Annotated in this window: 51 protein-coding genes (2 of these 51 running past the window's edge); 7 read left to right on the top strand and 44 right to left on the bottom strand. The window is 49.2% G+C overall.

What is annotated here, in order from left to right; all coding sequences use genetic code 11:
• From SB752_RS14100 to SB752_RS14085, 4 genes are all read right to left on the bottom strand, one after another.
• A protein-coding gene (locus SB752_RS14100) for an ABC transporter ATP-binding protein (RefSeq protein WP_410716259.1) crosses the window boundary here: on the bottom strand, nucleotides 1-1,490 show its 5' portion. It extends 421 nt beyond the left edge of the window; 1,490 of the gene's 1,911 nt are visible here — the first part of the coding sequence; it begins with the start codon at nucleotides 1,488-1,490; the stop codon falls past the left edge of the window.
• Complete coding sequence (locus tag SB752_RS14095; protein ID WP_410716258.1) at nucleotides 1,487-3,217, bottom strand: ABC transporter ATP-binding protein; 1,731 nt, start codon at nucleotides 3,215-3,217, stop codon at nucleotides 1,487-1,489. The genes SB752_RS14100 and SB752_RS14095 overlap by 4 nt, the downstream gene beginning before the upstream one ends.
• A gap of 140 nt (nucleotides 3,218-3,357) precedes the next feature.
• Nucleotides 3,358-3,945, bottom strand: coding sequence for an NAD(P)H-dependent oxidoreductase (locus SB752_RS14090; RefSeq protein ID WP_410716257.1), 588 nt, complete (start codon nucleotides 3,943-3,945; stop codon nucleotides 3,358-3,360).
• Nucleotides 3,946-4,006: 61 nt separating this feature from the next.
• Entirely contained in the window at nucleotides 4,007-4,660 is a 654-nt protein-coding gene (locus SB752_RS14085; RefSeq protein ID WP_410716256.1) for a TetR/AcrR family transcriptional regulator, read from the bottom strand.
• Between the two features lie 144 nt (nucleotides 4,661-4,804).
• Here SB752_RS14085 and SB752_RS14080 point away from each other — a divergent pair, with 144 nt between their 5' ends.
• Nucleotides 4,805-5,131, top strand: coding sequence for a DUF3892 domain-containing protein (locus tag SB752_RS14080; protein WP_410716255.1), 327 nt, complete (start codon nucleotides 4,805-4,807; stop codon nucleotides 5,129-5,131).
• Between the two features lie 135 nt (nucleotides 5,132-5,266).
• Nucleotides 5,267-6,859 (top strand): alkaline phosphatase family protein, encoded by a 1,593-nt coding sequence (locus SB752_RS14075; RefSeq protein WP_410716254.1) that lies wholly within the window; start codon nucleotides 5,267-5,269, stop codon nucleotides 6,857-6,859.
• Nucleotides 6,860-6,874: 15 nt separating this feature from the next.
• On the opposite strand, the gene SB752_RS14070 is transcribed toward SB752_RS14075, so the two are convergent.
• Both SB752_RS14070 and SB752_RS14065 read right to left on the bottom strand, forming a co-directional pair.
• Nucleotides 6,875-7,348: a DUF4188 domain-containing protein gene (locus SB752_RS14070; protein ID WP_410716253.1), complete on the bottom strand. Its 474-nt coding sequence runs from the start codon at nucleotides 7,346-7,348 to the stop codon at nucleotides 6,875-6,877.
• A 9-nt stretch (nucleotides 7,349-7,357) separates the two neighbouring features.
• Nucleotides 7,358-7,993: a TetR/AcrR family transcriptional regulator gene (locus SB752_RS14065; protein ID WP_410716252.1), complete on the bottom strand. Its 636-nt coding sequence runs from the start codon at nucleotides 7,991-7,993 to the stop codon at nucleotides 7,358-7,360.
• Between the two features lie 162 nt (nucleotides 7,994-8,155).
• Here SB752_RS14065 and SB752_RS14060 point away from each other — a divergent pair, with 162 nt between their 5' ends.
• Nucleotides 8,156-9,292: a glycosyltransferase family protein gene (locus SB752_RS14060; protein WP_410716251.1), complete on the top strand. Its 1,137-nt coding sequence runs from the start codon at nucleotides 8,156-8,158 to the stop codon at nucleotides 9,290-9,292.
• Nucleotides 9,293-9,342: 50 nt separating this feature from the next.
• Here SB752_RS14060 and SB752_RS14055 read toward each other — a convergent pair whose 3' ends face one another.
• Entirely contained in the window at nucleotides 9,343-10,086 is a 744-nt protein-coding gene (locus SB752_RS14055) for an IclR family transcriptional regulator (RefSeq protein ID WP_103110385.1), read from the bottom strand.
• A 234-nt stretch (nucleotides 10,087-10,320) separates the two neighbouring features.
• On the opposite strand from SB752_RS14055, the gene SB752_RS14050 reads away from it, so the two are divergent.
• Nucleotides 10,321-11,052 (top strand): YheC/YheD family protein, encoded by a 732-nt coding sequence (locus tag SB752_RS14050; protein WP_410716250.1) that lies wholly within the window; start codon nucleotides 10,321-10,323, stop codon nucleotides 11,050-11,052.
• A gap of 83 nt (nucleotides 11,053-11,135) precedes the next feature.
• On the opposite strand, the gene SB752_RS14045 is transcribed toward SB752_RS14050, so the two are convergent.
• The 10 genes from SB752_RS14045 to SB752_RS14000 all read right to left on the bottom strand — a co-directional run bounded on the left by SB752_RS14045 (nucleotide 11,136) and on the right by SB752_RS14000 (nucleotide 22,359).
• Nucleotides 11,136-11,960: an aldo/keto reductase gene (locus SB752_RS14045; RefSeq protein WP_103110387.1), complete on the bottom strand. Its 825-nt coding sequence runs from the start codon at nucleotides 11,958-11,960 to the stop codon at nucleotides 11,136-11,138.
• Between the two features lie 115 nt (nucleotides 11,961-12,075).
• Nucleotides 12,076-12,714, bottom strand: a complete 639-nt coding sequence (locus SB752_RS14040; protein WP_410716249.1) for a pyridoxamine 5'-phosphate oxidase family protein — start codon at nucleotides 12,712-12,714, stop codon at nucleotides 12,076-12,078.
• Between the two features lie 63 nt (nucleotides 12,715-12,777).
• The gene (locus tag SB752_RS14035) at nucleotides 12,778-13,656 is read right to left on the bottom strand and encodes a pentapeptide repeat-containing protein (protein WP_410716248.1); all 879 of its coding nucleotides are present in this window, start codon (nucleotides 13,654-13,656) and stop codon (nucleotides 12,778-12,780) included.
• A 210-nt stretch (nucleotides 13,657-13,866) separates the two neighbouring features.
• Entirely contained in the window at nucleotides 13,867-15,141 is a 1,275-nt protein-coding gene (hutI, locus tag SB752_RS14030; RefSeq protein WP_410716247.1) for an imidazolonepropionase, read from the bottom strand.
• A 5-nt stretch (nucleotides 15,142-15,146) separates the two neighbouring features.
• A complete protein-coding gene (gene hutU, locus SB752_RS14025) occupies nucleotides 15,147-16,817 on the bottom strand; it encodes a urocanate hydratase (protein WP_410716246.1) in 1,671 nt (556 codons plus the stop codon).
• A 161-nt stretch (nucleotides 16,818-16,978) separates the two neighbouring features.
• The gene (locus tag SB752_RS14020) at nucleotides 16,979-18,475 is read right to left on the bottom strand and encodes a helix-turn-helix domain-containing protein (protein WP_410716245.1); all 1,497 of its coding nucleotides are present in this window, start codon (nucleotides 18,473-18,475) and stop codon (nucleotides 16,979-16,981) included.
• Nucleotides 18,476-18,586: 111 nt separating this feature from the next.
• A complete protein-coding gene (gene lepB, locus SB752_RS14015; protein WP_410716343.1) occupies nucleotides 18,587-19,144 on the bottom strand; it encodes a signal peptidase I in 558 nt (185 codons plus the stop codon).
• A 120-nt stretch (nucleotides 19,145-19,264) separates the two neighbouring features.
• Nucleotides 19,265-21,058 carry a sigma-54-dependent Fis family transcriptional regulator gene (locus tag SB752_RS14010; RefSeq protein WP_410716244.1) on the bottom strand — a complete coding sequence of 598 codons (1,794 nt, stop codon included), beginning with the start codon at nucleotides 21,056-21,058 and terminating at the stop codon, nucleotides 19,265-19,267.
• 65 nt (nucleotides 21,059-21,123) lie between these two features.
• Nucleotides 21,124-21,537 carry a VOC family protein gene (locus tag SB752_RS14005; RefSeq protein ID WP_410716243.1) on the bottom strand — a complete coding sequence of 138 codons (414 nt, stop codon included), beginning with the start codon at nucleotides 21,535-21,537 and terminating at the stop codon, nucleotides 21,124-21,126.
• 90 nt (nucleotides 21,538-21,627) lie between these two features.
• On the bottom strand, nucleotides 21,628-22,359 hold the full coding sequence (locus SB752_RS14000; protein ID WP_410716242.1) for a sigma-70 family RNA polymerase sigma factor: 732 nt from the start codon (nucleotides 22,357-22,359) through the stop codon (nucleotides 21,628-21,630).
• Nucleotides 22,360-22,617: 258 nt separating this feature from the next.
• Between SB752_RS14000 and SB752_RS13995 the strand changes: the two genes are divergently transcribed.
• Nucleotides 22,618-23,277 (top strand): CPBP family intramembrane glutamic endopeptidase, encoded by a 660-nt coding sequence (locus tag SB752_RS13995; RefSeq protein WP_410716241.1) that lies wholly within the window; start codon nucleotides 22,618-22,620, stop codon nucleotides 23,275-23,277.
• A 39-nt stretch (nucleotides 23,278-23,316) separates the two neighbouring features.
• Here SB752_RS13995 and SB752_RS13990 read toward each other — a convergent pair whose 3' ends face one another.
• On the bottom strand, nucleotides 23,317-25,050 hold the full coding sequence (locus SB752_RS13990; protein ID WP_410716240.1) for a glycoside hydrolase family 9 protein: 1,734 nt from the start codon (nucleotides 25,048-25,050) through the stop codon (nucleotides 23,317-23,319).
• Nucleotides 25,051-25,226: 176 nt separating this feature from the next.
• Between SB752_RS13990 and SB752_RS13985 the strand changes: the two genes are divergently transcribed.
• A complete protein-coding gene (locus SB752_RS13985; RefSeq protein WP_410716239.1) occupies nucleotides 25,227-27,572 on the top strand; it encodes a GH39 family glycosyl hydrolase in 2,346 nt (781 codons plus the stop codon).
• Here the strand turns inward: SB752_RS13985 and SB752_RS13980 are convergent.
• The 17 genes from SB752_RS13980 to SB752_RS13900 all read right to left on the bottom strand — a co-directional run bounded on the left by SB752_RS13980 (nucleotide 27,553) and on the right by SB752_RS13900 (nucleotide 48,035).
• Nucleotides 27,553-28,671, bottom strand: coding sequence for an acyltransferase family protein (locus SB752_RS13980; RefSeq protein ID WP_410716238.1), 1,119 nt, complete (start codon nucleotides 28,669-28,671; stop codon nucleotides 27,553-27,555). The two genes, SB752_RS13985 and SB752_RS13980, sit on opposite strands and share 20 nt — an antisense overlap.
• 38 nt (nucleotides 28,672-28,709) lie before the next feature.
• Complete coding sequence (locus SB752_RS13975) at nucleotides 28,710-29,516, bottom strand: WecB/TagA/CpsF family glycosyltransferase (RefSeq protein WP_410716237.1); 807 nt, start codon at nucleotides 29,514-29,516, stop codon at nucleotides 28,710-28,712.
• Nucleotides 29,513-30,589 carry an NAD-dependent epimerase/dehydratase family protein gene (locus SB752_RS13970; protein WP_410716236.1) on the bottom strand — a complete coding sequence of 359 codons (1,077 nt, stop codon included), beginning with the start codon at nucleotides 30,587-30,589 and terminating at the stop codon, nucleotides 29,513-29,515. Before SB752_RS13970 ends, SB752_RS13975 begins: the two co-directional genes overlap by 4 nt.
• A complete protein-coding gene (locus SB752_RS13965; protein WP_410716235.1) occupies nucleotides 30,577-31,779 on the bottom strand; it encodes a glycosyltransferase family 4 protein in 1,203 nt (400 codons plus the stop codon). The genes SB752_RS13970 and SB752_RS13965 overlap by 13 nt, the downstream gene beginning before the upstream one ends.
• Nucleotides 31,776-33,299, bottom strand: coding sequence for an asparagine synthetase B family protein (locus tag SB752_RS13960; RefSeq protein ID WP_410716234.1), 1,524 nt, complete (start codon nucleotides 33,297-33,299; stop codon nucleotides 31,776-31,778). Before SB752_RS13960 ends, SB752_RS13965 begins: the two co-directional genes overlap by 4 nt.
• Before the next feature lie 13 nt (nucleotides 33,300-33,312).
• Nucleotides 33,313-34,893, bottom strand: a complete 1,581-nt coding sequence (locus SB752_RS13955) for a N,N-dimethylformamidase beta subunit family domain-containing protein (protein ID WP_410716233.1) — start codon at nucleotides 34,891-34,893, stop codon at nucleotides 33,313-33,315.
• Entirely contained in the window at nucleotides 34,890-36,302 is a 1,413-nt protein-coding gene (locus SB752_RS13950) for a UDP-glucose dehydrogenase family protein (RefSeq protein WP_410716232.1), read from the bottom strand. The genes SB752_RS13955 and SB752_RS13950 overlap by 4 nt, the downstream gene beginning before the upstream one ends.
• Before the next feature lie 30 nt (nucleotides 36,303-36,332).
• The gene (locus SB752_RS13945; RefSeq protein ID WP_410716231.1) at nucleotides 36,333-37,289 is read right to left on the bottom strand and encodes an NAD-dependent epimerase/dehydratase family protein; all 957 of its coding nucleotides are present in this window, start codon (nucleotides 37,287-37,289) and stop codon (nucleotides 36,333-36,335) included.
• Between the two features lie 34 nt (nucleotides 37,290-37,323).
• Nucleotides 37,324-38,250: a glycosyltransferase family 2 protein gene (locus SB752_RS13940; protein ID WP_410716230.1), complete on the bottom strand. Its 927-nt coding sequence runs from the start codon at nucleotides 38,248-38,250 to the stop codon at nucleotides 37,324-37,326.
• Nucleotides 38,247-39,572, bottom strand: coding sequence for an O-antigen ligase family protein (locus SB752_RS13935; RefSeq protein ID WP_410716229.1), 1,326 nt, complete (start codon nucleotides 39,570-39,572; stop codon nucleotides 38,247-38,249). Before SB752_RS13935 ends, SB752_RS13940 begins: the two co-directional genes overlap by 4 nt.
• An 11-nt stretch (nucleotides 39,573-39,583) precedes the next feature.
• The gene (locus tag SB752_RS13930) at nucleotides 39,584-40,900 is read right to left on the bottom strand and encodes a lipopolysaccharide biosynthesis protein (protein ID WP_410716228.1); all 1,317 of its coding nucleotides are present in this window, start codon (nucleotides 40,898-40,900) and stop codon (nucleotides 39,584-39,586) included.
• A complete protein-coding gene (locus SB752_RS13925; protein ID WP_410716227.1) occupies nucleotides 40,894-41,505 on the bottom strand; it encodes a sugar transferase in 612 nt (203 codons plus the stop codon). Before SB752_RS13925 ends, SB752_RS13930 begins: the two co-directional genes overlap by 7 nt.
• A gap of 17 nt (nucleotides 41,506-41,522) precedes the next feature.
• On the bottom strand, nucleotides 41,523-42,422 hold the full coding sequence (gene galU, locus SB752_RS13920; protein WP_410716226.1) for a UTP--glucose-1-phosphate uridylyltransferase GalU: 900 nt from the start codon (nucleotides 42,420-42,422) through the stop codon (nucleotides 41,523-41,525).
• A gap of 12 nt (nucleotides 42,423-42,434) precedes the next feature.
• Complete coding sequence (locus SB752_RS13915) at nucleotides 42,435-43,094, bottom strand: YveK family protein (RefSeq protein WP_410716225.1); 660 nt, start codon at nucleotides 43,092-43,094, stop codon at nucleotides 42,435-42,437.
• Between the two features lie 294 nt (nucleotides 43,095-43,388).
• Entirely contained in the window at nucleotides 43,389-44,378 is a 990-nt protein-coding gene (locus tag SB752_RS13910) for an LCP family glycopolymer transferase (protein ID WP_410716224.1), read from the bottom strand.
• A gap of 207 nt (nucleotides 44,379-44,585) precedes the next feature.
• Complete coding sequence (locus SB752_RS13905) at nucleotides 44,586-44,984, bottom strand: hypothetical protein (protein ID WP_410716223.1); 399 nt, start codon at nucleotides 44,982-44,984, stop codon at nucleotides 44,586-44,588.
• A 168-nt stretch (nucleotides 44,985-45,152) separates the two neighbouring features.
• A complete protein-coding gene (locus SB752_RS13900) occupies nucleotides 45,153-48,035 on the bottom strand; it encodes a DNA translocase FtsK (RefSeq protein ID WP_410716222.1) in 2,883 nt (960 codons plus the stop codon).
• A 173-nt stretch (nucleotides 48,036-48,208) separates the two neighbouring features.
• On the opposite strand from SB752_RS13900, the gene SB752_RS13895 reads away from it, so the two are divergent.
• Complete coding sequence (locus SB752_RS13895; protein ID WP_410716221.1) at nucleotides 48,209-49,495, top strand: hypothetical protein; 1,287 nt, start codon at nucleotides 48,209-48,211, stop codon at nucleotides 49,493-49,495.
• Between the two features lie 55 nt (nucleotides 49,496-49,550).
• On the opposite strand, the gene cysC is transcribed toward SB752_RS13895, so the two are convergent.
• The 9 genes from cysC to SB752_RS13850 all read right to left on the bottom strand — a co-directional run.
• On the bottom strand, nucleotides 49,551-50,156 hold the full coding sequence (gene cysC, locus SB752_RS13890; RefSeq protein WP_410716220.1) for an adenylyl-sulfate kinase: 606 nt from the start codon (nucleotides 50,154-50,156) through the stop codon (nucleotides 49,551-49,553).
• 28 nt (nucleotides 50,157-50,184) lie between these two features.
• A complete protein-coding gene (gene sat / locus SB752_RS13885; protein WP_410716219.1) occupies nucleotides 50,185-51,327 on the bottom strand; it encodes a sulfate adenylyltransferase in 1,143 nt (380 codons plus the stop codon).
• 56 nt (nucleotides 51,328-51,383) lie between these two features.
• Nucleotides 51,384-52,100 carry a phosphoadenylyl-sulfate reductase gene (locus tag SB752_RS13880; protein WP_410716218.1) on the bottom strand — a complete coding sequence of 239 codons (717 nt, stop codon included), beginning with the start codon at nucleotides 52,098-52,100 and terminating at the stop codon, nucleotides 51,384-51,386.
• Complete coding sequence (gene cysP / locus SB752_RS13875; protein WP_410716217.1) at nucleotides 52,097-53,182, bottom strand: sulfate permease; 1,086 nt, start codon at nucleotides 53,180-53,182, stop codon at nucleotides 52,097-52,099. Before cysP ends, SB752_RS13880 begins: the two co-directional genes overlap by 4 nt.
• Nucleotides 53,183-53,210: 28 nt before the next feature.
• Nucleotides 53,211-54,689 carry a uroporphyrinogen-III C-methyltransferase gene (gene cobA / locus SB752_RS13870; RefSeq protein ID WP_410716216.1) on the bottom strand — a complete coding sequence of 493 codons (1,479 nt, stop codon included), beginning with the start codon at nucleotides 54,687-54,689 and terminating at the stop codon, nucleotides 53,211-53,213.
• Nucleotides 54,690-54,740: 51 nt separating this feature from the next.
• A complete protein-coding gene (locus SB752_RS13865) occupies nucleotides 54,741-54,980 on the bottom strand; it encodes a DUF3906 family protein (protein ID WP_410716215.1) in 240 nt (79 codons plus the stop codon).
• A gap of 41 nt (nucleotides 54,981-55,021) precedes the next feature.
• A complete protein-coding gene (locus tag SB752_RS13860; protein ID WP_410716214.1) occupies nucleotides 55,022-56,638 on the bottom strand; it encodes a nitrite/sulfite reductase in 1,617 nt (538 codons plus the stop codon).
• Nucleotides 56,604-57,407 carry a sirohydrochlorin chelatase gene (locus SB752_RS13855; protein ID WP_410716213.1) on the bottom strand — a complete coding sequence of 268 codons (804 nt, stop codon included), beginning with the start codon at nucleotides 57,405-57,407 and terminating at the stop codon, nucleotides 56,604-56,606. Before SB752_RS13855 ends, SB752_RS13860 begins: the two co-directional genes overlap by 35 nt.
• Nucleotides 57,408-57,611: 204 nt before the next feature.
• Nucleotides 57,612-57,671: the 3' end of a potassium channel family protein gene (locus SB752_RS13850; RefSeq protein WP_410716212.1), read on the bottom strand. Its footprint extends 708 nt past the window's final position; only the last 60 of its 768 coding nucleotides appear in the window; the start codon falls outside the window, past its right edge; it ends in the stop codon at nucleotides 57,612-57,614.

Raw genomic sequence — 57,671 nt, 5'->3', positions numbered from 1 at the left:
ACAATCTCCTCATCGTTTGCTCCAGCCCGGCCGTAAGCGATATTTTCTTTGATCGTGCCGTTGAACAGCCACGTGTCTTGCAGAACCATCCCAAACTTACTTCTCAGCTCGCTGCGCGGCAGCTCGCGTATATCGGTTCCATCAATCGTGATTCTGCCCTCTCCAATCTCATAAAACCTCATGAGCAGGTTGACGAGGGTTGTTTTGCCGGCTCCGGTCGGTCCAACAATGGCCACTGTCATCCCCGGCTTCACATCGATATTCATATTTTGAATGAGTGGCTCGTTTTCTTTGTAGCCAAAAGAAACATTTTCAAATCGCACATGTCCTTCAAGCCCCTCAGCAGTAGCTGGCTTGGAATCAGTTGCCACATCTGTAGATTCTTCGGGCTCATCGAGTATCTCGAAGACTCGCTCTGCTGCCACGAGAGTGGACTGAATGATGTTTGCGATATTCGCAGTTTGTGTAATCGGCTGGGAAAACTGCTGAGCGTATTGGATAAAAGCCTGCACATCCCCGATCAAAATGCTGCCGCGGGTAACGAGCACACCACCGACCACACAAACGAGCACAAATCCGATGTTGCCGACAAACATCATAAGCGGCATCATGATCCCAGAGATGAATTGCGCCTTCCAGCCAGAGTTGTACAGCTTTTCATTGATCACTTCGAACTTCTCAATCGCCTGCTCTTCACGCCCGAACGCTTTTACGATCTTGTGCCCGGTGTACATTTCTTCGACGTGACCATTCATCTCGCCGATGGCCTGCTGTTGGCCCTTAAAATGCGGCATGGAGCGAGCAGCCACCTGCTTGATAACGACGAAGCTAAGCGGCAAGGTTACCAACAAAATGACTGTCATGAGTGGACTGATGGTCAGCATCATGACGATGACACCCACCAGAGTAATTACCGAGGTAATCATTTGCGTCAAGCTTTGCTGCAAAGTACCGCTAATCGTATCCACATCATTGACTACCCGGCTCATGACTTCCCCATGTGTTCGTCCATCAAAATATTTGAGTGGAAGTCTGGCTAGCTTCTCATTTGCTTCCTTGCGCAGTGCATAGACCGTCTTCTGTGCAATGCCAGCCATCAAAAACTGCTGCACATAGGCAAACAAGGAGGAAAAGAGATAGAGTCCAATCAAGGTCAGAATAATTTGCCAAACGGCACCAAAATCAAATGTTGCGCCTGGCACTCCCTTCAATTTCCCCATGAAGCCTTCAAAAATGGTCGTCGTGGCGTTCCCCAGCAATTTCGGACTGAGAATGCCAAAGACCGTGCTGAGTGCGGCTGCCAGGATCACAATCGTTAGCCGAAAGCGATACGGCTTCAAATAGCGAAGCAGACGTCGCAATGTTCCCTTGAAATTTTTTGCCTTTTGTCCAGGCATTGTCATCATTCCTGGCCCGCCAAAACCCATCGGTCTTTGCGCCCCAGATCCTCCACCAGGTCCAGGAGGTGTACGCCGCTGCTGCTCACTCATGCGATTTCCTCCTCCGTCAGCTGGGATTTGACGATCTCTTTGTAGACACTACAGGTATCCATTAATTCATGATGAGTGCCTTTGCCTACAATTTCGCCTTCCTCCAGCACGATAATCTGATCGGCATCCATGACGGTATTCACGCGCTGGGCAACGATGATGACGGTCGCTTCTTCTGTCTCGTTCTTCAGAGCTGCCCGCAGCTTGGCATCTGTTTTGAAATCCAGAGCAGAAAAGCTGTCATCAAAGACGTAAATCGCCGGCTTTCGAATGAGCGCTCGTGCAATGGACAGTCTTTGCTTTTGCCCACCTGACAGATTTGCTCCTCCTTGTGCCAACATCGTTTGGAGTCCGTCCTTCATCGCAGCGACAAAATCGGAAGCCTGCGCAGTCTGTAGTGCCTGCTCGACCTCCTCGTCCGTCGCCCCTTCATTTCCATAACGGACGTTGTCTGCGATCGTTCCTGTGAAAAGCAGCGCCTTTTGCGGGACAAAGCCAATGATGGAGCGAAGCGCACTTTGCGGCAGATCACGCACATCCATGTTCCCGATACGGACACTGCCACTTTCGACATCATAAAAGCGCGGGATCAAGCTGACGAGGGTAGACTTTCCTGAACCCGTACCACCAATAATCGCCGTCACCTGACCGGGCCTCGCAGTGAACGAGACAGAAGACAAGGCTGGCCTCTCTGCTCCCGGGTAACGGAATGTCACTTGATCAAAAATGACTTCTCCTGCCTCTCTGGCTTTTTTTGCTTCTGCCTGTTCTCTATCCAAAATGATAGGCTCTGTCGTCAGCACTTCGTGAATACGCAGCGCCGAAGCAGAAGCCCTCGGCACCATACTGAACATCATGGAAGCCATCATCAGCGAGAACAAAATTTGCATGGCATACTGCAAAAAGGCCATCAGATCACCGACCTGCATATGTCCGGTACTGATTCGTAGGCCACCAAACCAGATAATCGCAATCGAGGTCACGTTCATCATCAGCATCATGATTGGCATCATCGCCGCCATGATCTGATTCGCTTTGATCGCAGTCGCCGTGAGGTCTTGATTGGCCTGATCAAAACGTGCGCGCTCATGCTCGGTTCGATTAAAGGCACGTACGACACGGATTCCGGTCAAATATTCGCGCAACACTAAATTCAAACGGTCGATCTTGGTTTGCATCATCTTGAAATAAGGAATACCTTTCGACCCGATCAAGTAAATCGCCAAAGCCAGGATCGGGATCGCCCCAATAATGACAAGAGAAAGCTTGGCATCCTTGGATACCGCCATGATAATCCCACCGATACACATCATCGGTGCCATAACCATCATTCTCAGCATCATGTTAAGCACTTGCTGGACTTGCGTAATATCATTCGTCGTACGAGTAATGAGGGATGCCGTGCTGAGCTTATCGAACTCCTGCAAAGAAAAGCGCTCGATATGACGAAAAACACTGCTGCGCAGCCGCATCCCGAACCCTGAAGCTGCACGGGACGCCAGATAGCTGGCACAGACTGACAAGATGGCACCAACTGCAGATACGAGGAGCATGAATCCACCAATCCTCCATATATAAGCAGTGTCCTCCTTGACGATTCCTTCGTTGACGATATCTGACATCAACGTAGGAAGATACAGATTGGCAATCGATTGAAGCAGCACAAATACCATGGTCATGATGACCATATACCGGTAAGGCCGCAAAAAACGCAGTAATCGTAACACTCGAATCACCCTCCGGTACGGATTGGACTATGGGAACAAATTGTAACTGATCCATTCCTCCAGAGCAAGTGGTAGCCATCATTTTCCTACCTTCGTTCCAAGCCCTGCTTGAAAATTTAACACTGATGCGCTGTCAGTGATTACCCGTTCATTTTTTGCTTCATCTCCGCGAGCATTCGTCGCCGGGCAATGCGCGGATCGAGTTCTGGATTCATTACGTGCTGAACGTACTGTCTGGCACTAATCTCAATTTGCTCCTCTGTAGCCTGAACAGCTCCGTAAAAGGTGAAGAGTGGGAGCATCGTCATTCCTACTTGATTGGCAAAGGCTTGCAAGGGGCGCGTCAACTCACTGATTGTGTAGCCAATCAATCCACCCGCTTGATATGTTTCCTGCGTACCTCCGATAGAAATGGCGAGCACCAGCTCTTTTCCTGCTACTGCCTTTCCACCAGATCCAAATAACCAAGCTGTCGTGAACACTTCATCTAGCCACTGCTTCAACAGAGATGGTGTTCCATACCACTGAAACGGGAATTGCAGCACGAGGCGTTCGTGATTAGCTAGGAGCGCTTGCTCGTAATGGACATCTATTGCTTTATCGGCGTATGAGGCATACAATTCGTGCACGATTACATGCTCAGTATGCTTCGATAATTCCGCGACCCACCGTTTGTTGACGCGTGATTGCGGCAACTGTGGATGGGCAACGACAACGAGAGTTTTCATTTGAAATTCAGCTCCTTTTGTTTTTGACTGACACGAAAGTCAATTTTAAAAGCAAAAAAAATTACTCTGGTCTGATTACCAATAATGCTGAATCGATCACTTGCTCAAACAGCCCCTTGAGCTGCTCGTTGATCTCATGAGCTGTCGCCCCTTGGTCAGCGAGGTCTTGCTGTGTCTGGTCTAAATAATTCATTCCCTGTGATACGGCGCCCCAAAATTGCATGGCCATCAGACTAGCATCTCCAGCACGGATTGTCTTTTGCTCCATGCCTTTCTCCACAGCTTGTGTCATCGGCTGCAGGAAGCTCTTTACCCATTTGAACGGAGAAAATTGCTCCGCCGTATACAAGTAATGTACATCCAGGCTGATTCGCGTGAAAAAACGAGACACGGCTGGTTCTTCCAATACTTGTCGGCAAACGATTCGTGCATACGTATCGAACAGTTCAAATGCGGAGCCCTCTTGCTCGAAATGTGCTTTCGTAAATTGCTGTGTATTTTCCATTACATGCTCGAAAAGCTCTCGAAACAAGGTCTGCTTGTTTTTAAAATAGTGGTAGACTAATCCGCGCGCCAGACCAGCCCTCTGTGCAATCTCGCCAATCTCCGAGGCAGCATATCCTTTCTCTGCATAGACGTGAATCGCCGCCTGCAAAATTTCCTGCGTCCGCTGCTTACGGATCTCTTCATTTTGTTCTTTGGTACGTGGTGACATGATCTAGCCCTCATTTTTCATTGACATTCGTGTTAATCAAAAAGATACATGAAAATGGAACCTTTTGTCAATGACACATTTTATGAAACGAATACATGTTCTCCATCCCTTTTTGGCACCCTTATGAATGAGGAGGGATTGCAAATGGAACAGCAAAGCTTTGAACAAATATACGCCGATTACAAAAATGCCGGAGAGCAGCAAGCACTGGAGGAAAACGGTGGTACCACGCCTTCTCCTGATGCTTCCGGCAAAGAGCAAATTGTTGCCGTGCGAAAAAATGGCGATGGAGACTTGATCGCTTTCAAGACAAGCGCGGGGCGGGAGCTGGATTACGTCACTGCCTTGCAAGATGCAAAAGCGGGCAAGCTGGCACATGTGGACGTCTTTCATAAATACGGGCGAGACATTTTGCGAAGTGAGCCTGATGGCATCAAAGAAAACAATCTGGATAACCTGCCTACTTTTTAAATCGGTAAAAAGCAAATCAACAAATCCCACCTCCTTTATAACCAGGGTGGGATTTGCGCTGTTCCAGGACGTCTAGAATATTTTAGGGAAATGAGCAAAAAAATAGAGAGGAATGCAGAGGAGGCGAATCGATCCATGAGATTCAAACATACATATGCCATCGTGCTTCTTGTCCTGTTTTGTATGCTTGTCACGAGCTGTAAGACAAACACAAGCCCACCACTCCATCAGCAAAGCATGCCATCAGCGCCCTCTCCCAGCACATCTTCCGTACAGAAGCCGACTATTCTCATCCTGATTGATTCCTTGATGGACAAGCCGTTGCGCGAAGCAATTACCCAAGGTCGCGCTCCTGCTTTAGCGTATTTGTTTGCACACGGGCACTACTACCCACAAGTAGTAAGCTCCTTCCCTACCATGTCTGTCACGATTGACAGTACCTTGCTTACAGGCACCTACCCGAATCAGCATCGTATCCCTGGCCTATCGTGGTATAGCACAAAGGAAAAACGCATGATCTATTACGGTATGGGGCCAAAGGAAGGGCTAAAGATTGACCAGCCACAGGTGTTGCTGGACGCCGTTCATCACCTCAATCAGACCCATTTGAATCGGAAAACGAAAACAATCCACGAGGAAATGGCAGAGATGGGCAAGCATTCGGCTTCGATTAATGCTATCGTATGGCGAGGAAAAACAGATCACGTCTTGAAAATCCCACGCCTGATTTCCTTGAGCACGCCTTTGCCAGCGGAGCTAAAGGTGACTGGACCTGCACTCCTCTCCTACGCCACTTTTGCCCAGCTGAATCCGGATCAAAAAGAGCAGAGACGCATCTGGCGAAAGTACGGGATGAATGACGAGTTTTCCGCGCAAGAGGCAGCCTTTCTCATTTCTACTAACAAGCTGCCTCCGCTAACGATCACGTATTTTCCCGAAAACGATATGGAAGTGCATAAAAAAGGTCCAGCTACCATCGAAGGAATAGTGAAAGCTGACCAAGCCTTGCAGGTAGTTCTGAATGCCTTTGGTTCATGGGAACAGGCTGTAAATCAGGCAAGATGGGTTGTTATGGGTGATAGTGGACAAAGCGCTGTCCACCCTGATCGCCGGACAGCTACCATCGATCTACGGAGCCTTCTAAGTCCTTACCGTATTGCCAAAATCGGACAACCGATACAAAGGAAGGATCAGCTCGTGATCGCCACCAATGAACGAATGGCCTACATATACGCTCTCGATGCTCATCTGTCCCTGACTGATATGGTCAAGCGTTTGCAGAAGGAAGAGAGGTTCGACATCATCGCGGTAAAAGAAGGACAGAAAACCATCGTCACGGCTGGCAAGAGCAACAGTACCTTGTCTTATCGTCCTGGAGGTGCGATCAAGGACGACTACGGTCAGACGTGGACAATCTATGGAGATGACAAATTGCTTGATTTGACAATCCGCAATAACCATATCACGTATGGCAAGTATCCCGACGCATTGGCGAGACTCCATGGAGCAATGAACTCCCAGGAAGGCAGATACGCAATCGTTACCGTAAAACCAGGCTATGAATTGGTTACCGAGAGCTCTCCCACCCATCTCGGCGGCAGCGCACATGGCTCCCTGCACGAAACAGATTCACTTGTACCTTTGCTCGTAGTCGGAACCAAGACTCGCCCGCAAGCTTTGCGGATTGTCGATCTGAAAGACTGGCTGCTGCGTCTTGCGAACGAATAAATTCAGGTTTTGATGCTACGAATTCGTCAAACGTTCACGAGCTGTTTCCCGTCTACCTGTGGCAGGAACGAGCGTGCCGACCTTACCTAATCCATATGCAGGCATATTGACATAGACATTCTCATATTTTCCGGCTTCCACGAGATACGTCTCGTGGAAGATCCCTACCGTTCCATCAGACCCGATCGCTTGATTAAATTTTCGCCAGGCAGTCAAATGCTTGTGGCTATTTCGCGCATATTGCTCCAGATGTTCATAGGAGCGCCAATATTGAATCTGCGTGATCGTCCGCATGCTGATGCTCCCGCTATCCCCCAAGAAGCCCAGGTCCGGATTCTGATACAGCTCTTGCAGCATCCCTCCCATCGCCTTTGCTACCGGAACCCACTTGTGTACGGCAAGCAAGCGATTGATGCGCATCCCGATAATAAAAACGACGAATGATTCGTCCATTTCGGCAGTAAATCTTCCCCGCACGATTTTTGACATAGTGATCACCTACTTTAACAAGGATTTAAGATGCATTTCGTAAAATGACATAAAATCGCTGGCGCGAAACAAATGAGCAGACAAATAGGCACCGTAGAACATGGAGAACAGCAAGATGACAGCTTCCTCGTCACTTACACGCAAAGAAAGATGGCCATCCTCCCTCGCCTCCGCCACCGATTTTTTAAAAATGTCATAGAGCGATACCTCGGAAATCGCCGCCCTGTTCGCTTCTTCCGGAAACAGCAAATACAGCTCAGCTTCTGACAATGTCGGTACCCAGGGATGCATTTGCTGCTCCGATAAAAAACTGATCAAGCTAAGCATGATTCCGGGATACTTCTTGCCATCCTCTGTCACTTTCGCAAAAATGTAACGGATCGCCTCCAAGCCCCGCTTTGAGCTACTGGACAGCTCCAGGAAGCACTCCGCCTGCCAAATACTCATGAAGTAAGTCAACAAATCCTCTTTTTGCGGAAAAAATTTAAAGAAGGTAACCTTGGATACCTCTGCATGCTGACATATATCTTCCACAAGTACACGCCGAAAGGTACCCTCCCCTATGAGTTCGAGACACCCTTCCAGAAGAGCTAGCTTCGTTTTTGCTTTTTTCTTTTCGCGCAGTGAAATCATATCTGATGTCATGACCGTTTTCCTTTCGTTGGAATCCCCTTATGCTAATGATAGTAAATAAATTAACTGAAGTAAAGTATTTTATTTGAGTTCGTTTTTTATTTCTTTATTTCAAGTAGCCTTTGACGCCTAATCCCATACGATAGTGGAGAGCCCTTCGAAGGAGAAAATCACATGAGAATTTGTTTTTTTTGCAATCTCATCGAATTTAAGCCAAAGGGGAATGTTCTGCAGTTTTTTATTCTGCTACGGGCACTTGACCGAAAAGTGGCACAGCTGCCAGCACACGAGCAGGAGCAATATTCTTTAGACTGCGTCCTCCCCTTCCAGTTCCGTAATGGAATGGGTGGTTTTACGTTTCAGCACGTCCAGTTTTTCAAGTCGAATCATCCGATCGATGACATCATCCGTCGCGATCAAAAGAAAAGGTATGATTATATCTTCATCCGCGGACGTAACGAGGCAATCAAGCTTTTGGATAAAAGGCCTGCTCTGGGCTCGAAGCTGTTGTTTCTGGCGATTCAATACAATTTGAACGACCCGTACATCATGCGCAGACTCAACCGTATCTTCAAGCATGCACGGCTCGTTTTTTTCCAGACCGAGCCCAATGCCAATCGCTACCGAACTTATCAACTTCAAAAAGGCAACTACTCCAGTCAGGAGCTTGACCGCAAAATTCAGGTTCTCCCCCAGTTTGTTGAACCACCAAAGGACTCCCTGTCTGACCGACCTTCTACTGATCACCTCGATCTCATTTTGGCAGGCGTCATCCGTCCACGTTACGGGCTCGGTGTGGCTACAAAGGCGATTCGCTTGATCCGCAAAAATCATCCAAAGGCCAAGCTGCGTGTTCTGTATCCATCCATCGTGGGCAAATATCAGAAGAAGGCAAAAGCGCATCTGCGTACTCCAGGAGTGGTAGATCATGGGCAAAAATCGATGTGGGCAACCAAGAAGCTGATCCTGAAAAGCGGCATTGGCATCGCCTTGCTTTACGACACAACGAGTGATCAAAATCCGTCGCATTCCTACTTATCGCGTATTTTGGAGTACATGGCTCTCGGAGTCCCTGTCCTGACTACACGCACGATTGGGAACGTGGCGTTGCTCGGGGAAAACTACCCTCTGTTTGTCCTGGACGCGTATGACATTGCCGAGCAATACGAGAAGCTTTGCGATCGATTTTTTTATGAGGAGATGAGTCGCTACGTGTCTACTCGCGGTGAACGCTTCCTCGCCGATAATGCTGTGCAATCGTTTTGGGCTACATTGCAACATGAGTATGTGGTCGGACAGCTAGCAACCTAGACGTTAAAAAAAGCCAACACCCCCGAGAATACGGGAGCGTTGGCTTGCTTTTATTTCATCATTTTTCCCATGCGGTACGCTGCCTCCATAATATATGGCGCGTAATCGCTCATTTTTTCCGGGGTGAGACGATTTGATGGCCCCGAAGCAGCAATAGAAGCTACTAATTGTCCATTCCTGTTAAAAATGGGAGCAGCAACTGCAGCCGTCCCCAACTCCCGCTCTTCTACACTCGTAGCAAAGCCTTGCTGCTTGATTTGAGTCAGCTGCTCGACATAGACTTCTTTATTGACAAAATCCGGCCAGTCTTGATCATTTAACAGCTCCTGCAAAAAATATGGCTCGGCATACGCTACCAAAACCTTGCTGGATGCCCCTACTGCGAGTGGCATACGCGCACCAATTGGCGCCACCCTGCGAATGGGCTGCTTGCTTTGTACAGCCTGTATACGTATCCGCTCACTTCCATCACGTACATACAGACTGATTGTTTCTTCTACCAAATCCCGCAGCCGTTCCATCTCTGGCAAAAGCAATGTTGCAGGGTCGTCGTTATGAGTCAAATTTGCGGATAGCTCCCATATCCGAAAACCTAAGCGATATTTCTCCGTTTCGATATCCCGGATGAGAAATCCTTTGTTTTCCAACGTTGCCAATAATCGATGCACAGTGCTTTTATGCAGGGAGAGTCGGCTGGAAATCTCACTTAGCCCTAAGTCCGTGGAATCCGTAAAGCAGAGCAGGATATCCAAAGCCCGTTCGACGGCTCGAACGTTCGCTTTTTGTTCTTCCATCTGTTATTACACCTGCTTCCTGAATGAATCCGTCTGTTTCATCTGATGAAACAAATATGCTACTTTTCAGTATACGAAAAAATAAAGCATAGTAAAGAGTGAATCCGCAAAGAGAATACAAATCCTACCTATTTTTTCTGATGAGGACATTCCCACAAGCGCTGAAACGAACAGGACGTACATTAAGTAAAAGAGCGTTCTTGTTTCACATCACGATTGGGGGAATGACCTCAAGTGGCTAAAAAAAGTGAATCAAAGCTGACAAAGTATGCTGTGTTGCGTAAAAGCTCTGCTTTGGCTGGTACTTTGCCAAACACTCATCGTTTTTCCAAGCGTTCGCTGTACGAATTCCTGGACCGATACAAAAAAGTGATCGCCAAGCCCGCTTCTGGGCTCGGAGGAGCCGGCGTCATCCTGGTTACAGGTCGCAGTCACAGCAAGTACTGCGTTCAACATGGGATCAAACGCCGTACCACACATGGCAAAAAAGAAACCTACCGTTATTTACGTCAAAAAATCAAATCGAGTTACTTGGTCCAACGAGGAATCTCATTGGCACGCATCAATGGCTCTCCCTTTGATGTAAGGGTCATGGTACAAAGAAAGCCCGGTGGAGCTTGGGTGGTAACCGGCATGCTCGCAAAGGTAGCAGGCAGGGGCTATATCATCACCAATGTAAAAAGAAGTGGCGGCAAGGTTCTTCCACTCGCTACCGCCATCCGCCGTTCCACGATCAAAGGCGCCTCGGGGTCAGCCATCATGGCTCGTTTGCGACGGGTCGCCCTGCTTGCAGCACATCGGCTTGCCGGCTACTATACCCAGAAACGCTTCTTTGGACTGGATATGGGCATCGATTCAAGCGGCAAGGTTTGGATTATTGAAGCAAACCTGCGGCCTGACGTCACACTTTTTCTCAAGCTCCCTGACAAAACCATGTATCATACCATCGTCAACTATCGCAAATAAATGCCTTTGGCAAAGCCAAACTTCACTCTGCAAAAAAAGGGTAGCCGTCCAAAGCGGCTTCCCTTTTCCCTTATCTGCTGTTCCTAGAAATCGAAATTGTCCGGGTCTGGTCCAATTCGCTTGTTTTCATTCAAGGCACTGATTTTCTCTACATCCTCTGCGCTAAGCGTGAAGTCAAACACATCAGCGTTTTGACGAATGCGTTCAGGTGTAATGGATTTCGGAATGGTCACTACCTTATTTTCCAAGTCCCAGCGAATGACGATTTGGGCTGGAGACTTGCCATATTTTTGTCCCAATTCCACCAGCAGTGGATGGTCTAGATTTCCTTGCATCAGTGGGCTCCATGCTTCGAGCTGGATTTGACGCTCCTGGCAGTAAGCAAGCAGCTCTTTTTGGGTAAGCATTGGGTGATATTCCACCTGATTGACCACAGGTGTGATTTCGCTGTTCTGGCGCAATTCCTCCAGGTGATGGATGTTGAAATTGCTAACACCGATCGCGCGAACATATCCGTCACGATACAGCTTCTCCATTGCCTTCCATGTATCTACAAACTTGCCCTTTACCGGCCAGTGAACGAGGTACAAGTCCAGCGTATCGAGCCCCAGCTTTTTCATACTGGTATCAAAAGCCTTCAGCGTTGTCTCATAACCTTGATCTGCATTCCACACCTTGGTCGTGATGAACAACTGATCGCGATCGATTCCGGATTGGCGGATTCCTTCGGCTACACCTTCTTCATTCCCATAGACCGCTGCCGTGTCTACGCTACGGTAACCTGCTTCAATAGCAGAGCGGACTGCCACTGTTTCATTGCCTTCCTTTGCTTTCCATACACCCAGACCAAGCCACGGCATTTTGACGCCGTTATTCAATACCGAGCTATCTGTGATATGTGTTGCCATCCGATCTCCTCCCGACAAACGCTGATTTTATGTACGTACTTATCAAATTTTAACATAGATTACCTAGCATAGAAAACCAGGCTATGCCATGTCCTTTGGCACAGCCATTGCTTCTCTAGTATAGACGGTTCTTGTAGCTATCTTCCAGGCCTTCTGCTACCTCTTTTGCAGTTACTCCCGGCAGCTTCACATGGTCTGCCAAAATTTGCGATACATTCGGAGTAGTTCCTGCTGAAGGCCACGACTCCGGCTTCCATAGACCCGAGCGCATGAATGCTTTGGCACAATGCATAAAGCACTCTTCGACCTGCACTCCGATTCCGATCGTTGGCACTTTCCCTTTTACCGCCATCTTCTCTAGCAGCTCAGAATCGCGTACGATGCAGGCACGTCCATTGATTCGCAATGTTTCTTCTAGTGTTGGAATCATAAAAATGAGACCGATCTGCGGATTGGATAAAATATTGGAGATCGAATCCATACGTTTGTTTCCTGGACGTTCTGGAATGACGAGGTGGTTGTCGTCGATGATATGCACAAACCCGGGAGCATCTCCGCGTGGGGAAGCATCGCATTTCCCCTCTTCATTCGCTGTTGCGATGATGAGAAAAGGCGCTTGTGCGATAAAATTGCGAACATGGCTATCAATCTGTTTAATCGCTTTGTTCTGAACTAACTTGCTTGGTTCACCATACATTTCTCGAAGCTCACTCTCAGACGAGATTACTTCGCGGAATATTCCGAAACCAGTCATGGCAGACACCTCGATTTCTAGAGATCATAGTCGTATGTTTATCATACCATATTTTTTAGCCGGTCACTTCCCCTTGTCTGTCCAATGTGTTGGACGAACGAGTGACGACGGGAGCTTCGTGCTAGCATCCCCTTTTGCTGCACCCAACTGTGCTTGGGTGAGAAAAAGGCTTCCCGTAAGGTCTGCGCCCCGAATATCTGCATCTCGAAAATCCGCACCGATGAGATCAGCTACGCGCAAATCTGCTTCTCTGAGGTCAGCAGCTATCAAATAGGCACCTCGTAAATTGGTGTACCGCAGATCTGCCCCTTTGAGCTTGACCCCGATCAGATCGGCCCCTCGCCCGTAGTTTTTTTGACTTCCGAGCTGACCTTTGTGCTGCCTGCGGGCTTCATCGCGCACGAGCTCGCTTGTCCGCAGCAGCAGGACATTGACTTCTGCCCGGTGAGCAGCCACGTCAACTTTTAGCAGAGAGTCTGGAGGAAGCTGCGTGTATTGCTCCGTCTTGGCGAGTGCCTGACTCAGCTCACCGTGGATCTGACAGGCTTCTTCTCGCATAAGCGCTTCAGACAAGTACCAGAGTAGCTCATGGAGCTGCCACATGATGGGGAATACCTCGTACATTTGCTTCGCCGATCCTGGTGCCTCCCTCCAGTCCTTCCCACCGTAAGTTTCCTGTGACACCTTTTGTCCCGCCCCAAAGCAATCATAGACCGTACAGCCACGAAAGCCGATCTGCCGCAGGGTAGTATGTACACCACAGCGAAAGTCCGCTTGCAAGTTATGACAGGGCTGACCGGCTACTTTGTCTATTGCGAAGTCTACGGAAGCAGCAAACGGCAAGGCCACGCAGCACAAGCCAAAGCACTGCTCGCAATCTCCCCGTAAGTCACGACGATTCTTCGCTAAAACAGATCCTTCGTTTTCGCTATTCTGTTCCATTCTTCGTTCTCCTTTGTTCACAGATACCTTTTCTTTTCGGATTACCTATTACAATTCCTGTATGGTATTACTGAATATTTTATTTGTCAATCGAATCCGCAGCGAGATAGGAGCGACAAAAAAACTGCCCTTTTACAGGCAGTTTTTCAGATTACTTGGTTACTTTTCATGGAAAACTCGGCGGTTTTAACAGTGGATATGGATAGCCACTCACGCCAATCTCCCTCCCTTGGCTACGACAGCTCCGTTTTTCACTACCGTATCAACATGATTGATGCCATAGCGATATTGCAGCGTCATAAAGTCAGGTACATCAAAGATCGTGACATCAGCTTTTTTACCTGCTTCAATACTGCCGATTTCGTGGGCGCGGCGAATGGCATGGGCCGCATTGATCGTAGCGGCTGTCAATACTTCCGCAGGCGTCATTCCCATTTTCAGGCAGCCCAAATTCATAATCAGTGGTAGCGATACTGTCGGAGAAGACCCTGGATTGCAATCGGTCGAAATCGCTACCGCTACACCCGCGTCAATCATTTTTCGTCCATTTGCCGACTCCGCCATCAGGAAAAAAGCAGTCCCTGGCAGCAGCACAGCGATTACGCCTGCTTTTGCCATCATCTGAATCCCGCGATCCGATGCACGCAATAGATGGTCGGCGGATACAGCGCCAATCGTTGCTGCCATCTCCGCTCCTTCATACGGCTCGATTTCGTCCGCATGAATCTTCGGGAGCAGACCATGTTTTGCCCCTGCTTCGAGAATTCGTTTGGACTGCTCCGGGGTAAATACACCGCGCTCGCAAAAAACGTCATTAAACTCTGCAAGCTGGCGCCTCGCCACTTCCGGAATCATTTCGCCAATAACCAGCTCGATAAATGCCTCCGGGTCCTCGCGATATTCACGCGGAACGGCATGAGCACCCATGAAGGTGCTGACAATATCAATCGGATGTGCATCGTGCAGCTGTTTGGCTACCTCCAGCTGCTTGATTTCGTCAGCAAGAGTCAGTCCATACCCGCTTTTTGCCTCGACGGTTGTAACGCCATGCAGCAGAAACTGATCCAGCCTGCGCTTGCTCTGCGTAAACAGCTCCTCATGAGTCGCCTTTCTGGTCGCTGCCGTAGTAGAGTGAATCCCTCCACCATTGTTCATGATTTCCATATAAGTAGCGCCATTTAGCCGCATATTGAATTCGTTTTCCCTGCTGCCCGCATGCACCAGATGCGTATGCGGATCAACCAGACCAGGAGTGACAAGCTTGTCTGTGGCGTCGATGATTTGCGCCTCATGAGCACGCTCATGGTATACCTCCGCCAGCTCCTCATCTGTCCCGACCCGCTGAATGACTCCTTCTTCCAGCCAAACACTTCCATTTTCGATAATAGACAGCTCATTCATCCGCTCACCGACTACAGGTGCCTTTGAACCGCCAGCCAGTGTAGCAAGCTGGCTGGCATGGCGAATCCATACAGGTTTGGTCATGGCTCTTACTCCTTCATCATTGGAATATGGACGCCTTTTTCCTTGGCGGTCTGAATAGCCAGATCGTAGCCGGCATCCACGTGACGGACGATGCCCATTCCAGGATCAGTAGTCAATACGCGCTCCAGGCGACGTGCTGCTTCTGGCGTACCGTCAGCAACGATGACCATCCCTGCATGCAAAGAGTAGCCCATTCCTACACCGCCTCCATGGTGAACAGAAACCCAGCTTGCGCCACCTACTGCATTGACCATTGCATTGAGGATCGGCCAGTCTGCTACTGCATCACTGCCATCCTTCATCGCTTCTGTTTCGCGATTCGGCGATGCAACCGACCCGGAATCTAAATGATCGCGTCCGATCACAATCGGTGCCTTCAATTCGCCACGTGCCACCATGTCATTGATGATTTGACCAAAACGCGCACGCTCCCCATAGCCCAGCCAGCAAATACGCGAAGGCAGCCCCTGGAACTGAATGCGTTCTTGTGCCATCCGAATCCAGTTGCACAGATGCGTATTATACGAAAACTCGCGCAGGATGACCTCATCTGTTTTGTAAATATCCTCAGGATCACCGGAGAGCGCTACCCAGCGGAATGGCCCCTTGCCCTCGCAAAATTGCGGACGAATATAGGCAGGTACAAAGCCTGGAAAGCGAAATGCTTCCTCTACCCCTTCGTTTTTTGCCACCTGACGGATGTTATTTCCGTAGTCAAACGTGATCGCTCCCTTTTCTTGCAGTGCAAGCATGGCGCGAACGTGCTCGGCGATGCTTGCTTTCGAACGGGCTTCATACTCTTTAGGATCACTGCTTCTCAGCTGCGCTGCTTCCTCCAGGCTCATACCAACCGGGATATAACCATTCAGAGGATCATGCGAGGAGGTTTGATCTGTCAAAACATCCGGGATAAAATTGCGTGCCAGCATCTCTTTCAATACTTCTGCCGCATTTCCTAACAGGCCGATGGAGATACCCTTTTTCTCACGTTTCGCCGCTTCTGCCAGTCGGATAGCCTCATCCAGACTTTCGGTCATCTCATCCAAATATCTGGTGTCCAGTCGACGCTGGATTCGTGTGCGGTCTACCTCGATATTAATGCTCACTCCGCCATTGAGAGATACGGCAAGCGGCTGTGCTCCGCCCATACCACCCAAACCTGCTGTAACTGTGATCGTCCCTGCTAGTGTTCCTTCAAAATGCTGTCTGGCACATTCTGCAAAAGTCTCATATGTCCCTTGTACAATGCCTTGGCTGCCGATGTAAATCCAGCTTCCAGCGGTCATTTGCCCGTACATCATCAAGCCTTTTTTGTCGAGCTCGTGAAAATGCTCCCAATTCGCCCACGCTGGAACGAGATTGGAGTTAGCCAAAAGAACTCGCGGTGCATCTGTATGTGATTTAAATACCGCCACCGGCTTGCCGGATTGGATCAATAACGTTTCGTCACTCTCTAAGTTTTTCAATGTTTCGACAATAGCATCGAAGCATTCCCAGTTGCGTGCCGCCTTCCCGATTCCTCCGTATACGACCAGGTCATCGGTTCGCTCTGCTACATCAGGATTCAGGTTATTTAACAGCATTCGCAGCGCTGCTTCCTGCACCCAGCCCTTTGTATGCAGCTCGGTACCAGAATACGATTGAATCATTTGCTGAATAGTTTGCGTTTTCGTCATGAATTCCACCTGCTTTTCTCCAGATTGAATAGCTTATATCTAGTATAGAAAAGCGAAACGATACAAAAAAGGCACCACTTTTTCGATTTGGTGCCACTTCTTTCGGTACGAATCGGATCAACAGATCACTTCATTAGAAATTTTCTCTTTTTTTTCGATTTCTATCTTTTCTTTTGATTTCGAAACAGACGTGGAGTTGTACCCGTCTTTTCCTTGAATATTTTGCTGAAATAATTGGCGTTTACAAAGCCAGTTTGTTGCGCAATCTCTCCGATGGACAAGGAGGTCTCCATCAAGAGGCGACTCGCTTCCTTTACGCGTAGCGCAGTCAGCAACTGCCGGAAGGAAACGCCCTGCTTCTGAGCGAACAGCGTACTGAAATAGGCAGGACTGCGATCGACGTGACGTGCGACATCCTCCAGGCGCAGATCAGAATCGGAATAACGTCTCTCCATGTAACGAATAGCTTGTTCGATGACATCCAGTCTGACCTCATCTCGCTGATTTTGAACCAGGTCCATCAGCGCTTGAATAAACAACAGGAGCTCCACAACAATCCGGTATAGAATTGGCGAATACAGGATGGTCTCAAACACCTTGTGGTACTCCCTCTCCAGCTCTCCCTGATCCAGCCCATGAGATTTCATATAGCGTCGCACCTGTGCGAGTATACTCGTCAAACGAATCCGCAATAGGCCTGGCTCAGGAAAAGGCTCTTCTTTATAGGAAAAGTGCTTATACATCCACTGCTTCAGCTCTTCCGGATCGCCTCCATGCAGCATGTCTACCCACAGGCGCTGTTCCGACGGAGTCAAAAAAGGATCGATCGTCGCCCAATCAAGCTGATTCTCCACTACCCAAAGCTGCCTATACCCTTTAAAAAAGCGGATAGACAAAGCCTCACTCGCTTCTTTATATTTCTCATACAAGCTTTGTTCCCGCTCCTGTGAATCATACATCACCAGAAATAGGGAGGAATTCCCCGTTGTCTCCCAATCCATCAATAGACGCTTAGCTGTTTGCTGCAGAAGGGCCGATGCTTCAGGATCATCTACAGAAAACACACCTACGATTACATCGCTTGTCGGAAGCAGGATGGGCTTGTCTCGAAAAGGATACTCCTCAAAAAAGCGAAGAAGCTCCGGGTGACGCATTGGGTCCTCCAGTTGCGCAAGCATCAACGCGTATGCGCTCCCCTGCAAAGGACGAGGAAAAAACAGATCCTGATACGATACCTCTCTGACTCCGCCAGTCGCACCACTCTCCTCCTGATTCAGCTGGTTGCGTCTGCTCCTCTCCTGACAACAGCGGGTCAAAACACGTCTGATATACTCGGGCGTTTGGGGTTTCATCCATAAATCCCGTGCATTCAGCTCTATTCCTTGCATCGCGCGTTCAAAGGTAGCTTCTGCTGTCGTAACCAGTACTGTAGGCTTATACTGCTCCACCAACAGCTTGAGCCGCTCCCATTGACCTTTTCCGATCATATCCAATTCGAGGCAGATCACATCCGGTGTCTGGGATTCCATCAGTTGAAATACTTCTGCCATCGTCCCCGCAGAGAGCACTTTTTTATACGGAATTGCACAGCTAGATACGAGCCAGCCCATTCCTGTCCGTTCATTCGGATCACGGTCGGCAATCATGATGCTTGGCATGGACAGCCCCTCCTTTGCAATGCCAGAAGATTTAGCCGAAAAGAGGTACAAAACTCTATTCGTAGAAACAAAGGTTGCCCGCAATTGGACAACCTTGTTTGATAAAGATTTCTATGATTTAAAAGGATTTTCAATCATTGTTCCCATGATGTGATCAACCGGAATAAATCCGAGTTCCCGCGAATCCGTACTGTGATTGCGATTATCTCCCATCACGAAGATGTGGTTTTCAGGTACAGTCAGCTTTCCGTCTGCGACGAATTGCATCGTTTCCTTAATGTATGGCTCCTCCAAAGCACTGCCGTTACGGAAAACCTTGTTGTCCTTGAATTCAAGCACGTCTCCTGGTTTTCCGATGACACGTTTGACGTACATGGAGTGATCTTCTTGTGTTCCTGTCAAGAGAGACACGAGCGGGTGACTGGTGAGGTCGTCCATAAAGGAGCGCTCTCTTTGTACGCGACTGTCAATGACAACGATATCCCCATAATTTGGTAGATAAGAAAACGTATGTGAAAGTTTTGACACGTAAATTCGCTGTTCATCTTGCAAGGTAGGATCCATGGAATGACCATCAACCTTATATGGTTGGAATACAAAGATTCCCAAGACCAGGGCAAAAGCTACTGCAAAGGCAATCGAACGAACCCATCCCATAATCTCTTTCACTCTCATTTGACACTCCTCTCATTACCTTCTTCCAAAAACCTTCCCACACATCATACCACAAACCATAGACAGACGCCAAAAGCCAGCCCCACCTAACGGAGCTGACTCTGCCATCCTACCTTATTTGGACAAGCCGTACTCTTTCATTTTGCGGAAAAGACTCGCTCGACTGATTCCAAGCAACTCTGCAGCGTCTTCTTTTCTGCCTTTTCTTTTCTGAACGCGCTGTAGTGCCTCCGTAATCGCCATGCGCTCCATTTCCTTTAGCGACAGCAGATCGTTCTGTTGCTCCTCGCTTCCCACCGTCCATGACGATCGTAACGAATCGCTATTGTTTTTCACCAACGCGCCAGGCAAACTCGCTGGCTGAATCGAGGTACAGACCTCCATGTTGACGGCATACTCCACGACGTTGGCTAATTCCCTGACATTACCAGGCCAATCATGATGAAACAAGATCGCCTGTGTTTCTTGTGAAAATCCAGAAACAGGCTTGCCTAATCGTGCCGCACATTCTGCCAGACAGCCATTTGCCAAGGTCAGTATATCCTCGCGGCGATACTTAAGCGAGGGCAAATGTATCGGAATCACATGCAATCGATAAAACAAATCCATACGAAACAGTCCCTGTGCGACCCGCTCTTGCAAATCCATGTGGGTGGCCGCAATAATTCGGGCATGAACAGGAATTACCTTTCCAGCTCCTCCTACTCGTTGAAGCTCTTTTTCCTGAAGGACACGAAGCAGTTTCGATTGCAGATGAAGCGGCATGTCTCCTATTTCGTCCAGAAAAAGCGTACCTTTTCCAGCCAGTTCAAAAAGACCCGGCTTTCCTCCCTTTCGTGCACCTGTAAAAGAGCCTTCCTCGTACCCAAACAGCTCACTTTCCAGCAAATGCTCGGGGATGGCAGCGCAATTAATAGAGATAAACGGCTGCCCCTTTCGCCTGCTAGCTTGGTGGATCGCTTTGGCAAACAGCTCCTTCCCCGTTCCGCTCTCTCCTTGGAGCAATACAGTAGAATCACTGTCCGCTACTCGCCTCGCCACGTCCTTGGCGCACTTGATGGAGGGACTGCTTCCAACGATGGCCGAAAAAGCGTCCTCATGCTCATAGCCGCCTACCTGCCTGGCAATTTCTACGACCTCCCGCACGTCATCGAGGGTAATGACCCATTCACGGATGTGACCATCGAGTTCAATCGGCTTGATGGAAAACAAAAACTCCTTCTCTTCCTGTCCGATCACCAGAACGACCTTTTTCGGAGTGGCCTGTACTTGATCGGCTTCTCTGATAGCCGCAAGCCAAGCTGTTGCATCAAGCGCAGCTACGCTGTCATCAGCCCCGAGCTGGAGAAACTGACGTGCCCTTTGGTTGACCTGAATGATTCGATCTGCCTGATCCACCGTAAGCATCGCTTTGTCCAGGTCATCCATGACGACACGCAGCTTTGCAAGCGCGAGCTGCTGCTCGATATACATGTTGTGCTCTTTGAGCTTGATCGAAATCAGCTCAGCCATTTTTTGCAAAAAGGTAAGGATCGAGCTGACATCAGAAAACAACCGCTCTCTTTGCTCCTCATCAAATGCGAGCAAACCGATGACACCAACCTTTTGTCCATCCAGCATAATCGGGCAACAGATCTCACCCGTCTCCGCACAATTGCCAAAGTGGGCACACGGTCGGCAGCGATCATCCTCGCCGGGGCGAGTAATTACCACGGGTTGTCCAGCAAGCAAGGAGGAGCGATAGATGTGATCATGGCCCGCCATCGTGTGAAGTACTCCTGCCTGCGTGCGTCCCGTTCCGGCTATCCGCATCAAATCCGTGTCGGCAATTTCTACCTCTACGCGCAGAACGGACGCCACTGCCCAGGCAATTTGCTGAACACTTTCCTGTATCTCACGCAAGGACATGCGGATCCCCCCTCTGTCGTATCATCTGCCTCTATTATACCGCAGACATGAGGAGAACCCCGTTATTATGCGTTCGCTTTTTCATCCTCAGCAGATGGCCATCCGCCCCACAGATTGGTGATATGCCCATCCGGATCACGCAGCGTAAAGCTGTAGCCGCCGCTTTTTTTATAGCTCATCTCACTCGTTTCAATCCCCTTGCTGCGCAGCTCATCATATACGGCTTGAATCTGATCTACGTGAAGCGAGATGATCGGCTGTTCCTGCCCCGCCATATTGGTGAAGTCAAGGCATGGTACGTTCGGGCTTTGAACCAGACCAAGCCCCACCCCTCCGACATTCAGCCATGCTTCATAATCTCCCGGCGTATACTCAAAGGTAAACGGAATCCCCAGCACTTCCCGGTACCACTTCACCGATACCTCCACATTTTTTACTGGCACCTGAATTACGGCAAAATGACGTACGAATGTACTCATAACACTCACTCCTTCTTTAAAATGTGGAAGAACCACTATTAGCCTTTCATGCTCTTAAACGAGAAATTGGGGCAAAAAGAAACGGGCATGCTACCATTTTTGAACAAGATGGATCAAATGGCCGTCTGGGTCGCGAATTGAAAAATAAAGCTTGTCCGCCTGAACAGTTACCTTCTCTACACGCACCCCGCGATCCACAAATCGCAAATACGTATCACAGATGGCGTAAGGATCACCCGCACGAAATGCTGCCAAAAACTGCTCGAAGTCTTCTTTGGTCACCGAAGCAGTGGAAGCCTGTTGTGTCGATGTCTTGTGACGAGCTTCTTCGTTTCCGTCAGCGGCTTGATTTGCCAGATAGAGCAGGCGATTCCGCGCCCTTTTTACTCCTTCCTTTACTGCCCCAAGCGTCATGTGAAGCAGTCTCGCCGTTTCCGGTGCAGTAAAAGAAAAAATATCAATCAAAAGGATCAGAACCATCTGCCGTGCATTCAATCGATTTGCCAATTGCTCAAAATTTTCCCGAATGGTATATGCATCACTAGCTGTAGAGTGTTGCATATACTGTGCTTCGTCAAATAACTCTTTGGATTCATTTGTTTGTTTTTTCCGGCAATGATCAATCCACGCATTGGTCGCAATCTGTCTGAGATAGGCTTTCGTCAGCTCGCGCTCCGGCTGCTGCTGAATCGATCGATACGCTTTGGCCAATGTTTCTTGCATCAAATCTTCCGCATCCCATTTGTTCTTGGTGAGCTGTAAGCAGTGATTTTTTACCTCTGATAGAAACGGCTCTAGGCGTGAAAAGGATGCGCTACTCATGAAATCCCTCCGCGACTCCCTGAAATACACATTTATTGTCAATAATTTACTGGTGGCTGTCAATACGAAAACATGGAAGTACGACCGCGTTTTTGCCGAAGGTTATTCTTGCTAAATCAGGGTGCAGATACGTGAAGCCGAACAGGGGGCTTTCCTAAAAGAAGGTACCAGACAAATTTGGTACTGCAATCCTCCTCCCCTAACCGCTACCATGTGGATAGGCAGCAGATGCCAATTCGATAAACTGGCGGCGATTTTATGATGATGGTTTTCTTGCTCGTTCCGACGTTGCTGATTTTTCTCGGCCTGCAAGTCATAAGCAGTGTACCTGTTACCTTTCTTCTTTTCTACAGCTGGCTTTTACTCGTTCCTGTAGTCGATGCTCTCTTCGTGAAAAAATGTACGCCCAGAGAGACTTTTTCCTCACTTGGCTTTTCCATTCAGCGAAATAATGTATGGACTGGCCTTTGGACGGGTTTCATTTTTCTGTTCTTTATCCTTTGCGGAGGGTACTTCTTTCAATCGTTCCTGTTTGATCGCTCCGACCTCTCCGAACTGCTTGCTCGCTGGAATTTTACTGGCCATTTCACAGGTGGACTGGTCCTCATCCTGATGCTAATCAATCCGGTATTGGAAGAGATGTATTGGCGTGGCTACATGCATAATAAGCTGACGAGAAAATATAAACCACAGACCGTCATCCTGCTTACGGCACTGTTTTACAGTCTCTATCATTTGCTTTCGGTCATACCGCTCTTTGCATGGCCTTATAATGTCATGATGGTCGTGCCTGTGTTTCTAGCAGGATTAATCTGGGGGTACATGCGACAAGGCCATCACTCGGTCGTCGGCTCGATCATCAGTCATGTGCTGGCTGATGCTGGGATCATGGGTATCTATTTATTGTTCTTGGCATGAGAAAACCTGCTCTCAAAGGCAGGTTTCTTTTTTGGCACCCTACTGAAACAATCGAGAGAACCAGCTCTGCTTATTCACTTGATGCCATTCATTCAAATAGCCAGCCACTACTACCAGTACGGCATTGTAATCAATGGCATTTTCATTTGTCGCATACGAGCGGGAATCGTCGACATAGCTGCGGGGACCGAGCTTTTTGGGCGCGATCTTGTCGTTTGCGTACGAGTTGGGCCCGCCAACTAATAATCCAGGAATGAGAACACCGCTCGCCACAACGTAACGGTTATGCGGCTGCATCGGCGAAGAGCTTCCCATCCCGGTGACAAATGATTGGGCCAGAGGGTTGGCTCCGAGCACCCAATCCAGCTGTCTGGAGATCGCATGCGGGTAATATGGCTGCGGCTCTATATAATTGGCTGCCGCGAGATGCAGTCCGTAGCCAAGTGTTGTTTTGGCAGATCCCCAATCGTAATCCGCGGGCCGAAGCACGGTGCCGTAGGCGGAATGATTCATTTTGTTGACCACTAGGTTTGCATGCTGAAGCAGTCTTTGACGTAGCTCATGCGTCAGCTCCCAATCCCGTGGCCCTCCGAGAGCAAGAGTAAGAATAGCCAGAGAGGATGTATTTTGCCAGTAAGAGGGTACCATTTTGGCAGGATTGAGCTCTAGCTGCTCAATATGCTGCTCGACGTATTCGCGAAAGACAGGATGACCTGTCGTTACATACAGCTCTGCTGCTGCCCATACTCGCTTGTCCTTATCGCTGCGCGGCCGATACGCCTGCTTGTCCTGAAGCGAGAGTATTTCTTTTGATTTTGCCAAAAAAGCCCACGCCTTCATCGACGCTTCTAGCAGCCTCTGGGAATAGCTCTCGTCATACACTTCGTACACTCTAGCAGCACGTGCCATTGCCGCCGCGAAAATAGCCGTGTCTGGAGTTGAAATATCATAAATATACTGGGTACCAAGATCAGCTTCCGGCATAATCATTCCCGGGAACTTGGCTGTCGCTACACTGTGGTAAACGGCTCCGTCCTGCCGCTGCATTTTCAGCATCCAATCCAGCTCAACACGGATAACCGCCAACGCATCCGGTTCATCTCTTTCTCCTTGTAGCAAATCCAGTCGGGTGTCCTCCGCTGTTTGCGGTGCCAGCTCTTGCAAAAGCAATAGCTGTCCAACCGTAACCCCTGCATTGGACATGTATTTGCCAAAATCGCCTGCATCGTGCCAACCGCCTACTGCGTCTCTGCTCTGGCTGTTGTCCGTATGCAGTACCGCCGGATTGATATGACATTCGGCGTGCTGAACATGTGTTAGCGGATCGTCAATCGCAACACCGCATCGCTGTAATTCGTATGAGCGCATCGCTTGTTTGTAGACGACTTCATACACACCCGCAGAGATTTGAAATGGGGCACTGCCTACTCCGTTAGGCAAACGGATTTGGTAGGTACCTGACTTTTTGTAGCTGGAGAAATCAAGTACATATACTTCTTTCCCCGTACTTTCATCCGTGCTGCTCATTTTGGGTGCTCCAGTATATACAGTCTGATTGTCTCTTAGCTGAACAAGCGAGAAGCTTTGAGCAGGCACAGTCGTATAGGCAAATTTGGCAGCAGTAGGCGCATACCCTATCTGGTTCACTCCAATGTCAGTGGAAATTGGCGTTAAGACTACCGTTGGCGTATGCTGTCGCTCCCTCCCTATGAAAATAAAGACGACCACTAGCACCAGCAAAATGCCAAGCACCAGCTTCCAACGAAAACGCAACTCAATCACCACCTTCCCAAAGAGAATAATTAGGTAAAAATTGTAAAAAACATTAGTCAGATAGCCCTTGTCTATTTGCAAAAGAAATAGTACGCCTGCTGATACAAGCACCTGTCAGGATTCATATAATGAAATTATCCATTCCATTTAAACGGACGGAGGTCATGAAAACACCTATGAGCAACAACACTTTGTCTGGCCCAATCGATAGGCGCTTTTTCGGCATCCAGATTGAGGAGGTTTCCAATGCTCGTCCACTCGGTTTTGGTCTGCTGCGATTAGAGACAAACTGGCGCGAGATCGAAAAAACCAAAGGCAATTTCGATTTCAGCAAAATAGACCAATACGTCGCTTTTGCCACGCAAAACAATCTGGATATCATCATGCTGCTCGGGCAACCACCAGACTGGGCCACAGGCGGCAAATGGTCCTCTGACTACGGGAACTATTACAACAGTATCCCGCCCACCAATATTCAGGACTGGCGCAACTACGTCCTCGCACTGGGACAGCGCTACAAAGGGAAAATCATGTTTTACGAGGTGTGGAACGAACCGAATTTAAGCGGTTTTTATTCGGGCACGCTCGAAAAGCTGGTCGAGCTGACGATGGAAGCCAATAAGGTTTTAAAAGCCGTTGACCCCAACATCCAGATCATCAGCCCCAGCTATACAGGAGCAAGCGGTGTTACTGGCATGGGCGATTTTTTACGCGCTGGCGGGAAAAATTGGATCGATATCGTCGGATTGCATCTGTATTCGTATCCAAAGCCCCCGGAAGCAATGATTGATCTGGCCTATGCCTACCGCAAAACGATCACACAAGCTGGAGCCGGCTCGCTGCCGATCTGGAACACCGAAAGCAGCTGGAACAGCTATTTTTACAAAGGAATTCTCTACGGAAGCGATGAAAACGACTATTCCAATCAAATGCCTGACGATTTGGCGATCGCCTATATTCATCGGATGTTCCTGTGCAACTGGGTTGCCGGAATGAATCGCGCAGTATTCTATGGTATGGACCAGCCTTGGTCACGTATTCGGCTGCTTGACCTCGCTCATCTCCCGAATGTCGCTGTAACCGGACGTGCCTATCAGCGGATGGTGGATTGGTTGACGGGCGCTACTATTCACCAGTATATGGTTTCCCATGAAGGTGTACACACCGTCTCCCTGACTTTTCCTGACGGCCTAGCTGGCTATATTTTTTGGACAGACGATGATCGCTCTGTCTTGTTCCCTCTCTCCACTGAGCTTGCATTCAGCCAAATCCAGGCTGCAGATGGGACGACGCTTCCCGCATCGGATGCCGTCACGGTGACTAATTTGCCTCTGTATGTAAAGCTACTCAGGTCTCAAGTGGAAGCGCCTGTACTTGACCGAAAGGCAGATGCAGATACCGAGCTTTTGTACAATAGTGATTTTAGCTTGAACATCTCCGACACTGCATTTCCAGTAGGCTGGGAATCACTTGGCATGACTGTGAGCAAATATACAGGAACCGATGCTCCGGCAGACAAAACAGTTGTTACGCTTACTCCTGGAAACCAGTATGGGCAAATCCTCCAGCGATTGAAAAAACCTCTGAAAAAAGGGTACTCCTACAAGCTTGCGATCACCTACAAGCTTCCCCCTGCTACGACACCTGGCAAATGGGGAATCGGGTTTGAGGTAAGCGCTACAGGAACCCCGTTTATTGAAGAAGCCTACCTCTCGCTTACATCCCAAGACGCCTTTTTGACCAAAGATGTATCGTTTTTCTATGATTTTGGAGATCCGGACCCTTCTCCTGACCTCCGCCTTACCCTAGTAAACCTGTCTCCAACTGGACAGCAGCAGACCTTGCATGTGTCCAAAATCTCGTTAATTCAAATAAGCGAAATTGAAAGCACCGTGCAGCACGCCTACAATATCATCTATTCTCCTGTAGCACCGTCGACAGGGTCGTACACAAAAGGAGATCAATTTCGTTTCACAGATGCGGATCTTATCGCCTCGGAAGGGATCGGCTGGGTCTGTACCACCTCCGGGACATTCGGAACCGCAAAAGCGGTAAACGGCAGCCTGACAAACGGCTCGAATATTTTGGTTGTCAACAAGGCCGCTGCCCTGCGTGTAGGTGATTACGTTAAAGTCGGAAGCGATCCTAATGTGTATCTGGTCTCGTATCAGCAAAGTCCAACACGCTATGAGCTTGGCTCTATGGCAAAAACGACACAAGTCAATCAGGTCGTCTCTTATGCAGCTCCGACATTTGCACAGCTCTCACCACCTGCAAAAGGAAAGCCGGCCAATCCAACCGTTCCCACCATTGGTCGAAGCCCCTATGTGCTGCAAAACACGAATGTGTATCCGCTCGACGTTTTGATCGCCAAAGGAAGCGTTTCTCTCATTGAGTTTTCCCGCAACGGAACCACCTGGTATGATACGGGACTGGTCTCGGGAATCGTCCGGCTGGCTGCTGGCGACAGAGTCCGAATCACCTACACGTCTGCACCAAAGATTACACTTGTTCCCCAGTAGCAAACTCGCGCCCTTGTGGCGCTTTTTTATTTAGAGCCGGGTCTTCCTCCTTGGGCAAATCTTTGCCTAGCTTTCCGATCAAATACTCACTGAGCGGCAGCTTTTGCAGCAGGTAGGCTGCACCCCATGACAGACACACTCCCCCCATAAACAAAGCAGCAAGTAAGAGCACCGGCTGATGCTGTGCGGGAAAAAGCAGCGAAAAAGCTTTGCTGACGCACATCAAGAAAAAAATATGCAGCAAATAGATGCTAAAGGAATACTGGCTGGTGATGACCAATAGACGCGGTACGCTTTTGATCTGAACTGCCACGGCAAACAGCGAGAAGATCATCCCGATGGCATAGAGCAGAACGTCTATCCGCTTGGAGGACATGATCGTAATGAGACCGCTGTGGTGCAAAAAGAGCATCGCACAGGCCAGAAAAGCGGTTCCTGCCCAAATCCAGCGGCGATAGGAGATTAGAAAGCCTTTCACCTGATCAAAATAGCGACCACAGTAATAGCCTGAGCTAAAGTAAAAAATCCACCCCAAGAACGGAAGCCACCACACCTGATACTCAGAGTGCGGATCATCAAATGTGCGAACGAAGCTGAAGTAACCGAGATAAGCGGCATTGACCAATAACGAGGCACTCAGCACCCATTTCCACGACCACTTTTGACCATATCGCTGGAAGAGAACGTGCAGGAGATAAAATTGAAAAATAATGAGGATAAAGTAACCGTGAAACTTACCGAGAATGAGGTTTTGCCACAAGTGCTGGCCGAATTCTGACAGCGCATGCTTGCCAGTAACTGAGGAGAGCAACGCGTAGAAAACGGCCATCGTAATGAACGGGAGCAAAATATATTTAATCCGCTTCCACAAAAACGTCTTGGGTGATTTGACAGACCGGGAGTACGCAATCAAAAATTCGGAGATAAACACAAAAAGCGGTGTAGCGAACATGAGCAGCAATAAAAGGGACGTCCAGATGCCCTTTTCCAGAGAGGCATCTGTCTCTACATACATTTTGTTGATCATAATGCTGGCGGAATGAATCAGTACGACACAGAGGCAAGCAATCGATCGAAGCCAAAAAATCTCTCTGATCATTCCTCATCATGCTCCTTTGTCATGGTCCGAGTGTACTTTTATCCATACGACTCCTCTTTTTCATTGTGATCCGGCAACAAAACCGGAATCCGTTTCATTCCCAGCCTCTCAGCAAACAGGTTGAACAAATAGAGCGGATTTAAAAAGAGGTACCGACGCCAAAGCCGCTTTGGCTCTTTGATCATTCGAAACAGCCATTCCAGCCCTCGCTTTTGCATCCATGCGGGGGCTTGTGGCAAGAGTCCAGCGTGAAAATCAAAGGCAGCTCCTACCGCAATTAACGGCATGGGGAGCTTGTTGCGATACTCGTACACCCACGTTTCCTGGCGCGGACAGCCAAGACCGACGAGAACCATTTTGGCTGCGCTCGCCTTGATCTGCGCGACGACTTCCTGCTGCTCAATTGCTGTCAGCCGCCGGAATTTGGATGGCTCCATGCCCGCTATGATCAGCCCCGGATATTTTTCACACAAGCGCTCGGCCAGAAGCTTGATCGTCTTTTCGGTGCTGCCGTATAAAAAGACGGGCAGCTGTTCTTCTGCTGCTGCACTCATCAGCCGCAGCGTCAGCTCTGGGCCGTATACGCGATCAGGCAAGCTGATTTTATGCAACAAAGAGATGCCCCAGCGCACGGGCTGGCCATCAGGGACAACCAAATCCAATCCGTTCAGCCTGCGCTGGTGTACGCTGTCCAAAAAGCCTGTCATGACTCCATGCACAGCCAGCGCCGTCACCGCATACGGCTCACCCTCTTTGGCGTGCGCCACTATCTTTTCCACCGCACAAGCGTAATCGACTGCAGCAATCCTCACCCCGAGAACAGGATGTACACCATAATCAATCATGGCCTCACACTCCAGCGCTCTTTGTTCTCTTGATAAATTTCCTCCAAAATCATCTTGATGGAATATTGAATACTCCACTGAGGATAATGGGCCATGAACTTTTCCAGGCTACTCACATACCAAATATGATCGCCAGAACGATGCTGCTCACTGTACCCAAAATCAATCGCTCTGCCCGTCTCATCCTCTACCATACGGATGGCTTCAAGCACGGAGATGTTGGAGTACACGCCACCTCCCAAATTGTACACCTCTCCGGGAGCTGGTGGATGCGTGTATACGGCGTGTATAGCGCGAACAACATCATGCGCATGAATCACATCACGCACTTGCTTTCCCTTGTATCCAAAGATCGTATAGGGAGTACCCGTCATCGCACACTTCATCAAGTAATTGATAAATCCGTGCAGCGGGACGCCTGCTTGTCTGGAGCCGCTCAATACCCCTCCACGGAAGCAAACGGTCCTGATTCCGAAGTACCGCCCGTATTCTTGTACCAGAATATCAGCGGCCAGCTTGGAAGCCCCAAAGAGCGAGTGCATACTTTGATCCACACTCATGTCTTCCTTGATTCCGTTTTGATACGGGTGCGCAGGGGCAATCTTCCAGCGGGTTTCTTGCTCAACCAATGGCAGTCGATTCGGGGCATCGCCATATACTTTGTTTGTCGATGTGAAAACAAACACAGCGCCCGGACAATATTTTCGTGTCGCTTCTAATAAGTGGAGAGTACCGTTGGCATTCACCCCGAAGTCCGTAATCGGGTCCTTGGCTGCCCAGTCGTGAGAAGGCTGCGCTGCCGTATGCACGATCAGTACAATCTCTTGCCCGTATCGTGCAAAAATGCGTTCCAGCTCATCCGGGTTGCGGATGTCAGCATCGTAATGCTCATAGTTGCTGCGATATCGCTCCATGAGGCGGGAGCGATTCCAAAGCGTGGAGCCTTCCTCCCCAAAAAAGGTTTGCCTCATATTGTTGTCAATCCCGACTACCTGGTAGCCACTTTCAGCGTAAAAAGCTGCTGTCTCTGATCCGATCAACCCGGCTGAACCGGTTACGATTACGACTGCCATATTTGCTCCTCCTTAGATACGTGGGGTGTACCGGGATTTCGGGTGCCAATCGCCTGACCAATCCCTTGGGCAAACCGATCTGCCATTTCCTCGATCGTGTAGGTGAGTTTTGCCCTCTGGCATCCCTCTTGCAGGACACGCAGTTTTTGTTTATCTGTCAAAAGTTGCGCCACGGTTTGTGCATAAGCTTCCAAATCTTCTGGATCATTCTGCATCACACCGTTTTCTCCATTGACGAGATATTCGATTTCTGGACTATGATAATCAAGCTTGGTCGTGACGAGCGGAACCCCGAGCGCGAATGTATCCAGTACCGCGAGTCCGACCAGACCAGGCATGAGAAACAGCTTGGATATTTTGAAATAAGGTACCTTTTCGGTTTCAAACTTGGGGCCGATATATTTCATCCATGAATGTTGGCTGGCTGCCTCTTGTACGAGGGAATCGTCCACACCTGCTCCGATAAAAATCATCTGAAAGTCAGGGACTAGCTCGCGTATCCTGCTGCATGCTTTTAATAGAAAGGGAATTCGTTTCTCTGGGTAAATTCCACCCGTGTACAAGCAAACATGATCCCCGGTAATCCCTATTGATTGTTTAAAAGCCGCAAGATCCTCCGGCTTCCACGCTTCGCTCGCCCCCACAAGCTGGTGGGTATCGATTGCATTTTGCACAGAGGTGATTTTCTCTTCCGGAAAGCCTAGCTCCCTGACAATTCTGGCACTTAAATCATTGTAGGCAAACCACCAATGCACACGCTTTGATAGCCATGCTTTTACCCGCTCACCAGTCCAGCTCGCGTTGTGCGCTTGTAAATTACGCCCGTGGCCCCAAAAAGCAATCCGCCGAATCCCGAGCTGATTCTGGAGCATGAGATAGTAATTGATGAGCAGCTTGCTCGCTTGCTCAACGATCACCAGGTCCGTCTCTTTCAACAAGGAGGTGCATGGCTGCCAGTACAGCTCACGCGAACCGAGCCGAAAAATCCTGTTCTCAATCTTGTGTGCCCAGTCCAGCTCGATCGAATCCTTTTTGACCGCTTCCGAGTGTGCTGGCTGCCCGTAAATTAGAATAAACTCAATGCCGCGCTCTTCCAGCCGTTCTTTTAACAGCTCATAAAACCGGCGTCGATACTGTGGCAAAGACTTGTACAAAATGGCTACTCGGTGCCGCTTATTCCCCTGCCTCACGTCGTCCCCTCCTTTCGCTTGCGGATACCTTGACCACTGATAGCTTTTAGCATTTGATAGCCATAGTAAAGCGATCCTCGCAATACCTCTTTTCCGCAATGTCTGAGAAATTTGTGTAGCGGCAGCGGATTGATTGGTGCACCCAAGGTTTCTGGCCACATCTGCATGATCATCTTGCGGTACAGATGATTGCGTGTGCCATAGTCGTGTTCGACCGAAAGCAGTGTCACGAGCAGCTTGCGGTTGTTGAACGGGCTGAATTCTTCAATCGCAATATCTTGTTCAGCGGCGTGAATGGCTCCCCATCTTCCGTATAGCTGCTCCCACTCAAACAACGTAAGCAGCCTGATTCCGAATTTCTCCTCATATGATCTGATCGGATCGAGCCACTCCTCATAGCATCGGCGTACATAGGCATGCTCCCCTAGCTTGATATTGCGTGACAGGAACCGACTATCTACTTTCCGGTTCGGATGGTAATCGTAATAAACCTCTCTGGCGATCTCGCTATAGTTTCCGCTGATGTTTATCCGTTCCTCTGCGTGAAGATAGTGCTGGTAAAAGATTTGCGACTTGGGTAAATCGCGCAGCTGAGTGCTCAGTTGATTGATTCGCACGAATTCCTCATCCACTTTGTCTAAAGCGGGATGGATATGAAAAGTTTTTTCAAGTGCTCTAAACAAGGCCGCTGGAACCCTGACATCTGTCGCGTTTTCTGACAAACCGGAATGAAGCGCGATGTAGTAATGTACCTCATCACTAACATCTTTGCTGGCGGCGAGCAAAATCCGGCTATCCAGACCAGCTGTGACCGGGAGCATCACGCGCGAGCGGTTGGCAATGGCGCGCAGAGAGCCTTTCAACATTTCTACCGCACCTTCGACTGCCTCCTCTACCCCGATTGGCTCTAGTTTAGAGAGGGGCCAATAGCGTGTGATCACCCCCTTTTTGACATCAAGAAAATGATTGGGGGTCAAATGTTTGATCTCCTTATAAATAGAGCCGTCCCCTGGCCACAGTTGCTCCATCGCCCGATATTCTGCCGACTGGACAAACGTCTGCAGCTCCTCGTTGTCATCCAGTTCTGCTCCTATCAAAGAAGCAAGCGTAGATGCCTGCGATGCGCACCAGACACCATCTGGCTGCATGGAATAAAAGACTTGCCTCATCCCGCATGCATCTGTCAGCAGCTTGATCTGTGTTTCATCTTGATAGATGAGTATCCACCTGCCGCCACAGTGCTCTACCCCCACCAAGAGTTGGTCAAACGAAGTACATTTTTGATGAATATCGTTCAATATCGCTTCATTCGACCACTCCGGATGATAAGGATCGATCATGTATCCGAGTACGATTAATTGAAAGCCATGACGATTGGATTGAATCACATCCAGATCAGGGTGGACAGAGAGGAACAGCTCCTGATCGAGCTGTATCCGCTGCCATCCGCTGCGCTCCATGTACCTCGTACCTATGACAAATTGCCGCCGATACAATAGTCTTTCCATATCCTTTATCATCATTTTTCTCCTTTTACGTTGGCTGGACAAAACGCTCCAACAAATTTGCCGTTACTCCCTGGATGATTTCACTCACACTGCCTCGTTCGTCATTCCACGGATTGGCAAGTCCAAAGCACCAATAAATTGTACCCGCGTCAAACACAATCGCATCTGTCCAGTAGCGATATATCGTCGTATGCGCGACCGCTTCATCCCCTGCTGTATTCACTAGCGGAGAGGCGGCGATGATTTCCAGATTGGATGGGGTAAAAATATGATTTTTCACGGAGTCGTACTCCCACCCGATCAAATGCTTCACCCTATCCCCCGCCTTAACATCCAGCCCTTTATACAGCCAATGTCCCGGCTGGCTTACCACCCAGTCTGGTCCGGTATACACGAGTCCGTCATACATTTGGCCAAGCAGCTGATTTTCTGGTTCATTCAGATTGCGCCACTCCGTCGTGACCAGCTTGCGATGCTGTGTCGGGTCCTCTTGGATTGCCCTATACTTGTAGCAGATTTGAAAGCGCGGCTCCTCGTCATCGGCAAGAATTCTTCCCTTTTCGTCCTCAAAGCGGACTTGCCAAAAAATATTGTTTGCTCCCAAGTAAGCCAGGTGCACGCCCTGATCACGCAGGTTCTCCACGTAATGACGCATTTGGCGCGAGTAATACTCGTCATGTCCGAGCGAGACGAATCCCTTGGGCCGCCATTTTACTCGTCCCAAATGTATATCGATATTGGTCACATAGCCGATGTCGTAGCCTTTTGACTCCAGCCAATACACGCTCGGATACTCCAGATACAAATCACCGGAGCCGTGATACTGCTCGTACGGCCGGTTATAGGAGATCGCCACCGCAACGTTTTTTCGATCTGTATCGTAGTCGATATATTCAAATGTCTTTTCGTCATAGTGACCGTAGTATCCATAACCACCCCAGGCACTGTACGCATGCCAGGTGGTGACCGCCGACTGCACCATGAAGTCATGTTCATGCTGTTCATCCCGAATCAGAAAGGGAATATAGGACTGAAATCCTTCCGCATCAGTCATGCGGACGATATAAAATCCCGTTACCCAATCTTCTGGAATCTTCAATGAATAGGATGGCTCCCATTCCAGATGCAGCAACTTCGTTTTTGGATCAGGCTGTGGCAGTCCGTGCCGCCCTTCCTTTTTGGACCACCATCCTTGTGCCTGTCCGACCAGCTCCGACTTGGTATGGTGCAGTCTCGCACCCTTTCCTTGGTAATATCCGAGCCGGAATACATCCAGTCTGTACCGGATGCCGCTCGTTCTCGTACTAATATAGAAAACAATTGTTTCGCCAGCCATGGCACTCGTGGTAGATGCGTATCCGGCAATCGCACCTGCAGCAGGCTTGGTGGCTCTCCAGTCTGCGTCTCCTAGCTTTTTATTTTCATCTGCAATTACCGGCTTTCGCGGAAATGTCTCTCGCTCCCGTAGAGCCAGCGCCGGCGATGCACTGTTCAATTTCCACTGGTTATGCCATAAAGGGATATTTCCGACCGAAAACAGCATGCTCGATAACGCAGCGTACTTCAGAAATTTCCGACGCGTCATTCGCACCTGGTCTTCTTTCATCCCCCCACCACACCATCTCCCGCTAGAGTCAGCGTATTCGTAGCCAAGCCAAGACCCTCGTAGGCAAAGCCAAGGGCTTTCAGTCTTGCTGAATCAAGATAGTTGCGCGTATCGAGCACATATGGACGCCGCATCACGGAATACATCGCTGCCCAATCCAGCTCCTGATACTCCTGCCAATGTGTGAGGAGGATGACGGCATCGGATCTCGTCCCGGTATCAAGCGGCTCGCGGCAATAAACAATCGGCAGATGGCTGTTCAGTGATTGAAACATCGCCATCCCTTGAGGATCATGTACACTTACGCTTGCCCCGAGCTCAACCAATTTTCGAACAATAGCTGCAGCCTGTGTCTTGCGCGCATCATCTGTATCCGGCTTAAACGTGAGTCCCAAAATCCCGATCCGTTTCCCATTCAACGCTTGCAGCTGGCGAATCACCTTTTCCACCACATACAGGTGCATTCTCTCGTTAGACTCGACTGCCGCCTTAACTACCATCATTTCGCTGCCGTACTTTTGACTCGTCGCGAGCAGCTCCGCGGTGTCCTTTGGAAAGCAGCTGCCGCTCCAGCCGCTCGATACCTGCAAAAATTTTTTGCCAATTCGCGTATCGAGTCCCATGCCCTCTGCTACATCAAGCACGTTTCCGCCTAGCACCTCGCACAAGCGCGCCATTTCATTGATGTAGCTTATTTTTACCGCCAAAAATGCATTGGCCGCATATTTGATCAATTCAGCGCTTTTGGCATCTGTTTCAAAATAAATCGCCTTGGGATTCTGACGATTGTACAGGAACGGAAGCCATTCGGATAATTGATCGTACCCCACTCTTTCGATGAGATTGTGATAGAGCTCTCTCATCACCTGAAGGCCCTGTGGCGAAGAAGTACCAACAACGATCCGATCCGGGAAAAAAACGTCTTCCAGCGCGTATCCCTCGCGCAAAAACTCCGGGTTGCTGACCACCGTAAATTGCTCGTCTGCTACGAAACCAGAAGCTTCTTCGATCAAAGACGCTACTAGCTCGGACGTCCCTACTGGCACCGTCGATTTGTTCACGATGACAGTGAACCTGTCTTTGGATAACGCCCGTCCGATTTTCTGCGCCGCCAGTTTGATATAGCCGAGATCAGCAGTGCCATCCTCCTTGGAAGGGGTTCCAACCGTAATAAAGACGACATGTGCTTCTGCGACTGCCTCAAAGCTTGTGGTCGCAAACAGGTCTTTCCCAATCAGAGCAGGGAGTAATTGCTCCATACCCGGCTCATAAATGGGACTCTCCCCTCTGTTTAAATGCTCGATCTTGTTCGAGTCTATATCAATAATGGTCGTTTGGTGACCAATTGCTGCAAAAGCAGCTCCCGTTACGCTGCCAACATATCCAGCCCCAATGCATACAACATTCATTGGCTGCTCCCCCTCCCTTTTTTCGCTGCTCTAGTTTACAATCAGCTGATTTCGATACGCCGCGATCGTTCGACTCAGCCCTTCCTCCAAATCGACCTCTGGCTCCCATGCGAGTAATTGCCTCGCCTTATCAATCACAGGACGCCGTACCTTGGGATCATCAAGCGGCAACGGATGAAAGGTAATTCTGCTCGTGGAATGACTCAGCTGCTTCACCAGACGGGCTACCTCCAAAATGGAGATTTCGTTTGGATTTCCAATATTGATGATCTCGCCCGTCGCAGCTTCCTTTTCCATCATGAGCTGAAGTCCGCGAATATTATCGTCCACATAGCAGAAGGACCGCGTCTGACCGCCATCGCCATACACCGTAATGTCTTCACCTGTCAATGCCTGGGTGACAAAGTTGGAAATCACCCTCCCGTCGTCATTGCGCAGTCCTGCCGAGTACGTGTTAAAAATGCGGGCGACCTTTACCTGCACCTCAAAGCGCTGGTAATACTCATAGCAAATCACTTCGCCCAAACGCTTCGCTTCGTCATAGCAAGCCCGCGGTCCCCATGTATTCACATTGCCGCAATACTCCTCCGGCTGTGGATGCAGGGTCGGATCACCATATGCCTCGCTCGTGCTCGCATACAAAAGCTTGGCCCGATTTCTCCTTGCCAGCTCCAGCATCTGATGTGTACCAACTGTATTGGCTGCTATCGTATCGAATGGAGCATTTTGATAGAAAATCGGCGATGCTGGAGAGGCGAGATGATAGATTTCAGCCACTCCCTTGAACGCTTCTCTTTCAAGCGTGGATGGATCTGCCACATCGCACTCATAAAACTGAAAAAGGGGATGACTCAGACACTCCTCGATATTATGCAGTCTCCCGGTGGATAGGTTGTCGATGCCGATCACTTGCTTGCCTTTATCGAGCAGCGATTTGACAAGATGCGAACCGAGAAATCCGGCTGCGCCTGTAATTAGCGTTTTCATATAGGCTCCTCCCGCCTGTTCCGGTCACAATCCCTTATACAGCATGTGTCCGCTGATATTCCTCGTAGCGTCTGCCCATGAGCCCCATAACCATCCCAACTCCGAGACAAATGCTTTGCAATACTTTGATGAAAACGATCCGTCCGAATAAAAGAGCTGGAAACAGAGCGACGAGTCCGCCCCCTACACGCAGCACTCCTTTGATGGCGCGGATGCTGAGATTGAATAAACTGGGTCGGATGTCTCTTTCACAGAGGGTGTAGGTATTCCCAGACCTGTACGCTCGTTGCAGCAACCAGCTCACTTTAAGCCTGCTCATTGGCAGCCATTCATGCACGATCGCTTCATCTGCCCAAACGATATCAAAGCCTTGCTCCTTCACCCTCATGAAAAAGTGTGTATCCTCGCCGCCCGACAAGGCGTACCGTTCATCAAACCCATTTTCACCTCTGGAAAATACTTCTGTATGGATCAGGACATTGCCCGTTCTCGCCAAGTCCATCGCATAGCCAGTCGGGTGACGAGTACGCTCATAGCATCCACTTTTTACACTCCATACCGGGGCGTGCTCTGGATACACCGGCAAAACCGGTCCTGTCACAATGGCTGCCTGATACATTTGTTGGACAGAAAGAAGCTCATCCAGCCAGCTCGGCTCGGGAATCTCATCGTCATCGATGAAGGCGATAAAATCATGCCCCTCTCTAGTCAGCTCTACTGCCGCATTGCGGGCATAAGAGATCCCCCTGCGTTTCTCGTTGTACCATACCAGCTCCCATGGATAGCTCGCTTGAACCTTGGAGCATTCACCAGCTGAACTAGCGGCGGGATCATTGTCAATCACGACGATCTTCACATCTGAAGGCTGCGTTTTGGTGAAGCTCAGCCTGGCCAATCCATCCAAAAGCCTCCGCAGACCATCAGGACGCTTGTAAGTGAGGACACAAACGGCTACTCTCATCGCCTTCCTCCCTTCTCAACGGTTAACGCCGTTTGCTCACGAGCTTTGCTAGCTTCATGTTTACCCGCAAAAGAGAACCCAAAAGAGATGAACAAAATCCAGAAGAAGCTGTTATGATCCAGCAGCGACGTCTCTGTCAAATTTCCTGCAATCATGTAAATGAGAAAGAGCAGCGGCCAAAAGCTTTCCCAGCTTTGCTTGGTGCGAATGTATTGAAACGCCTTGATCAAACGGGTAATGAAGCCGATTAGAATCATGACTAAACCGACTAGACCAACATCGAGAGCAGCATCGAGAAAGCCGTTGTGTGAGTTGGGTGGATTCCAGTTGGAGACCATCCACAAATAAGCGGACTCCCCATCCCATCCGAGCCAAAATCCGCTGTACCCATAGCCGAGCCATGGATGCTCGCGAATCATTTCAATGACTGTCGCCCATAGCTCCGTCCTGCCCGTCAGCGTCATATCACGCCCAAATGATTCAAGCAGTATTTCAGCATTTGGGACCACGCCTAGGGTAAACACCACACCTAGCATAATCGCAGACATCCAGAGCAGGAGCTGTGCATAAACGTTCCAGCGAAAGGAATACAGAAACGGAATACAGCCGAGCAGTACAACAAAAACCACGATTGCCGTTCGAGACTCCGAGAGGATTAGCAAGCTGCTGCATAAAGCGAATCCTCCCCAGCCGATCCACCGCGGCCATTGCTTCATCATAATGATCAGGAAGCATACGATAGCTCCCAGACACATGAGTCTTCCTAATTGATTTTTGTGTGAGTATATCCCGCGCCAAGCCATACTTCCCTCGTGCAGCATCTTTCCCACATCGGGCAGCACCAGCGTGACAATCAGACTGCACACAGCGCCACCCAACAGCATCCAAACCACCATCAAAAACTGCTCTCGCAAGGTAAAGCGTGCTGCCATGTAAATCGCGACGAGCGTCGTCCCGAAATAGGCGATGCTGCGCCGTATCGTAATATCAGGAGCTTGCGACCATAGAAACGAGAGCATTATGAGCGCCAGCAGCATGAGGGAGAGCTTGTCTCGGGTCAATATGGCGAGTACACGTTTCCTTTGGATCAGGATCAGGACGAAGGCGACACCATAAATGACCTTCCAAAGCAGTTGAAGCAGGGCATTGCCTTCCATGACATTTTCCGGCTGCCCCACTTGAATAAAAGGGAAGAACGCTTGGGAAAACAGCAGGAGGGCAATGATGATGAACCCTTGTTCAAATCTCACGAAAATTTTGCTCTCGCGATAATGATTTTTCTGGGCAGAGGCTCGTGTCTCTAGGATCACTACATCCTGCAAAACGGTACCTCCTAGTTGGTCAATTGTCCCGTAACCCTCACGACGCGCTCTTTGCGCTGCAGGTACCCGATCACGCCCCAATAGCCACAGCACAGTAAGATATCACCGATGAGGCTGACCACAATTGCTCCCTTCCACAAAAACAGAGGGACGATCAGAATATGCAGCCCGGTAACCAGAATGGCAACAAAGACCTGGATAGCAGAACGCCAGCCTTGAAAGCCTGCACCAGTTAATGCATCTGCGGCGAAAAAGTGCAAGCTTTTCAGGAGCGGAATCACTGCCATCCACTGAACAGCCTCTACTGCAAAGCTGTAGTCCTCTCCCAAAACCCATGGCAAAACCGGAGCGATCATATACAATCCGAGCCACGCAATGGCTGAATATACGAGAGAGATCAATAGCAGCTTGTTCGCGTATCGGACACTCGCTCCAATGCCGGACTTCCCCTCCTGAAAAAACCGGGAAAAAGCGGCACTCATCAAGGAATAAATGGGTGACAGTGTGACATCGACAATTCGGCTGGCTGCTGCATATATTCCAGCGTGCTGCGGGGACGCAAATTTGACCAGAATCGTTTTTCCAATATCCGAGTACACGACGAGGGAAGATTGGCTGATCGAAAAATAGGCTCCACTCCTCCACTCTGCAAACACTTTTTGCAAGTGAAGGCTGGGCTTCCCCAGCTCATAAACGACAAGTACCAACGCAGCAAGAGCCATTACAGCCGTTGTCAAAAAGTAAAGAATCGCCCACTCTGAAACGCTGTGCTGTGCTGTAACCAGCAGTAGTGCGAGAGCTCCTACCAGCCTGACTGCGCCCATCAGCATATTCAACTGGGCCGTTCGTTTTAACCGTTCAAAAGCCTGGTACGCCTGCCCGCATATTTCAAGCACCCTGTACATGATCAGATCGGACAGTGCCACCCACAAAATAATGCTCATGCTGATCGACTCGGGGAGAAAGAAACGACCCAGCATAATCGCGACCACGGTCAGGGCAATACCCGAGACGACTGTCATAAACAAGGCATTTCCGAAGTATTCTCGAAACACTTCTTTGTCCCTTGAAACGTTCATGACCAACAGCTCGCCCCGTCCAAGACTGGAAAATGGGGTCAAAATCGCGACTAAGGTCACGACCCCGATGAACAAGCCGTAGCCACTCGCTCCCAACGTTCTGGCGATGCTGACGAAGTACACCATCTGCAGCAGCAGCCGTATACCGTCCCCCAAAAGCATCCAGAGCGTATTTCGGAAAAGCAGGCCGTTTAAGGAATGTTTCAACAATGGGAGCTGTTTTCCAAGAGAAGTCAGGCGTGCTAGCATGTATTGCTCCTTAAGATGACTCGAATGGTCTTGTATACAATCTTGGCATCGAGTGCAAATGAGAGGTTTTGTATATACAAAAAGTCATGGTGTAGGTTGGCATGAATCGGTTTATTCCGGTCTGGGCTGATTTGCCAGAGACCCGTTATTCCCGGCTTGACTAGCCAACGTTGTTTTTCATAATAGGAGTACACTTGCTCGACAATCATTTTTTGCTCGGGTCTGGGGCCGACGAAGCTCATTTCGCCACGGAGGATGTTGATCAATTGAGGCAGCTCATCCATACTGGTCTTGCGCAATAGGCGCCCGAATCGGGTAATGCGCGGGTCCATCGCAGAGGAAGGCGATACTCCCTCCTGTGGAGAGTCAACATACATGGTACGGAACTTGTAGATGGTAAATTCTTTGCCGTACTTGCCTACTCGCTTCTGCCGGAATAAGACGGGACCTGAAGAATCAAGTGAAATCGCGATCGCCACCAAGAGAAATAGAGGCATCAAGAGCAAGAAAAATAGCAGGGCAAAACTGAAATCTAGCACGTTTTTCGAGTAATTGGTATAAAAGGAGCGGCTTGATCTCAGTCTGTTCACTGGGATTAATTCCATATCCTTCACAATCTCCATTACACGGGTAGTTTCCAATCATTCACGAAATAGCGGTTGTTCATTTGCGCTAGATACAGTCCGAATTCCCTGTTTAATTCCTCATTTTTCATGGCAAATTCTATTGTTGCGCGCAGGAACCCGAGCTTGCTGCCGACATCGTACAGCGTCCCTTCGTACCTGTATGCGAGCACTTCCTGCTCCTGAGCCAGTATTTGCAAAGCATCCGTGAGCTGAATTTCTCCACCTACCCCTGGCTTGGTCCGAGCTAGTATGTCAAAGATGCGTGGTTCAAGAATGTATCTGCCGATAATCGCCAGGTTCGAGGGGGCGTTGCTCTTAGGCTTTTCGACCAGGTTATGAATGAGGTCCAATCTCTCCCCCACCGGAATACCGTCGATCACCCCGTATTTATCCACTTCGTTCCAATCCATGGCTTCAACTGCGATTATGCTCGTTTGCTTCTGCTGGTAAATGTCCATCATCTGTCTCAGGCAAGGGACTTCGCTGTCAATCACCATGTCTCCAAGCAAAACAGCAAATGGCTCATCCCCGATAAATTTGCGTGCGCACCAGATGGCGTGCCCCAATCCAAGTGCTTCCTTTTGCCGAATATAATGAATCTCCACTAAATTAGTCAGGCCCTCCACGATTTCGTACAATTCGGTTTTGGCCCGTTCCATCAAATTGATTTCCAGCTCGTAATTTTTGTCAAAATGATCCTCGATGGCACGCTTGCTGCGCCCTGTCACAATAATGATATCTTCGATGCCTGAGTGCACCGCCTCCTCGACGATGTACTGAATCGTCGGCTTGTCTACAATCGGCAGCATCTCCTTGGGCATTGCTTTTGTAGCGGGAAGAAATCGGGTACCGAGTCCGGCTGCCGGGATCACAGCCTTTTTAATTCTTTTCTTCATGGCCCATTCACCTCACGAATAATTGGCTCTTTCCAGCTGCGCAACCTCCACTCGTGCCTTTTTGGGCTTTTTCTGCACAGTGGAAATGGTTTCTATCAAAATGATCAGGAATACAACCATAAATAAACCAGCACAGAACGCAGCGGCCATATTCAAGTACGGCTTTGGAGATACAGGAAGCGTTCCTTCTTTGTACTCTGCTTCATCGACGATCATGACGTTATCAATGTTCATAAAAAGATTGATGTTTTGTGAAAAGGAACGTGAGATTTCATTGACGATTTGGACAGCGTGCAGTGGATTGGGATCGGTATACGTGACAGTAATAATGAAGGAAATATTGGATGTTTTTACTTCCAGCTGTTTTAATAGGTCTTCTGGGGTGATGGACAAGTCCAGCTTGCGGATGACATCCTGCGCAATTTTGCGAGTTTGGATGAGCCCACTATACGTTTTGATCAGCTGCTGGTTGCTGAGGATGCTGTTATACAAATCCTGTTTGTCCAATTCTTGCGGCTTTACCAGCATCGTAGCAGTTGCTTCGTAAGTGGGAACCATCACAAAATAGCTGATGTACGCTGCACACGCAACACAGAGTAGTGGAATCGTTGTCATCAGAATCCAGCGCGCCCGCATTGCTTGAAGAATTACCATGACGAACTCGAGATTCATAAGGAAAAGGACTCCTTTTCTAATCTTGTCAAACAAATCACCTCTTACTTTTGTGATGTTTGCGCAGGCTTCATTTTTTGGGGGAATAATCACCCTTTTTAAGAAAATGGGACTATCATTATGGACCTATCGTTTCCTGTCCATTTGCGTTTATATGAAACAATATGAGTGATTCATCATCAATTATTCTCTTTTTAAAATATTTTCCGTGTATCTTTCGACCCCTTAAAATTGAAATAAATAAACCACCCTCTCTCATAGTAGAAAGGGTGGGATAAATAGCATAGACAAGGCTTATGGCTTATCACTAGCAACGACTGCATCGGAAGTCACAGTTTTCTTGAAATCCTCGACTTGTTTTTTTATTCGTAACCGTTCCTGATTGGACACGAGGTAGTAGTACACGCCGTTTATCTTTCCTCCCTCCCCGTTTACTCTAATCGTTTCTATTTGTTCCAACGAACTCTTGTAATCAAGCATCAATTCTTTCATGTTTTCAAACGTGAGATTTGTCTTAAAGCTAGTACCTACTACGGATAAAAGATCGTCGAGCTTGTTGACGGTGCTGATTCCTTTTGCCTTATCCATTAAATCCCGAATGACCTGCTGCTGTCTCTTGTTTCGTCCAAAATCTCCCTCAGGATCATCGTAACGCATACGGACATACGCCAATGCTTTTTGCCCATCCATATGACTTGTTCCTTTGGGAAACTGGTAGCCCTCATAATCAAAAGCAAAAGCGTTGTCAACCGTAACGCCACCAAGAGAGTCAATGATATTCGAAAATCCCTCCATTTCCACCTTTACATAATAATCAATCGGAATATCCAAAAAACGCTCGACTGTTCGCACTGTACTAGCAATTCCCCCTGCTTGATACGCATGATTGATCTTGTCGGGCTGTTTGCGGTCCACAATCTGAGTTCGGGTGTCGCGGGGAATGCTCATCATCAAGGTTTGTTTTTTTTCAGGATTGATAGTCAACAAGATGAGCGTGTCGGACCTTCCTTGGTCTCCTTCTCGCTTGTCTACTCCAAACAGTAATAGGGTAAGAGGCTTCTTCTCGCTTTTGGCATGGGCTTCTGGTACTGGCTTTGGAGCCGGGGGCTGCTCTAGTGCCTGGGCTGATGTGGACTCGATTTCGTGGGTAGTCTCTGGGGGCAGGGGTTCGTAAATCATGCTCGCTGTCTCTTTTACATTTGCATAGAGCTGAAAAAAGAAAATCGTCATCGCACTTAGGACAATCAGTACAACGATGAGCAACACGTAGACATACCGTTTCATGAGCCCGCATCTCCTACATTACGTCTTGGACATCCTTTACTCATTATTACGATGCTGTCTCATGCTTTACGACTCTTGTAAGCGTAAATAAAATGCGTTCAATTGGCCCCACCTACCAAGCAGCGAGAGACAAGGAGAGATGTTCTGAAAAAGAAAAAATCTCCCTTCTTAACGGGAGATTTCATTGGGTACGAACCTGGTATTCAACTAATTGCTGACTACTTCAATATTCGGGTTATATCTTTTCACATACGTGTAAATTTCTTCACCAAAAAGCAAATTTTGTATCAGCTGTACAGGTTGATTCGCCAAGTGAGCCTCCAGCTGTTCTTTTCCTCGGCCAATCCGTTTCGCAGCAACATCAGGCAATGTCAGAACATGAGGAACCAGGACTTGGAGATACCAGGTACCATGCTGCTCTTCGGAGACGTCAATCTCTAAATCAACGTCATTGCTCGCAAACACAAAGAGATGGTTAAACAGCTCTTCTCTCTCTGACGTCTGTAGATCCGCGATATGTACTTTTATTACGCTCAAGTAATGCTCCTCGTTAAACAGCACGAGCTCTTCGTTAATCGGTTGATACTTTTTCACCAAGAAATCCATGATGCCTCCCTTTTTATATGTTTGACATTGTTTCTAGCATACTACCTTTCCGAATATTTAGGCAACTACCCATGTACATTGATCGGAATTGTTTATCATTTTTTATTTTCGCAAAAAAGAGCCTCACCACAGTGGTAAGACTCTTTATTTCATTTCTTGTCTGACTCGTTAGACCAAAGTCGAGCCTTCCACTACCGCTTTGGCATCCTCAAGTGAAATCAGAACCGCTCGCGCTTTGCCGCCACTTTGCCCTGCAACATAGCCGTCTGTTTCCATCATTTCGATCAAACGCGCTGCTCGATTATAACCCACCCGGAAGCGGCGTTGCAGACCAGATGCGGATGCTTGTCCTTGCTCTGCGACAAATACCAACGCCTCGAAATAGAGTGGGTCATCTCCGGCATCAAAGGATTGGACCTGCTGCTCCAAATCCTCTTTGCTGAACAGATACTCTGGCTTGCGTTGCTTTTTAATCATCTGCGTAATACGTTCAATCTCATCATCTGAGACAAAATTCCCTTGCAGACGCACTGGCGTTGTACCACTTTCGAGGAAAAGCATGTCGCCTCGACCCAGCAATCTCTCCGCCCCCGATTGGTCGAGAATCGTGCGAGAATCGACCTGCGAGAAAACGGCAAATGCCAGACGAGTCGGAACGTTTGCTTTGATGTTCCCCGTAATGACATCAACAGATGGGCGCTGGGTCGCCAGTAGCAAATGGATACCGCAGGCCCGTGCCTTCTGTGCGATACGAATGATGCACTCCTCCACATCTTGCGGAGAAACCATCATGAGATCAGCAAGCTCGTCAATCACAATCACGATGTACGGAAGTGTGTCATCTGTCGTCTGATTGTAACGATCGATATCTCGAACACCTGCATCCACAAAGAGCGCGTAGCGTTTTTCCATTTCCTCGACACACCACTTGAGAGCAGCAGTTGCCTGCTTTGCTTCCGTCACGACAGGCGTCACCAGATGGGGCAAATGGTTGTACGGAGCCAATTCAACCATTTTCGGGTCAATTAACAAGAGTCTCACTTGCTCTGGAGTCGCTTTGTATAACAAGCTGACAATGATCGAATTGATGCAGACGCTTTTTCCTGAACCGGTCGATCCTGCGATCAACCCGTGCGGCATTTTCTTGATATCCGCAATAATCGGCTCTCCGCCGATGTCCATTCCCAGAGCCACGGCCAAAGATGAGCTGTGCTGCTGGAATTTATCGGAGCCAATAATCTTCTCAATCATTACAGGCTGACTCGAGAGATTAGGTACCTCAATCCCGATCGCATTGCGGCCTGGGATCGGTGCCTCGATCCGAATATCCTTTGCAGCCAAATTCAGCTTGATGTCATCAACCAGACTTGTAATTTTGTTAACCTTAACCCCTGGTGCCGGTTGCAGCTCAAAGCGCGTAACAGAGGGGCCCTTCACAATCCCGACAACGTGTGCGCTCACATTGAAATTGGACAGCGTCTCTTCCAACAGAAGCTTTTGCAATTGGGTGTGCTCGTCATCGTCATCGCTTAGCGGCGGACTCGGATTGAGCAGCTCCAGCTGCGGCATCACGAATGGTGGTTTTACTATCTTCTCAGGCTCAGGCTCAGGCTCTTGTACAGGCTGCTGCTCCCACTCTGGCTCAGCTGCACGCACTGGTTCACTCACGGATTCCAGTGGTCTGTTCGATACCTGTACAACCATTTGCTGGTCTAGCCCGGCTCGTTCCAACAAGCGATTGACATCAGCTGAATACGGTGCAGCGGTGTTCACTTCGGTTGCTGAGGTATCGGATTTTCCTGCAATCGGCTCCGTTTGTTCACTGGATGACATGACGGTTGTAACAGCTGGCTCAATTTCTTCGGTATCTCCTGCTGATTCGAGGTGAACAGCTAGCTCGACTTCTTCGATTTCTACTGTCGGCTCGATATGAGCTACTGACTCGACTTCTTCGATCTCTTCCGCCGTTTCGAGATGAAGTACTGGCTCAACTTCTTTTGTCTCAACCGCCGGCTCGAGATGAGCGGCTGGCTCAGCTTCATGGACTTCCATAGTCCCTGTTTGCTGCACACTTACCTCAATAGACTCTACTTCAATCGGCGGCTCGTCCGCTTCTCTCTCACGCATCTCATCGGACACATGTCCCAGAGCAGGAAGAGACGCATCATACAGCTGTGCACTTACCTCCAGCGTTTCTCCCACTGCTTCCGTTGCTGCACCTACCTCTGTCAGCTCCCCCGCAGCCGCAGATGCTGGTGCGACTTCGGCTGCTGCTTGCAAAGCCTCTTTCCGGGCTTCTTCCCCCAGATCGTGGAGCAGTCTGTCTTGGTCCGGCGCCGAGTCATTTTCCTCGTGCTCTTCTGGGAAGTAGCGCTCACTGATCTCCTTTTCCCATAGCTTTATCTGATTGAGTTGCTCTTCTTGCTCCAAACGAGGGTATACGATGCCGGAGGTCGTATGTATGCGATGCTCAACCTCACGAGTAGCCGGCGTAATCTTTCCATAAACAGGCGAGATAATATCGGACGGTGTATACGACCGTTTTTCCTCCGTTGAAAGTGTGGGGCGATCCATTTTCTCAATCGGTCTTTCCTGTCTTTCCGGTCTCTGACGGGCCTGCTCCCGATTCGGTTCGTAGCGAGCAGGAGACTGCTTCTCTACTTTTCGCTCTACCTTTGGTACAACAGGTGTCTCTCGATTCTCACGTGCCTCTCTGTTACCGCGGGGCGTTTCCCGCGTCTGTACAGTTCTTTCCTGCTCATAGGAAGCTTGCTCACTCGTCCCTTCTGTATTCCCTTTTTTCATTTCCTTATTTTTGCGCTTTGGCAGCTGATATGCATCTGGAACTACTGGAAAACGGAATTGACGTTCCTTGCTGGATCTGAAGTCGTCCGTATCACGATTGTTTGCCCGCTCTTTTGGGTAAATGTTTTTTGTCTTTGCCTTGAGCTGACGGGGAGCGGGATTTACCGGAGTACGAATCTCTTCCTCCACTCTTTGTTCTGCTTCACCCTGAAAATAACTCATCAGCTTTTGAAGCCACAACCACATGGTACAAACGCCCTTTCTTTTCTAAACCATCTTTTCCCTTTCATCTTACCACGAAAATGGGGCTTGTTTTGCCCGAATGACGATTTTTTTCCGTATTTGCGAAACCTTTTCTCACCTCGGACGTACTACATTGTGGGAACTAAAACAAATATTACATAGGGGAGGAACACAATATGTGGAAAAAGGGAAGTGCTTTATTGCTTGCCGGTATGCTCGTGCTTACAGGTTGTGCCAATGAAGCATCTTTGGTGCGAGACTCTATCGTCGCATCGATAGATAAACCAAACTACGATTTCCAAGGAACCTTGAAGCTGACAGGTGACGTAGAAAAATTGCCAGCGGCATTCGGGGAAACAGCGGTAGATAAAGAGGGACAGGCATTTCTGGCAGCTTTGAAAGCTGGCGTAACAGCCAAAGGCTCTCAGCAAGATCTGAATAACGCAAAATTCCAGCTCGAAGTTAATGACGACAAGCTGCTGCGCGACAACAAGCTTTGGACTGGCGATAAAAAAGCGTCCGCTGAGCTGATCGCTGCAGACAACAAACTATATGTAAAATCTCCATTGGACTCCAAATACTTGGTTATTGACGCTACAGCCTCTAACCCATTTGGCGGCATGAATAGCACAGAGGGCGTAAACCCTGCCAAGCTGAAAGAGTTCCAGGACAAAATGAACGATCTCACGTTGAACTTCATCAAAAAATACGTGAGCAAATACGGCTACAAGCTGGCTGACGCGAAAAATCTCGGCGTAGAAAAAGTAACGCTGCCAAACGGTGACAAAGTAGATGCGACACACGTAGCGATCAAAATCGACGCCAAAGAACTGGTTAAAATGTTCTTCTTCACAGCAAATGATGCTGTAGCAAGCCAAGACGTGAAAGCATTTGCCATCGATTTTATGGTTCTGACCAACACTTTTGCTGAAGAAATCGATCCAGAAATGGGTAAAACAACAGAAGCTGAGAAACGTGCACTGGCAGAAGCAACAATCTCTGAAGGCATGAAGTCCGCGAAACAATGGCTCGATGAAACAGGCAAAATTTACACGCCTGAAAAAATCGTAGAAGAAATGAAAAAAGAAGGCTTCCAAAACCTGGCTTGGAATCTCGACTTCTATGTAGACAGTGCAAAAATGCCTGTTCACCAAAAAAGCTCTTTGAATGTAACATTCCAAACAAAAGACATGAAGCAAGCTCTGACAATTGGCTTGGAAGCAGATCAATACGCATATAACTTCGGTAAAGCTACCAAGTTCAGCGTTCCAGCAAAAGATGCTGGTGTGACTGTTGAGCAGCTGTACAAGGATGAGAAAGCCATCAACAGCTTTAGCGACAAAGGCTTCATGCGTCCTTTCGCACAAAGCATGCTGGAGCAATACAAATGGCAAAAAGAAATGGAAGCAGAATGGGCAGAATATGAGGCAGAAGCAGTTGAACCTGCAACTGTAACGCCTTAACTTCTAAACATACGCAAAAAGCACGGCGCACCCTGCGTCGTGCTTTTTCTTTGTTCTAGATAACTCCTCGCGTTTCGAGATAGGCTATGACTGTTTGAACAGATTCCTCGATCGATTGCTCATTGCTCTCGATGACCAGCTCGGCTGAGACCGGCTCCTCATAAGGTGAGGAGATTCCTGTAAACTGGCTGATTTCCCCATTCCGCGCTTTTTGATACAGCCCTTTTACATCACGCCGTTCACACTCTTCCAACGGGCATTTTACATAGACCTCGATGAATTCTCCCTCGTCCACCAGACTGCGGGCAAGCTCCCTGTCTTCTCGGTAAGGGGAAATGAAGGCTGTCAAGGTGATGACGCCTGCGTCTACGAACAGCTTGGCGACTTCACCGATTCGGCGTATGTTTTCTTTGCGATCATCTGGTCCAAAGCCCAATCCCCGATTCAGGCCATGCCGTATATTATCGCCATCGAGTACATAGCTCGCCTGGCCCCGCTGATGCAGCTCATACTCCACTGCGTTTGCCAGCGTAGACTTACCTGCACCCGACAAACCGGTAAACCAAAGGATTGCGCTCTTGTGGCCAGTCCGCTGTTGTCGATCTGTTTTCGTGACGGTAGTCGGATGCCAAACAATATGGGCGGTGGTTTCTCTGCTCAAAAGTATCACTTCCTCTCTCTTTTCCCTATCAAACGGAAAGCGGTCGTAAGCCCTCAATTAATACACGCGCCACCTCAGGTCGGCTAAATTCAGGCGGCGGAGCTTCTCCTCGTGCCAGCATCTCTCTGACTTTGGTTCCTGATAAAGCAACATGATGCTCGGCTCCATGTGGGCATGTTTTCGTCGATGCCATATTTCCGCAAGTTCGGCAGTAAAAGCTGTTTTCAAAAAATAAAGGGGTGATCCCCAGCTCTTCTGGTGTAAAGCTCTGGAAAATGTGCTGGGCGTCATATGTACCGTAGTAGTTGCCGACACCAGCGTGATCCCGTCCGACAATGAAATGCGTGCAGCCATAATTTTTTCGGACCAGTGCATGAAAAATCGCTTCTCGCGGCCCAGCATAGCGCATCGCGGCAGGAAAAACGCCAAGCTGCACCCGGCTCTGCGGATAATACTTTTGCAGCAGCACCTGATAGCTCTCCATCCGCACGTTTGCCGGAATATCGTCTGCTTTTGTTTCTCCCACGAGCGGATTTAAGAACAGTCCGTCAACAATCTCCAGCGCTGATTTTTGAATATACTCATGTGCGCGATGTACAGGGTTACGGGTCTGAAAGCCTACAATCGTTTTCCAGCCCTTCTCGCTAAACTGCGCTCTCGTTTCGACAGGGTCAAAATAGTGACTGGCAAACTCGCCTTTCTCGGTTCGTTTTACAAGTGTAATGAGACCGCCGAGATAGACATCTGGCCGCTCCAGCAGCTTTTTCACACCAGGGTGGTTCTCATCATCCGTACCGTACACCTGCTGTGCCTCTCTTCTCTTATCGGGGTAAAAAATATCCGCAATATCCAATAACCCGTAAATGGTTCCCTGATGGGTCAAGCGCACCTGCTGACCAATCTGCAGCGCTTCGGCTACTTCCCGCGAGACGGGGAGCGTAATCGGTATGCTCCATACGCTTCCATCGGCAAGCCTCATCCTTTCGACCACCGAGTCGTAATTTTTCTGATCGAGAAAACCGGTAATCGGGCTATATCCCCCGATGGCAATCAGCTCCAGGTCCGACAGGGAAAAGGCATCAATCTCCACATCGTGGGTCTGCAGCGACAAGTCTGCTTCTGGATCAAAACGATTTACCAAAATATCGTTGCGCTTGGTACTCTGACTCACTTGCACTCACTCCTCATCCCTATTTCGTACGTGTTGACGCGCAGTCGCCATCGCCATCATTTGGCGAGATGAAGACCACATTCCGTTTTGCCGAGCTGTGACCAGCGACCCGCCCGAGAGTCCTCTCCCTCTTTGACAGGACGTGTACAAGGCGCGCAGCCAATGCTTGGGTAGCTTTGGTCGTGGAGCGGGTTGTACGGTAGCTCAAACATGCGGATGTACTGCCAGACCTCATCTGCTTTCCAATGGATGAGCGGACAGATTTTCAGCGATTGAAACTTCTCATCACGATTGACGAATTGCACGTCAGCTCTTGTCGCAGATTGCTCTCTGCGCAGCCCAGACATCCATGCGACGGCCCCTTTCAGCACGCTTTCCATCGGATCAACCTTGCGAATTTGACAGCAAAGATCAGGCTGGCTTTTCCATAGCTCTTCCCCATGAATTTCTTCCTGCTGGGCGAGAGATAGTGTAGGCTCTTTAATCGTCAAACGAAGCTCTGGATATTTGACCCGAATCTGCTCGATCAGGGCATACGTCTGCGGGAAATGAAGATGAGTGTCCAAAAATGTGACACGAGCATCCTTTTTAACTCCACTAATCATGTCAAGCAGCACCATTGCTTCCGCTCCAAAGCTGCAGGAATAGATCAAATCATCCGAAAACGTCTCGTATGCCCATTTGATTACATCGATTGTGTCACCTTTTCCCAAGCTTTTATTGACTTGTGCGAGCTGTTCAGTGGTTGCCGACGAATAACGCAAACTGCTCATATGCCTCCCCCTTGATCGTTGATTGAGCTCTTTTCCCTGCGTATCAACCAAATCAGTGCGACGAAGCCTAGCGTCGCGATAAAGACACTGACCAAAACCACCAGTGTATACAGATCAAAGCGCAGAAAAAGATGGACAAAAGCAAACGAAACGACTAGCGACGATACAGGCGAAACAATCCAGACCATCATGATCTGCTTGATAATTCCCTTTTGCCATAGAGCGAATCCTTTTTCAGCCGTTCCGACCCCGAGTATGGCGCAGGTTGTAGCCTGTGTAAGCGGAACAGGTATGCCGAACAAGGAAGCGATGATCACGAGCGTCCCGCCTGTAAAAGAAACGGCGCTGCCTTGAAGCAATGAGAGCGACGTGATTTTTTTCCCGTTCGTTTCCAGCACTTTTCCACCTAGCAGCATACATCCCAGCGCTACGGCGAAGCCACCCAGCCATATGCCGGAATTACTTGTCATCAGGCCAGCCCCAACCAATGGACCAACGGCATTGGCAACATTGTTCATCCCTGCAGAAAAGGCTTCATAAACACCACACCCGACCAGTATAACGGACAGCCATCGCTCCCCCTTCGAACCGGGCTTATGCAGGTGTGGCCAGCGCTTTTGCAAGCGTATGATCAGCTTGCCGGAGAAATAAGCCCCGATAAAAGCGACGGCAGGTACGATCAGCCAAAATGCAACAATGACAAGTAAATGCCCCACGAAAAGCGATTGATAGGCAAGTCCCACACCTACGATCGAACCTACCGTTACCTCGCTCGTCGACAACGGAATTCCGAGCAGATTTGCCCCGAATAATGTAAGGGTAGCGGAGGCAAGAACAATGACGACGACCTCGACACTCATCAAAGTGACCGGAATAATTCCGCCGCTGATGGTCTTGACCACCTCTTTTCCGCCCAAAACAGCTCCCAGAAGCGCCGCAATCGCTACCAGAAGCATTGCCATACGTCTGTTTTTGATAGCACCACTACCATATGCTGCGCCCATAGATGCGGCTGTCCCGCTCGCTCCGATATTCATGGCGAAAAACAATGCAATGGCGATCGCGACATAACTCCAATCCACGAGCTGTACTACCTCCTGTCATGCAAATCTAGCAGCTTACCGTCTTTTCCGGTTCGAGTGAGGTCTGCACTAACTGCTCAAACTGCTCGATCGAGAAGACGTGCCAGCCCATTTGTCTTGCTTCTCTTTCTGTCTCCTTACCGACGCATATCAACGGCTTCTTTTGCCATTCGGCCCCCGCAAATGACTGCAGAGCGGACAAGTGGTAGCTGTCTTCTGTCGCAAACCAGTCAATCGGTTGCTCCAAGAGCCATTTGGCAGCCGGATGGGTCCGGTTCCACTCTAGTGTTCCTGCTTGAACCGTATGTGTTACTGTTCCTAGTGCATGCAGCACGACCATGCTATCTCCATGTTTGAGATACAGCAGACGCTCCCCTTTTCGCAGAGCGAGATAGTGATGCAGGTGAGCCGGGTCCAACCCTTCATCCACTACCTCATCCGGGTATAATCCGTTTTGCTCCAAAGCCTCTGCTGCGTCCGGACCTCGCGCTGCCAGCTTGCCCTTGATCTGCCTGAGGTCGAATTTGCGACGACGCAGCTCTTGCAGGAAAAAAGCGACTTGCTGTGCATCGTCAAACACAAGCCATTGATAGGAGAAGAAATCTGCTGGCATCCCCTCGTCGCTTGGGAACGCGCCTGAGCTTTCCACCAGTGGAATCGAGATCACTTCTGCACCGAGCTGCGCAAGTCTACAAGCGAGGTTTTCAGCATTTGATTCAACCGGCTTTGAAGCAACCGCGATCCTTTTGCCAAACAGCGGCCGTGACTCAAACCAGTTCAGTGATTCCCGCAGTCGAACTACTTCCCCGACGACGATGATGGCCGGCGCTTTAAATCCCGCAATGGCCACCTCCTGATCAATCCTTTCCAGCTTGCCAACGAGTGTTTGCTGTTCTCCCAGCGTGCCCCAGCGAACCAGTGCGACAGGAGTTTCCTTTGCCTTGCCGTGCTTCAGGAGACGTTCTTTGATACGAGAGAGATTTTTTACGCCCATATAGATGACGAGCGTTTCTACTGAGGCCAGGGCAGCCCAATCAGGCTCCTTCCCGGCATTTTTGTCGCAGAGATGACCCGTAACAAACGCAACAGAGGAGTTGTAATCCCTGTGTGTCAGTGGAATTCCAGCATACAGCGGAGCTGCCATCCCGGAGGTGACCCCGGGAACGATCTCAAAAGGAATGGCATGCGCTACGCAAATCTGTGCCTCTTCGCCTACTCTGCCAAACATGCTGGGGTCACCTCCTTTCAGGCGAACCACTGTCTGCCCCTTTTGGGCTTCCTCAATCAAGAGGAGGTTGATCTCGTCCTGTGGCAGTGTATGACGATCCGCTTCCTTGCCGCAGTAAATCAGCTTGGCTTCCTTTTTGACGTGGGTGAGCAGCAACGGATTGGCAAGTCGGTCATAAATGACAACGTCCGCCTGTTCCAGCGCTTCCTTTCCGCGGATCGTGAGTAGCTTTGGATCGCCGGGTCCTGCTCCTACAAACAAGACACTGCCTCTCTTCATCCTGTCGTGCCTCCTTGATGCCATTTATGACCTGAATGATTCCCCATGGTATTAGCTGAAATGGGAGGTTTCCACTACATACCCAACGCCTTGGCGGCCAAGCGGCTTCTTTTCGACCAAACTGAGCTCCTTGATGTGAGGGGGAGCTACGGTATGGCGCAAAATATTGTTTTCGGCGGTCGAAAACGCGCGCTCATCTGATTTCGCAATCACGATTACCGTCAGTAGCGTGCCTTCCTCCAGTACGGCTTCCAGCTTGTAAAGATAGCTCTCTGTCTGTTCTTCTGCCATCGCATATCCCTCTTTTCTTGTGCCCCTTTGTCGCAGAGCTTTTATGCCGTTTGCAAAATGCTGTCCACCTGCTCCTGAATATGTGCCAGCCCTACTCTTTCTACATAGCGCCAGTACTGCTCTCCTTCTAGACGATCCTCCTTGTAAAGCGTAATCAGCTGAGCGAGGAATGGGCCTAATCGATCTACCGTAATGCGGGCATTTAGCTTGCGATTAAATTGCGCCTCTTCCAGCGTTCCACCTACATGGATGTCAAACGCCTCCACCATTCCGCCAGATGTCTTCACGAGCGCACCTTGCAAGCCGATATCGGCAATTTGCCGTTGACCGCACGAATTTGGACAGCCAATCATATGAATGCGAAGTGGTGTCTCCAACACGACCGTGTCATCCAGATACTGTGCCAGTGAACGCATCCGCTCTTTGGTTTCAACAATGGCCAGGTTGCAGTATTCCGTTCCGGTGCATGATACGGCATACCCGACAAATGTGCTTGGAGTTAATTTGAAACGATTGACGATCAGCGTTTCATCACGGAAAGCGTCGACTTTATCTTTTGCAATATTGCGAATCAAAACATTTTGCGTGTTGCACGTACCGATTGTTCCATCCCCGTACTCATCTGCAAGACGCGCCAGCTCGATCAGCTCTTCTGCATTCATCCGACCAACTGGAACCGACAAGCCGGCATAGTATAGACCCTCCTGACGCTGTTCATGAATCCCGTAAAAATAGCCGCCATTCCAGCCATGGAGTAAATCCTCACCGCCAGCCTCCAGCTCACCTACCAGCTTGATCAGCTCGTCTTTGAATTTCTCTGCGCCCCAGTCTGCCACCAGGAATTTCAGGCGGGCATGAGTCCGTTTTTGCCGATAGCCGAAATCGCGGAAGAGCGTCGTTACTCCTTCGGCTACCTTCACCACTTCTTCTGGGCGGACGAATATATCGAGTTGTTTGGCTAGATGGGGCTTTGCGGATAATCCCCCGCCAACCCATACATGGAAGCCTATGACTTCCTCGCCAGCGATATTTTTCTTCGCAGGGGTAAAAGCGAGGTCGTTGATTTGGGCGTGAGCAGCATTGTGTATATTTGCTGATATGGATATTTTGTATTTACGTGGCAAGTTGGAGAACTCGCGATTTAACAAAAAGAATTTCTCCAGCTCTGCTACCAACGGGCGTGTATCGAGTACTTCATGTGGATCGATCCCTGCCAATGGATTCCCCATAATTTGGCGCGGGCAGTCTCCACATGCCTCAAACGAGGATAGCCCGACAGAGGCCAGTCGATCAAAAATATCAGCCAGTGTCTCTACCGTTAGCCAGTGAAACTGAACGGCCTGGCGAGTCGTGACATCTACTAGATCGCGTCCATAGTCTTGGGCGATACGCGCGAGCACCCGTGCCTGTTCACTGCTCAAAATCCCGCCGGGAATCCGTACGCGCATCATAAAGTGACCGTCTTTTGGTCGCTGCTGATAGACACCTGCCCATTTGAAACGGTCCATATCAGAAGATTCGATCGATTGAAAGCCTTCTTTGGAATAGGTATTGACGATCGTTTCGATGACATCTAACCCGTCCTTTTCCAGCTTGGTGAACTCCATTTTGTTCAAAGAAGGATCATCTGCCCATTTCCACTGCTTTTTCTCTGCCATACTCATACACGCTCCTTTGTGTGTTTACTAGCGCCATCCTGATCGATTGAGCAATCCATTCTGCGATCAGTGGATGGGGCAAATATGCACTACCCTCATAGCGATACGACAGGCCCTGCAGCCGATCAGGGATCGCTCGACGAGTGAAGTAGCCTTGGCTGACGAACAACGGAAGTACGATTACCGCTCCTTTTTCCGCAAGCAGACGCGCTTGCTCTCGCAACGTGTCGGGACGAAGAGTCGCATAGCCCGCAGCCGCGAAAGAATAGCGATTTTGCAGGCGAAAGGTTAAACGCAGAAGCAGCTTCTCCCAGCGCTCGTGACATCCTGTCAAATCACTGCCATGACCCACTAGCAGCAAGGATTCGTGCGCAGGATCGCTGGATAGCTCAGCTATGCGCTGGGCAACAATTTGCTCCACTATAGGATGGTCCTCGAGCGGAGGACACCAGAGAATCCGTGCACGTGTCTCCACCGGAACTAGCTCTGTCTCTCCAGTGGGCCAGGCGTCCAAGCCGAGCATGCTGCGAATTTCCCCGACATGGTTGCTCCCTGCTGTGGCAAACAGTGGAACAACTACAATCCTGCGTGCTCCTGCAGCCTCCAATCTCTCCCATTCCTCATGAATACAACGCCCCTCTACTCCTCCCAAATAGGCTACCCGGATCGGCAAATGAATGCGGCACTGCTGAACGGCTGATTCCACAAGGGCTAGCCAGTCTGGATCGGGTGAGCCATGAGCAATTACCAATACCGCTGTTTTTGACATCGGATAGTCCCCTTAATCGAATTTACTTTCTATTTCATATATGTTTACTCGGAATTATATAGGCGATCATTTTCCTCGTCAACATCAATTTCCAATCTTCCATCAAGTTCATCCTAACTGCCTACTTCAGTTTGTTTACAAATAAATAAAACCAGTCCTACCCCGGTTAGGTATAGGACTGGTTCTCGCTTACGCCTTCTTTATTTACTCCTCATCTTTTTTCCTCGTTCGACGATAGAGTAGATCAATGCTTTCCTTCAAGGT

It is taken from the genome of Brevibacillus sp. SIMBA_040, assembly GCF_046535075.1.
Taxonomy (GTDB): Bacteria; Bacillota; Bacilli; order Brevibacillales; family Brevibacillaceae; genus Brevibacillus.
The sequence above is the reverse complement of the archived record's forward strand: the minus strand, read 5'-3'. Positions and strand labels throughout refer to the sequence as shown.

What these genes read in the sequence shown, in the direction of transcription:
- SB752_RS14090 (WP_410716257.1), bottom strand. Translation starts at nt 3,945, where the DNA reads ATGAAAACTCTCGTTGTCGTTGCCCATCCACAGTTGCCGCAATCACGC.
- SB752_RS14085 (WP_410716256.1), bottom strand. Translation starts at nt 4,660, where the DNA reads ATGTCACCACGTACCAAAGAACAAAATGAAGAGATCCGTAAGCAGCGG.
- SB752_RS14080 (WP_410716255.1), top strand. Translation starts at nt 4,805, where the DNA reads ATGGAACAGCAAAGCTTTGAACAAATATACGCCGATTACAAAAATGCC.
- SB752_RS14075 (WP_410716254.1), top strand. Translation starts at nt 5,267, where the DNA reads ATGAGATTCAAACATACATATGCCATCGTGCTTCTTGTCCTGTTTTGT.
- SB752_RS14070 (WP_410716253.1), bottom strand. Translation starts at nt 7,348, where the DNA reads ATGTCAAAAATCGTGCGGGGAAGATTTACTGCCGAAATGGACGAATCA.
- SB752_RS14065 (WP_410716252.1), bottom strand. Translation starts at nt 7,993, where the DNA reads ATGACATCAGATATGATTTCACTGCGCGAAAAGAAAAAAGCAAAAACG.
- SB752_RS14060 (WP_410716251.1), top strand. Translation starts at nt 8,156, where the DNA reads ATGAGAATTTGTTTTTTTTGCAATCTCATCGAATTTAAGCCAAAGGGG.
- SB752_RS14055 (WP_103110385.1), bottom strand. Translation starts at nt 10,086, where the DNA reads ATGGAAGAACAAAAAGCGAACGTTCGAGCCGTCGAACGGGCTTTGGAT.
- SB752_RS14045 (WP_103110387.1), bottom strand. Translation starts at nt 11,960, where the DNA reads ATGGCAACACATATCACAGATAGCTCGGTATTGAATAACGGCGTCAAA.
- SB752_RS14040 (WP_410716249.1), bottom strand. Translation starts at nt 12,714, where the DNA reads ATGACTGGTTTCGGAATATTCCGCGAAGTAATCTCGTCTGAGAGTGAG.
- SB752_RS14035 (WP_410716248.1), bottom strand. Translation starts at nt 13,656, where the DNA reads ATGGAACAGAATAGCGAAAACGAAGGATCTGTTTTAGCGAAGAATCGT.
- hutI (WP_410716247.1), bottom strand. Translation starts at nt 15,141, where the DNA reads ATGACCAAACCTGTATGGATTCGCCATGCCAGCCAGCTTGCTACACTG.
- hutU (WP_410716246.1), bottom strand. Translation starts at nt 16,817, where the DNA reads ATGACGAAAACGCAAACTATTCAGCAAATGATTCAATCGTATTCTGGT.
- SB752_RS14020 (WP_410716245.1), bottom strand. Translation starts at nt 18,475, where the DNA reads ATGCCAAGCATCATGATTGCCGACCGTGATCCGAATGAACGGACAGGA.
- SB752_RS14010 (WP_410716244.1), bottom strand. Translation starts at nt 21,058, where the DNA reads ATGTCCTTGCGTGAGATACAGGAAAGTGTTCAGCAAATTGCCTGGGCA.
- SB752_RS14005 (WP_410716243.1), bottom strand. Translation starts at nt 21,537, where the DNA reads ATGAGTACATTCGTACGTCATTTTGCCGTAATTCAGGTGCCAGTAAAA.
- SB752_RS14000 (WP_410716242.1), bottom strand. Translation starts at nt 22,359, where the DNA reads ATGAGTAGCGCATCCTTTTCACGCCTAGAGCCGTTTCTATCAGAGGTA.
- SB752_RS13995 (WP_410716241.1), top strand. Translation starts at nt 22,618, where the DNA reads ATGATGATGGTTTTCTTGCTCGTTCCGACGTTGCTGATTTTTCTCGGC.
- SB752_RS13985 (WP_410716239.1), top strand. Translation starts at nt 25,227, where the DNA reads ATGAGCAACAACACTTTGTCTGGCCCAATCGATAGGCGCTTTTTCGGC.
- SB752_RS13980 (WP_410716238.1), bottom strand. Translation starts at nt 28,671, where the DNA reads ATGATCAGAGAGATTTTTTGGCTTCGATCGATTGCTTGCCTCTGTGTC.
- SB752_RS13975 (WP_410716237.1), bottom strand. Translation starts at nt 29,516, where the DNA reads ATGATTGATTATGGTGTACATCCTGTTCTCGGGGTGAGGATTGCTGCA.
- SB752_RS13970 (WP_410716236.1), bottom strand. Translation starts at nt 30,589, where the DNA reads ATGGCAGTCGTAATCGTAACCGGTTCAGCCGGGTTGATCGGATCAGAG.
- SB752_RS13960 (WP_410716234.1), bottom strand. Translation starts at nt 33,299, where the DNA reads ATGATAAAGGATATGGAAAGACTATTGTATCGGCGGCAATTTGTCATA.
- SB752_RS13955 (WP_410716233.1), bottom strand. Translation starts at nt 34,893, where the DNA reads ATGAAAGAAGACCAGGTGCGAATGACGCGTCGGAAATTTCTGAAGTAC.
- SB752_RS13950 (WP_410716232.1), bottom strand. Translation starts at nt 36,302, where the DNA reads ATGAATGTTGTATGCATTGGGGCTGGATATGTTGGCAGCGTAACGGGA.
- SB752_RS13945 (WP_410716231.1), bottom strand. Translation starts at nt 37,289, where the DNA reads ATGAAAACGCTAATTACAGGCGCAGCCGGATTTCTCGGTTCGCATCTT.
- SB752_RS13940 (WP_410716230.1), bottom strand. Translation starts at nt 38,250, where the DNA reads ATGAGAGTAGCCGTTTGTGTCCTCACTTACAAGCGTCCTGATGGTCTG.
- SB752_RS13930 (WP_410716228.1), bottom strand. Translation starts at nt 40,900, where the DNA reads ATGCTAGCACGCCTGACTTCTCTTGGAAAACAGCTCCCATTGTTGAAA.
- SB752_RS13925 (WP_410716227.1), bottom strand. Translation starts at nt 41,505, where the DNA reads ATGGAATTAATCCCAGTGAACAGACTGAGATCAAGCCGCTCCTTTTAT.
- galU (WP_410716226.1), bottom strand. Translation starts at nt 42,422, where the DNA reads ATGAAGAAAAGAATTAAAAAGGCTGTGATCCCGGCAGCCGGACTCGGT.
- SB752_RS13915 (WP_410716225.1), bottom strand. Translation starts at nt 43,094, where the DNA reads ATGAATCTCGAGTTCGTCATGGTAATTCTTCAAGCAATGCGGGCGCGC.
- SB752_RS13910 (WP_410716224.1), bottom strand. Translation starts at nt 44,378, where the DNA reads ATGAAACGGTATGTCTACGTGTTGCTCATCGTTGTACTGATTGTCCTA.
- SB752_RS13905 (WP_410716223.1), bottom strand. Translation starts at nt 44,984, where the DNA reads ATGGATTTCTTGGTGAAAAAGTATCAACCGATTAACGAAGAGCTCGTG.
- SB752_RS13900 (WP_410716222.1), bottom strand. Translation starts at nt 48,035, where the DNA reads ATGTGGTTGTGGCTTCAAAAGCTGATGAGTTATTTTCAGGGTGAAGCA.
- SB752_RS13895 (WP_410716221.1), top strand. Translation starts at nt 48,209, where the DNA reads ATGTGGAAAAAGGGAAGTGCTTTATTGCTTGCCGGTATGCTCGTGCTT.
- SB752_RS13880 (WP_410716218.1), bottom strand. Translation starts at nt 52,100, where the DNA reads ATGAGCAGTTTGCGTTATTCGTCGGCAACCACTGAACAGCTCGCACAA.
- cobA (WP_410716216.1), bottom strand. Translation starts at nt 54,689, where the DNA reads ATGAAGAGAGGCAGTGTCTTGTTTGTAGGAGCAGGACCCGGCGATCCA.
- SB752_RS13865 (WP_410716215.1), bottom strand. Translation starts at nt 54,980, where the DNA reads ATGGCAGAAGAACAGACAGAGAGCTATCTTTACAAGCTGGAAGCCGTA.
- SB752_RS13860 (WP_410716214.1), bottom strand. Translation starts at nt 56,638, where the DNA reads ATGGCAGAGAAAAAGCAGTGGAAATGGGCAGATGATCCTTCTTTGAAC.
- SB752_RS13855 (WP_410716213.1), bottom strand. Translation starts at nt 57,407, where the DNA reads ATGTCAAAAACAGCGGTATTGGTAATTGCTCATGGCTCACCCGATCCA.